The following is a 56,326-nucleotide window of genomic DNA, read 5'->3' as shown; positions in this document are numbered from 1 at the left end:
GCGCGATCCAGCCGTCGGCGGTGGGCAAGGGGCGGCGGAATCCGGCGGGACGGCGCGTGCCCCGGCCGTCCGCGAGACGACGGAGCGCGGGCGCGGTGAGGACGTCGGCCGCCCCGAGGAGGGATGAGTCCACCCGTACGCCGTTGCCGGTGCGCTCCCGCAGCAGCAGCCCGGCCAGCACAGCCTCCGCACCGAGCAGCCCGCCGAGCGCATCGAGCAGGGTCATCAGGGACGGCGCGGGTGGCTCGTCGGCCGGCCGGACCGCCTCGCCGACACCCGTACGGGCCTGCACCATGAAGTCGGTGCCCATGGGCGCCGCGTGCAGCCGGTCCGCCCAGCCGCTGGTGTACGCGTAGACGAGCGCGGGGTTGGCGGCGGCCAGCTGCTCACGGTCGAGGCCGAGCTCGGCGGCCTTGCCCGGGGCCCAGTTGTGCAGGAAGACGTCGGCTCCGGCCGCCATCTCGCGCAGCCGCCGCCGGTCATGGTCCGACTTGATGTCGAACTCGACGGCCTTCTTGCCCCGGTTGAGCGCGAGCCAGCGCGCCGAGATCCCGGAGCAGGCGGGCGGCATACCGCGCAACGGGTCGCCGCCCGGCGGCTCGATACGGACGACTTCCGCGCCGAGCAGGCCCAACAGGTGTGCGGAGAGCGGGGCCTGGATGCGCCGTCCGGCCTCCAGGACGGTCAGCCCGGCGAGCGGCAGGCCGAGCGGGGGTGTGCTCGAGGAGTATCTCGAGGAGTAGGACGCTTCGTACGAGGTCAGTGCCCACGGCGGGGCGTCGGCGATGCCCCTGTCGGCGAGGGAGCGCAAAGGGCACACTTCCGCGCCGGACGCCTTGGCGGCGTACCGGATCCGCTCCCAGGAACATCCGTTGACGGTGGTGTGCAGGACTTCGGCGAAGGGCGCGCAGGCCGTGGCGTAACGGAACTGGAAGGGCCGCCAGCCCGCCCGTATCGCTTCTTCCGGAGCGCCGAGCGTGCGCCAGAACGCGGCCCACGCTCCCGGGTCCAGGGTCTCGAGCTCGAAGACGGTCCCCTCGGCGGATGTGAAGGGCGGCCCGCCCGGGGCGAGTTCGGCCGCCTCGCCCTCCTCCGCTCCGGCCGCGGCCAGATACTGCGAGACGGCCAGCAGCCCCGCCCGGCCGGCGCTGGTCGACACCTGCGCGACCTGTCCGCCGCGTGCCTGGGCCAGCAGCCCCGCCAGCACGCCCTGCACGGTCAGTACGGCGGTGGCGGTGGCGGCGTAGTCGGCCGCGATGCCGCGCGGGCCACCGTCGCGCCGCCCGTGCACCGCCATGATCCCGGTGGCGGCCTGCACGGTGGCCTCGTCGGTGAGGTCGCCCGCGGCCTCGCTCCATACGGCCCGGGCGGCGAGCCCGTCGAACCCCGCGCCCTCGACGACGACATGAGAACCGGCGACATGAGAACCGGCGGCATGGGAACCGGCGGTACGAGAACCGGCGGTACGAGGGCCCAAAGCGCTCGAGGGCTCCGCGCCCAGCAGCCGCAGATGCTCCGCCACGAGCCCGGCGCCCGGTCCCGGCGGCCCCGACGTGTGCACCCGCAGTCCGTCCAGCGGCCGGACCGCTCGCGTGGTGGCCGGTGATGCGGTGCCTGATGCCATGCCTGGTGCCATGCCTGTGCTCTCCCCGAAGTGGTGGGAACCCGGGAGCCGTCGCGCCCGACCAGTTCCGTGTGAGAGGCAGTCGGACAGTCGTTCCCATGGGTTCCCGGAAGGCGGCGGAAAGTGGTGCAGTGTGAGGCGTCGGCGACGGCCGGACTTCCCCCATGTCCGCCCGATATAAGGGAGTTGAGAGACCGGGTCGCTGACTTCGTACGGGACCGGGTCATGCCGCGGGAGCCCGTGCTCGACCTGGGCGGCCCGGACGCCGCCGCCGTGCTGTGCGGGCTCCGGCACGAGGCAAAGGAGCAGGGCCTGTGGGCGCTGCCCCTCCCCGCCGAACTCGGCGGCCAGGGGCTGTCCCTCCTGTCGTACGCGCATATCGCCGAGGCCGAGGGCGCCAGCGACCACGGGCCGGTCGTACTCGGCTCCGAGTCCCTGTTGGACGTGCTGATGCTGCGGCGGCACGGCAGCGCGCACGTACGCGACCAGTATCTGAAGCGGCTGGTCGAGGGCGAGATCCGCTCCTGCTACGCCATGACCGAACCCGAAACCCCCGGCACCGACCCCTTCCTCACCGAAACCCGGGCCGAGCCCGCCGTGGACGGCACGTGGCGCGTCAGCGGCCGCAAGTGGTTCACCAGCGCTGCCGCCGACGCCGACCTGGTCACCGTCCTCGCTCGCACCGACGGTGTGCCGCCGGACCGCGAAGGTCTTTCGCTGCTGCTCGTCGGCACGGACTCGCCCGGCTTCCGGGTGGTGCGCGAACTGCCCGTGCTGGGGGCGGGCGGCCAGTGGGAGATCGCCCTGGACGCGGTGCCCGTGGACGGCGATCGCCTGCTCGGCGAACGCGGCAAGGCCCTGGCGATCGCCGGCGAGCGGCTCCAGCTCGGCCGCACCCTGCGCTGTCTGCGCTGGCTCGGCCAGGCAAGCCGCGCCTTCGACCTGATGCGCGAGCGGGCGATCACCCGTACCCGGTCGGGCCGGTCAGGCGGACCGCTCGGTGACCTGCAGCTCGTCCAGCGCCATATCTTCGAGGCGTTGCTTGCCCTGCGCACCACCCGCCCGCTGGTGTACGAGGCGGTGGCGCACCTCGACGTCGGGCGCGACGCCCATGTGGAGGTGGGCCTGGCGAAGGTCGCGGCGGCCCGCATGCTCCAGCAGGTCGCGGACGCGGCGATCCAGGTGCACGGCGCGGCGGGTCTCGGCCCCGACACGGCGCTGCCCGCGCTGTTCCGCACGGGACGGATGGCGCGGATACTCGACGGCCCGGACGAACTGCACATCACTTCCGTGGCGCGGCGGGTGCTGCGTACATCCTAGGCGGAGTGGGCGTCGACGAGCCCCGTCAGCACGGCCAGTCCGAACGCCAGAAAGAAGCTGCCCCACACCAGTTCGTGCTGTGTGGCGGTGCCACTGCCAAAGTCGTAGCAGCCGTGCCGCAGCGCGCCGTTGGCCGCCAGATGTACGCGTACGAGCTCTTCCAGCACCGCGACGGCATGCTCGCGCTGCCCGAGTTTGAGCAGGGCCACAGCCGTGATGGCGGCGGCGGAGGTGTCGAGGGGTCCGTCGGGACGCTCCTCGGCAGCGAGCGGAACACGTCGCGAAGGCGTCAACTCCGGTGCCACACCACGAAGATCGGGCACGTCCAGGCACCGCAGTGCGTCCGCCACCGCGATCAGCAACCAGGCACGGCCACGGCTCCACCCGGGCGAGCCGAGTCCGAGATGCGCGCGCAGATGGGATTCGGCCGCTTTGGCGTTCACCGACGCGAGCAGTGGCACCATGCCCGGTGCGCCGTCCACGCGCGCCACGTGCCGGGGGTCGCCGAAGGCCGATCCCCAAGGAACCAGCCCGAGTTCATGGTCGTACGCATCGAGGCAGGCGCGTGCCGCGCGCTCTTGCAGCGCCACGGCCCCGGGATCGTCCGCGAGGGCGGTGCCGTACCAGAGGATCAGGCCGCGGGTCGCGGTGTCGGCCCCTACCCAGTCGGCGAGCCGCATCGTGGTGGCCCGGGCCGCCTCCCGGTCGCGTACGTCACCGGTGTGCCGGGCCCGCAGCCACAGCAGCCCCGCCCAGAATCCGCCGGTCCACGAGCCGCGCTTGGCCGTCGTCCACCGCCCGGCCTCCTGGTCCGCGTACAGGGGGAATCGGTCGCCGACTTCGGTCCGGGTCACGGCGACCCGGTCGAGGACCCTGGCCAGGGCGGGCTCGGCCCAATGCGGCGTATTCAGCGGCGTACTCACGCGCGCGCCTCGCGCCGGTCCCGTACGGCCCAGCACACCGCGACCGCACACGCCCCCGCGAACTCACCCGCGACCAGCACCCACCCGGGCCCGTAGTGCCCGGACTCGGCCAGCAGACCGAACAGCGGGGGTCCGACCGCGAACCCGGCGAAGAACCCCGCCGAGACCAGCGCCGAGTCCTGCCCCGCCCGCCCGGGCGCCGCCCGCTGCATGACCAGCACCATCGACACCGCGTTGGCGGCGACCGCGAAGACGCCGACGGCGACCGCCGCGACCTACGCCAGCGGGTGCACGAAGGACGCGCCCGCAAGCAGCAGCGCAGCCGCCACCGACCCCGCGGCGAGACCGCCCGGCAGCCACACGGCACGGCCGGGATGCCCGGCCACCTTCGACCAGCCCACCCGGCCCGCGACACCCGCGACACCCAGTACGGCCACGAGCGCACCGGCGGCCGTGGGGCCGAGGCCGAGCCGCTGCGCGCCGTACAGCGCCAGGTACGTATTGACCGACGCGATCCCGCAGCCCAGCAGGAGTGAGAAGACCGCGAGCCAGGCGATCGCGCCCCGGGGCACCAGCGACGAGCGCGGTCCGGCGGAGACCGGCGGCGGATCGGCGGGCAGTCCGCGCGCCGCCCAGAGGGCTGCCCCCGCGGCCGCCACCGCTGCCGTCCACACCGCGCCCCGCCAGCCCGCGACCCCGGCCAGCGCGGCGAGCGGCAGTCCCGCGGCGAACGCCCCGAGCTGTACGCCCGACTGCTTCATCCCGGTCACAGAGCCGCGCCGCTGGGGCGGCACCGTGGCCAGGATCGCCTTGTTGGTGGCCGGGTTGGCCAGCGCCTGCGGCAGCCCGCCGAGCGCGACCGCCGCCAGCAGCAGGCCGACGCCGGGCGCCGATCCGATCAGCGCCAGCGCCACGGCGGAGACGAGGAGCAGCGCGACCAGACAGCGGCGCGGCCCCACCCGGTCGACCACCCGGCCGCCGACCGGTGAGAGCACGGCCGCGGCGCCGAAGCCGATGGTCGTCGTCAGACCGAGCATGGTGGGCGATACATCCAGCTCGTCCACCAGCCGCGGGCCCAGCGCCCCGAGCAGGAACAGCTGCATCATCGAGAACGCCATGGCGCAGGTCAGCAGCGCCGTCGTGGCACTCGTCCGACGCCTCGTGCCCGCCGCGGCGCCCACCACTTTCTGCTCTGCCCCCACAGGCACCCTCTCCATCTGTTGCTGCCCCGGGCGGTTCCACCCGAGTGCCCGGGTCTCGCCAGTCGTGCCAGGAGTCGGCCGGACCGCCCCTCAAGTTCCCGCGGATTTCTATGGCTTGAATCACGTGCCCGAACCTCGAGCGGCGCTCGGGAAGTCCCGTATCCACCCTTGAAGAACTCGCGGCGAATGCAAGGATGAGCCCGCCATGATTGCTGGACGGGGTGTGCGCGCGGTACGGGCTGCGGTGTTCGCGGCCGTCTGCGTGCTGCTCGCCACCATCGGCCACGTGCTCATGTCGAAGGCGGGTCTTCCCTGGTGGGCGCCGGTCGCCGGAGTCACGGTGACCGGCGCGGCGGCGTGGTGTCTGGCCGGGCGGGAGTACGGCCTGTTCCCGGTTGTGGCCTTCGCCCTGGTCGCCCAGAGCGCACTGCACACCGCGTTCTCCTTGTCCCAGACGGCAGTTGAGCCCGCGCAGCCCATGCACCACCACCATGCCGGGTCCGCAATGCAGTCCATGGCATCCATGACACCGACCAGCCACGACATGAGCGGCATGTCGTCGACCGGAATGCTCGCCGCCCATCTGCTGGCCGCGTTGCTGAGCGGCCTCTGGCTCGCGTACGGCGAGCGGGCGGCGTTCCGGATCCTGCGCGCCGTCGCCGGCTGGCTCGTCGCACCACTGTGTCTGCCGGTCCGCGTCCCCGCGATGCCGCACCGGCCACGCGTCCGCCCGCGCCGGAACCGTGTCACGCGTACGCCCCGGCAGCGGCTGCTCGTTCACGTCCTCACTTCTCGGGGTCCGCCCGCCGGGACCGCTGTCAACTGACAGCCGGCTTCCCGATGCCGCCATGGGGTCAGCCCCCGGCGCTCGGGCATCGGCCGCGCCCTTCGCGTGCGGCCGTACGACTCACCGGGCCCGCAGACATGCCGGTCCGGATCCCGGATTCCCGAGAAGGACACCAGGCGATGAACGCTGCCCTCACCTCGACCATGCCGCGATGTACGACCGGTCACGACGACGCGATCACCGCGTGGGCGCTCGCCGCCCGCGGCGGTGACCCACTGGCCGTTGAGCGATTCGTGCGCGCACTGCACCGCGACGTACGCCGGTACGTCGCCTACCTCAGCGCGGACCCGCAAGCCGCCGACGATCTGACCCAGGACACCTTCCTCAGGGCGCTGGGCAGCCTGCACCGTTTCGAAGGCCGCTCGTCGGCCCGCACCTGGCTGCTCTCCATAGCCCGCCGCGCGGTGATCGACAGCCTCCGCTACACCGCCGCGCGCCCCCGGCTCGCGGACACGGACGACTGGCAGTCGGCCGCCGAGCGCGCCCAGTCCCGGAATCTGCCGGGCTTCGACGACGGCATCGCTCTGGCCGAACTCCTGGCGACCCTCCCGGACGAGCGACGGGAGGCGTTCGTTCTCACGCAGCTGCTGGGACTGCAATACGCCGAGGCCGCCCAGGTCAGCGGCTGTCCGGTGGGCACCGTCCGCTCCCGGGTGGCGCGGGCGCGCAGCTCCCTGATCGGACTGCTGCACGACGCCGAGCGCCCCGCCTGGCAGCCGCCCGCCTGAGGCGGTGTCACCTCGCCGCGTCCAGCCTTGCCCGCTGGCCCGCGGTCAGCTCCAGGTCCACCAGCCGACTGCGCTCTGTACCCGCACGATCACGCAAGCGCCGGTAATTCACCCGAATGGACGCGTCCGCGTGGTCGAGCGGGAGGCTCCCGCTCACGCTCGGAGTCATCCCGACCAAGGAGCTCTCATGGCACAGCAGGCATCGACCTCGTCCGGCACCACCCGGTCCCCCGCGCCCGCTCCCGGCCGCGGCCAGGCATGGGCGGCCGGCGGCACCATGTTCGCCGGAGTCCTGCTCCTCGTGGACGGCATCCTCGGCATCCTCAACGGCATCGCGGGCATAGCCGCGGACGACGTCTACACGCGCATCGGCAGCTACGTCTTCGAGTGGGACCTGACCGCCTGGGGCTGGATCCACCTGATCATCGGCGCGATCGCGGCCGTCACCGGCGTTGGCATCCTCAGGAACGCGGGCTGGGCCCGCGCAGTGGGTGTGGCGCTGGCGGGCCTCATCATCATCATGAACTTCATCTGGCTGCCGTACCTGCCGCTCTGGGGGCTCATCGGCATCGCGATCGGCATCTTCGTGATCTGGGCGCTGTGCGCGGACTGGAACGCGAGTTCCCCGCGCGTGGAGTAGGCACGGACCTCTGCCGGCGGGCCCCCGTCGGCAGAGGGAGGTATGAGCGTCAGGCGAGCCGGCCGCCGCCGTCGACGTGCAGAACGGTGCTGACGAAGGGATTGGCGATCGCGTACAGCACGGCCTGGACCAGATCGTCGGGGGTGCCGACCCGCCGCGCCGGATTGCGCTCCGCGATGCCCCGCAGAAACTCCTCCTTGCGTTCGCCGAGGCCGTCCCAGGCCCCCGAGTCGACGATGCCGGGCGATACGGCATTGACCCGGACCGGCGCGAGCTCCACCGCGAGCGCCTCGACCAGAAAGGACAGTGCGCCATTGGTCGTGGCCATCACCACCCGCTCCGGGGCGGGCCGCCAGGCGGCCACGCAGGAGAAGAAGGTGAAGGAGCCGCCCTCGTTCACCTGCCCCGCCAGATGCTTGGCGAGCAGCAGCGGACCGATCACCTTGGCCGCGAACGCGCGCTGCACTGCGGCGAGTTCAAGCGTGGCGACCGGACCGTTGGCGGGCATCGCCGCCGTGGAGACCAGATGGTCGAAGGCGCCCGCCTGCGCGGTGAGGGCGGTGATCGAGTCCTCGTCGGCCAGATCGACCGGCTGTATCCGCGCCGGCCCGGCAAGACCGGCCGCCGTCTTCTCCAGCTTCCCCGCATCGGGCCCGGCCAGGACCAGCTCGGCTCCCGCTGCCGATGCGGCCTCGGCGAGCTGCCTCCCGACGTGCGAGCCGGCGCCGACGACGATCAGCCGCCGCCCGTCGAGGGTGTCCTTGGCAGTCGCGATGGTGGTCATGGCGCGTCCCTCAGCTGCGGTGCGGCCGCCGCTCTCCGCTGCGTACGGCCTGATTGATGCCACGACTCTGCGCCGCACCCCGCCCATACGTCCAAGACTTGCTTTCTACCGCAGCCATAACCCTTGGTCATGGCGGGGTGGGGTGCAGCCGGGCCCCGCTGGTGCCATGGTTCAGCCGTCGGCGTCCTTGAGCAGCTCGTCGGCTGTGCGGATCATGGTGTCCCGGACCTCGTCTCCGTCGAGGTAGCCGCCGACCATCGCGCCGTCTCGCAGCAGCAGGAGAGACGCCGCGGCCGGTACGGGGTCGGGGTGGCCGACGGCACGCAGCAGGTCGGCGACCGCCCCGCGGAACCAGGTGCGGTGCTCGGTGATCAGGAGCCTGACCGGGTGGGCCGGGTCGGGGTACTCGGCTGCGGCGTTGATGAAGGGGCAGCCGCGGAATCCGGCACCGCACACTTCATCGGCCAGCCACTCGACCACGGCGGCAAATGCCTCGCGGGGGTCCGGGGCCTTCGCGGTCGTGTGCTCGACCTGGGACCGGATCTCCGTGTCCCGCAGGCGGAGGTACTCGACGACCAGGTCTTCCTTGGAGGGAAAGTGCCGGTAGAACGTCGCTTTGGTCACCCCGGCGGCGGCGATGAGGCGGTCGACGCCCACGGAGTGAATGCCCTCCGCGTAGAACATGTCCGCCGCAGCCGTGACGAGGCGAGTACGGGCGGATGACCTGGAAGCGGGGGCGGGTGGGGTGGACTGAGCGGACATGCCTCCCACGCTAACAGACCGGTCTGTCTCCTCTGGCTTGACAGCTGACGGACAGGGGAGTTCTGCCATGTAGACAGAACGTTCTGTCTACATGGCAGTCAAGAGGAGTATCTGCTCCGCTGACGTGCAGTTGTCGTCCTGGACCGCCATGGTCATCGCGGCATGGGCGGCGTGGGCGTCGGCGTGTGGCGGGATCACCAGGAAGGAGAAGTGGTCCTGAGGCCCGCGAGTGATGATCATGGTGTGGTCGTCGACGGCTGACCAGTCGATACGGACTGTGCGGTCGTCGATGACCAAGTGGCCGGGAGCGTGGTCCCAGGCGCTTGCGTCCAGGCCGACGCGTGCGATGGGTCCCAGTCGGGTGGTCAGGGCGACGATCAGGCCGGGCAGTTGGGTTTCGATGGCGCGGGAACGTGGCCACCACGCGCCGTCGAAAAGCCCCACCCGGCTGGAGGTTGTCTCCATTCTCAGCACGGCCGCGCCGGGAGTTATCGGCTGATCGCTTGTGTCCGCGAGGAGCAGGAGAGGAGTCGGGGTGCCGGAAGTCGGGGTGCTGGAATCGGCAGTCATGGGTTGCTGCCGCTCGGAGGGCCCTTCGGCAAGGGCCGACTGCGCATGGTGGCTCACTTCCGGGCGCGACGTCGTGGCCACAGCCGTCCGAAGCCGCCGACACCATCGGCGATGCGTTCGCTGTGCTGGGCGTTGAGCATGTGGATCGCGAGCGCGCCCAGAGCGATCATCGCCGTGATCACGAGGATGGTGACGAAGGTGCCCATGATCCTCACTTGCCTTCCGTCGGATCCGGTATCTGTGCGGTGACTGCCTGGGCGGCAGTGACTGCCTGGGCGGGTGATCGTGAGATCCGGCGGCCTGCTCCATGGCCGCCTTCGGAGTCCCAGACCCGCTCCCGGGTCGAGTCCCAGTCGGCCTCGGCCGCGATCCGGAAGAACTCTGCCTCCTGGATCAGGCCGCTCGCGGTCAGGACGCGCAACGGGTCGGCGGCGGCGGTCATGAGCCGGGCAGCTGTGTCGGGGCTGGTCTCCGGTGGGATCACGAGCAGGTCCCAGCGGCCGGCGGTATAGGAGAGCAGCAGCAGTTTGTGGGGGTCCTGCTCGGCCTTGAACCAGCCCACGTGCACCAGATGCCCGGCGACGGGCACCCGGCGCGGGATGACCGGCCAGAAGGTGGGGTTCACCGTGACGCGAGTGATCCGCCCCCACAGCGGGTCCAGTACGGCTGTGAGCGCGGGAAGTTCAGCGGTCAGGTCGCGGGAGCGGGGCCACCACGCACCGTCGATCAGAGTCGGAGCGGTGCCGGCCGGCGCCAGCGTGAGTCGCAGCGGCAACGAAGAAGAGGCCCGCTCTTCGACCGCGGGCTTATCAAAAATGGTCGCGGTCATGACGCAGACCCCGCTCCGGGCCGGTCGGGACCGGCCCGGTGTTGTGAATCGCCGGGAACGACACGAACGTGAAGGCTCGTATGCGAAATGTTCTCGGTAACTCCAAGGTACTCCTGGCCAACCCCCGCCGGACAGATGCCGAGCAGCGGGTTGAAGGCCTTGCGGGAGCCCCGTCAGCGGATGGGACGCCGCCCGGCGCGCCGGGACCACTGCACGGCAATGAACGCCACATCGGCCACCAGGAGCACGATGCCGATGATCAACAGATAGCCCAGGCCCTCTGCTGCCACACCGATAATTCCCAGTACGACGGCCACCAGGACGAGAAGCAGGAAGAGCACCATCACCCGAACACCTCCTCTGTGCTGAGCTGAGCTGTGCTGGTTGTACTGAGCACGGGCGGTCAGCGCCGCGCGAGTTGCCGTTCGCCGTTGGCGCCCTGCCGGTAGGGCAGGCCGTAGTGCTGGAAGATCGACTCCTCCTGCTCGGCGGGCAGTACGTCGTCCGTGCCGATCGAAGGGGCCTTCCTCACCAGTCCCCTGGCGTAGGCGACCCTGATGTAGCCGGGCCCGAGGATTGCCTCGTCGAGGGGTACGAAGACCAGCCGCTGGCGGCTGAGTAGCCCGGTCCGGACGGTGGCCATGGCCGGTTCGTCGGTGGTGGTGTCCACGTAGATCGCTTCGAGCACGCCGATCTTGTGCCCCTTCGGGTCGACGACATCGTGATTGCGCCACTCGCGGATGTCGGCTGCCTGGATCATGCACTCTCCTTCCTGAGCGTGCACCGGTCGGATGTCCCTCCGAGCTTGCCCCGAAGGCGAGTACGGCGTCTGCCGTGGTGTCGGCCCGAACAACGGCCCCGGCGTATACACGCCGGGGCCGCCCTTCCGGGCGGTTGCACGTGAGAGTGCACCAACCCAGAGTCAAGCCTACTGCTCCGAGCACATCATTTCCGTATTTGTCCTGCCGCAGCCGCTCAATCGAGGATGGCGAGATGATCGGCGTCGCCGCCGCGCCACTCGATGAGGAAGATGGTCGCGTCGTCGGTGGTGATGCCGCCTCGTTCCAGTTTCAGCGCGTGGGACAGCGCGCGCACCACCGTCCGCACCGGACCGTGGTCACGGACGACGCGGTTGGTGAACTCGATCAGCTGTTCCTCACCGAACTGTTCCCCGCCGGCTTGGTGCTCCTCGACCAGGCCGTCGGTGAAGCACAGCACCCGGTCCCCGAGTTCCAGCATCCGCTCGCTGACTAGCGGCTGCTCACCGCCGAAGCCGACCGGCAACGTGGTCGGGCTCTCCAGCCGGTCCACCACGGCGCGGTCGCGGATCAGCAGTGGGGCCGGGTGGCCGGCGTTGACCCATTGCAGATGGCCCGTCGCGATGTTCAGGCACATCATCTGCGCGGTGACGAAGTGGTCAGGCCCGAACTGCTCGTTGATGGCTCTGTCCATGAACTCGTACACCTGGGACAGATCGGTGTTGGCGCGTCGGGTGTGGCGATAGGCGCCGATGGCCACGGTCGCCATGGTCGCGGCGCCCAGAGAGTGGCCCATCGCGTCGATCATGGCCACGTGCAGGATGTCGCCGTTGAGGGCGTAGTCGAAGCTGTCGCCGGCCACGTCGTAGGCGGGTTCCAGAATTCCGGCCACCTCGACCTGCGGGACGGTCATCGACAGCGGGGGCAGCAGTGACCACTGGATCTCGGCGGCCACGTTCATCGGGGCGCGGCGGCGGGCCTGGAAGAACTCGTCCGTGTAGGCGTCCTTGGTGACGATCATGTCGGCGACCAGACCGGCGAGCCTGCGCAGCAGCCGCCGGTCGTCGTCGTCGACGCTGTCCAGGGTGACGACCATGACCCCGATCTGGGCACTGCCGTCCAGCAGCGGCAGATACATCCGCACACTGCCGTCCTGTGGCACCTCTACGGTTGTGCGGTTCAGGAACGCCGTTCCGGCGGAGGAGTCCTCGATCGGTTCGGGGTCACCGACCGTCAGCCGTCGGCCCGGCAGCGGCACCAGGAACATTTGCTCGTAGTCCTGCAGGAGGATGGAGAGGTCCCGGCCACCGATCCTGGCCACCTCTTCGGCGACGAGCGGGGCAATCAGCTGTGGCGGCATCTCGTGAGCCCGGTCCAGCAGCACACCCAGCAACCGCTCACCGAATCCCTCCGATCGGTCCACCTCGACCTTGCTCGGCTCTCGCTCACCCTCCATTGTCTCTGCCTGTATCCCTTCGTCCCGCTGGTCGGGGACCTCCTGGCGGCTGTCTACAGCCTGGCACCGCCAACCGGCCGAATACACCCATTGCGCCAAAGGCGGCATGTCACACCCGGTCAGGACAGGCACGTAATCCGGTAGAAACCGGCACCGGAAGCCTGTCGAAATTCCTTCTTTTGCGACAGTGCATCGTCGGGGGGCGTTTTCCGCGTGACAGAGTCATTTCCTCTTTGCTGTCCACCGGGAGTGGGGCGGCATATGCCCCAGGGAGCCTCACGGCTAAATGCCGTTTTCGGTTCACCTGTACATCCATAAGCAGAAGATGCGGACATCTCGCGCCATCTCCCCTCACTGGGTATCCGTCGAACCGTAAATGCAGATATGCCCAGCCGGGGTCGTGTGCAGGGCTTTTCCGTGAGTGTTGACCAGTAGATTCCATGCGATGGGGTTCGTCACCGACTGGCGTTCGAAACTGCACTTCAGAGGCATGTTGTGGTGACGAAGTGTGCACCCGGAAAAGACCGGACAGTAAGTTGCCCGGCGGTCCGTTGGCGTGATTGCATCTGCGGGGTGCGGGAGTCTAATTATTGGTGCCCGGTTTCGGGCACAAGGCGACCGTTCACCCGGCCTTTGCTTTTCCGTAACCGGGCCGGCGTCACTTCAGGAACCCCAGAGCATTGAAAGGAAGGGAAAGTCATGCGTAAGGACTTCACCCCTCAGGTCGAGACCGGCGAGATTTCCGACAGCGAGCTGGACAACATTTCCGGTGGTATGGCCAGCGCCGGTGCCGATGTTGCCGGCCGCGGCGCCTCCGTGAGCGTCGGCGACGTCGTCGGGACTGTCCAGTCCCTCGCGCCCGCCCTGCCCGTTTCGCAGCTCTCCAGCCTCGTCACGGTGCAGACCGCGGGCATCTGACAGCGACTTTCGCGACAAGGTGTTATGGCCGGGAGTATTACTCGACCCACCGGTGCATCTGAATACCAATAGGGTTGGCCAGGACCCCGGAACCTCCAGTTCCGGGGTCCATGCATTTCGCGGAGGGGTTTTATGCGCGGATGCGAGGGGGAAGGCGCGACGGGTATCGCAGAAGTGCCGGCGTGCATCGTCGGGCACGCGCGTCACCCGAACATCTGCGAGCCCACGGCGGCGAGCAGCTCCAGGGCCTGGTGGTCGGGTGCGCCCGGCGCGGCGGTGTAGACGACCAGGCGCAGCGTCGAACCCGCGGCCTCCAGCACATCGCAGTCGAGCGTCAGCCGCCCGGCCTCGGGATGCTCAACCGTCTTGAGCCGCGAGGTGCTCGCGGCGACGTCAGTGCGCGCCCACAGTTCCGCGAAACGCGGGCTGACCGAACGCAGTTCGTCGACGAGCCCGAGCAGGCAGGAATCGCCGGGAACCGTTCGACGCTCGCGGGCAGGCCGACGACGGCGTACGTCTCGAAGGCCGCGGCTTCGTCAGGCGTACGGATCACCCGCGAGGGACGCCCGGTGAAGTGCCGGCGCAGGACGTCCGATTGTCCCGCGGTGCGTGGGCCGCCCCCGCGGTTCGCCTCACCCGGCCCTGCCGCGCGACTCGTCTCGCCTTCACCGGGGACGGCCCCGCGCCCACACACCTCACCTGGGCGAACGGGACGAGCTGCCGCCGCCTCGTCTCAACTCGTCCACGGCGCTTTCCCGTCCGGGAGTGTGGGTGTGTCGGGCCGGCCACCTGCCGGTCGAACGCACCGAGACGGGAGACCTGTCATGCCCCGACGACCACTGAGCCGTCGCGAGCGACTGACCCTGATGGGAATCATCCTGGGCAGCCTCGTTTCCGCCGTCGCGGGAGCGGCCACCAGCGAGGCCTTGAGGATGCTGCTGCCGTGAGCAAGCGAACTCGAAACGCCTTGGCACATGCCCTGACGCGCCCCCCGCTCCCGTACAGCAACGAAGGCGCGGACGACGAATGCCCTGCGCCCTTGGCAATCCGTCACCTTGCGTGTGGCGTCGGTTCCGATACGCAAGGATGCTTCGATGACCGGTCACAGGAGTAGTCCGCGGCAGGGCAGCCAGCGGTGCATCCCGCAGCCCCGGGCCGTGACCCCGGCGGCGCTGCGTGACTTGAAGGACTACGTGTACCAGCTCTATGTGGAGGCCGGGACACCGCCCGTGCAGCACATAGCGAGTGAGATCGAGAACGACGACACGTTCCGCGGCAGCCCTTCGAAGGCAACGGTCCACCGGATCATCGGCTCAGAGGAACTGTTGGCGGGACAGGAAGACGTCGTCTCCGTAGCCGTGCTGCTGGCACGCGAAGCGGGCAAGGACGCAAGCGAGGTGGAGACCCGGGTCAAGAACATGTGGGTCGCCGCCCGGCTCGCACAGCCTCTGGGGACCCCGGTGAAGGACCTCGATCCGTTCGCCCTGGAGGTACACCGGGCCATCACCGTGCCCGGTCAGGAGTCGCTGCCCACGCTGCCCCGCTACGTCGAGCGGGATCACGATTTCGCGCTGAGCGAGGTCGTGGACCGGGCGGCAGGTGGCGAGAGCCTCCTTGTCACGTTGGTCGGGGAGTCCTCGACGGGGAAGACCAGGGCCTGCTGGGAGGCGTTACGCCGACTCCCTGAAGGATGGCGTGTGTGGCACCCCTACGATCCGACTCGCCCCGATGCCGCGCTTGTTCACATCGCGGAAGCCGGCCCACGAACCGTGATCTGGCTCAATGAAGCCCAGCACTACCTCCTCGCCCCGGACGCGAAGGCCGCCGAACGCATCACCGCTGGACTGCGCACGGCTCTCGGTGACCGACGGCGCAGCCCTCTACTGGTCCTCGCCACCATCTGGCCGCGATTCTGGGATCCTCTGACGGTCCCCTCCGCCACGGGCTTCGACGACCGGTTCGAACAGCAGCGCAAACTCCTCACAGGGGTTGGCCGGTACATCCTGGTGCCCAAGGCGTTTACCGACAGCGACATGTGCCAGGCACGTCGGGAGGCGGGCGGCGACCCACGACTGGCAAGTGCCCTGGCCGGCGCCACCGATGGGGAGATCACACAGTTCCTCGCCGGCGTCCCGAGGCTCATGACCCGCTATCGTTGCGCGCCCCCCGGCGCGGCAGCGCTGATCCATGCGGCCATGGACTACCGACGACTCGGACATGGCCCCGCGATGCCCCATGCGCTCCTCGCCGAGGCTGCCGAGGGCTACCTCACGGACCATGAACTCGGCTGCCTCGGAGACGACTGGCTGGATGCGGCTCTGGCGTACTGCGCCACGCCGTGCCACGGGGTTCCGGGGCCGCTGACAAGGATTCCGCGCAGGAGCAACGACGTCGGCGGGACGGCGTACCGGCTCGCCGACTATCTGGAACAGCAGGGCCGCGTGGAGCGTCGGCTGCTGTGCCCGGGGGCCTCCTTCTGGGAGGCAGCCGCCCGTCACTGCCACGGCAACGAGGACCGCGCCACGCTGGCGCAGGCGGCGGAGGCCCGTGGGCGGCTGCGTGCTGCCGTGGGTCTCTACGAGGTGGCGCTCCAGGACGGAAACACCGACGTGCAGCCCGACCTGGCCCGGCTCCGCGAAGGCGCGGGAGACATCGCCAAGGCAAAGGAGCTCTACGAGGCCGCCTTGAAGGCCGATCGCCAGGCGCGATGGGGGCTCGTCCGGCTGCGGGAAATCACAGGGGAGGTGGGGGAAGCCGAGGAACTGGCCAACGCGGCCGCCAACCAGGGCGACACCACCCCCCTGACGCGGCTGGCTCGGCTGCGGCAGGAGTCCGGCGACGAGGAGAGTGCGGAGCGCCTGATGCGCGCCGCCGCTGCCATAGGGGAGATCAGGACGTTTGCTGAGCTGGCCCGGTCCAGGGAAGGCGCGGGAAACCAAGAAGGAGCGGAGGAACTTGCCTTCACGGCTCTGACTCGAGCGGGCAGCACATACGCCGTGTCGGAACTGGTGCGCATGCGGGAGAAGTCAGGCGACGGCGAGGGTGCCGAGCGCCTGGTACAGGCCGCCGTCGCGCGGGGCAAGGTCCGCCCGGCGGTCAGGCTGGCCCGGATGAGGCAGCGGGCCGGCGACAGCGAGAGTGCGGAACGTCTTCTGGACCTCGCTGCCGGTTCAGGCAGCAGGTTCGCCCTGACCGAGCGGGCTCGCCTGCGGAGGAGGGCGGGAGACAGCAACGGGGCGGAACGACTGCTTCGTTCGGCTGTGCGCCAGGGCAGCACGATTGCCCTGACCGAGCTGGCTCGCCTGCGGGAGAAGGCGGGCGACGGGGAGGGAGCGCTGCGTCTGTACCGTGCCGCGGCCGATAAGGGCAGTACCGATGCGCTGGCCGCCCTGGCTCTGCTGCGGGAGGAGGCCGGGGCCAGTGAGGAGGCTGAACGCATGGCCTGCAGCGCCGCTGATGCGGGCAGTACCTTCGCCCTGCTCGAGTTGGTGTGGCTGCGGGAGAAGACTCGTGACCGTCACGGCGCAGAGCGCCTGGCGGACACCGCTCAGCGTGCGGGCAACACAGGAGCGCTCGTACTGCTCGCCCGGTTGCGTGAAGAGGCCGGGGACAAGAAGGGCGCCGAACATCTCGTGCTCCGTGCGGCTCTTGCCGGCCACAGCCTCGCGCTCAATGAGTTCGTTCTTCGGAGAGAGACGAGCGGCGACTGTGAAGGGGCCGAACGCCTGGCCTCGGCAGGAGGCAGTCAGGTGCTGGCCGAACTGGCCCAACTACGGGAGGTGGCCGGAAGGACTCAGGACGCGGAGCGTCTGTACCGTCTCGCGGCCGACCTGGGGGAGACCCGGGTGCTGGGCGAGCTGGCCCGTCTGAAGGAAGAGGCCGAGGACCACGAGGCGGCGGACGAGTTCGCCCGGAGGGCGGCGCACGCTGGTGACGTGGAGGCGTTCTCCGATCTCGCCCAACTGCGCGCCGGAAGAGGAAAGTTCCAGGACGCCGACCGTCTATACCGTGCCGCTGCTGATGCGGGATACGGCGAAGCGCTGACCCGGCTGGCGGAGCTGCGCAAGCGGTGGGACCCCGATTGGGAGAACCTGCTGCGATACGGCCTCACCGCCGACGGCGACGCGTCGAAGCCCTGGTGATCCACGCGCGCTCTGAGCTCGGGAATCACAGGCGACTCAACGCCGATCCGGCGCAGTTACACCGCTCGCGTCGCGAACGCGCCCTTCCTGCAGGACGGGGGTGGCCGAGGGCGAGGTTCGCGCCATTCGGCCTGGGCGGAGAAAGCCTCAGCCCAGGGCTCCCTCTGGTCGCCCTGACCGTGCCGGGCGACGCGGACCTCGGCGTGATCAAGGCGCTGCTGGTCCGTGGCCGGGAGGACCGAGGGCCAGAGCTGGGCATCGGCTGGGGGGATGGCTCCGCGCCCCGGCGGGGTCGACTATCGACCCTCGATCGGGCCACCTGCGAATCCGCCGAAGGCCGACCTGAGACAGAAACTGAGACGCAGAGCGACGAAGGCCCCGACCGCGGACGGTCGGGGCCTTCGTCGTATTGCCCGGTGAGAGCAATGGCGGAGGATACGAGATTCGAACTCGTGAGGGGTTGCCCCCAACACGCTTTCCAAGCGTGCGCCCTAGGCCACTAGGCGAATCCTCCGCGGCAAACAATACAAGACGTTGAGGAGTGCTAGCGAACTCGTTCCCACCCCCTGCCATCAGGTACCCTGTGCGGAGCCCCTCACGTGGCGCTATCTGACTGAACTCCCCCAGGGCCGGAAGGCAGCAAGGGTAGGTCGGCTCTGGCGGGTGCGTGAGGGGCGCTTGCGTTTGCGGACGGCGGCGGCGGACGCTGCCCGGCCCGGCCCGGCCCCGCCCGGCAGGGGCAGACATCGGTGGGCGGCGTCGCTTGTCAGTAGGCCCCGATAACCTCGTAGGCGTGTCGTCCCTTGCGCTGTACCGCCGCTATCGCCCCGAGTCGTTCGCCGAGGTCATCGGGCAGGAGCATGTCACTGACCCGCTGCAGCAGGCCCTGCGGAACAACCGGGTCAATCACGCGTACCTGTTCAGCGGGCCGCGCGGTTGCGGCAAGACGACCAGTGCGCGCATCCTCGCCCGCTGTCTGAACTGCGAGCAGGGGCCCACGCCGACGCCGTGCGGCGAGTGCCAGTCCTGCCGCGACCTCGCGAGAAACGGGCCGGGGTCGATCGACGTCATCGAGATCGACGCCGCTTCGCACGGTGGTGTGGACGATGCGCGTGATCTTCGGGAGAAGGCCTTCTTCGGGCCGGCGAGCAGCCGGTACAAGATCTACATCATCGACGAGGCGCACATGGTCACCCCGCAGGGCTTCAACGCTCTGCTGAAGGTGGTCGAGGAGCCGCCGGAGCACCTCAAGTTCATCTTCGCGACGACCGAGCCGGAGAAGGTCATCGGCACGATCCGGTCGCGTACGCACCACTATCCGTTCCGGCTGGTGCCCCCGGGGACGCTGCGCGAGTACCTGGGCGAGGTGTGCGGCAAGGAGAACATCCCGGTCGCGGACGGCGTGCTGCCGCTCGTCGTACGGGCGGGCGCGGGGTCAGTGCGTGACTCCATGTCCGTCATGGACCAGCTGCTGGCGGGCGCGACCGAGGAAGGTGTGACGTACGCCATGGCCACCGCCCTCCTCGGGTACACGGACGGGTCGTTGCTCGACTCGGTCGTGGACGCCTTCGCGGCGGGCGACGGGGCCGCGGCCTTCGAGGTCGTGGACCGGGTGATCGAGGGCGGCAACGACCCGCGGCGCTTCGTCGCCGACCTGCTGGAGCGGCTGCGGGACCTGGTGATCCTGGCCGCCGTGCCGGACGCGGCGGACAAGGGGCTCATCGACGCCCCGGCCGACGTGGTCGAGCGGATGCAGGCGCAGGCGTCCGTCCTCGGGGCTGCCGAGCTGAGCCGGGCCGCGGATCTGGTGAATACCGGGCTGACGGAAATGCGTGGCGCCACCTCGCCGCGGCTGCAGCTGGAGCTGATCTGCGCGCGGGTACTGCTGCCCGCCGCCTTCGACGACGAGCGGTCGGTGCAGGCGAGGCTGGACCGGCTGGAGCGGGGGGCGACGTTCTCGACCGGGGGTCCGGGGCCTGCGATGGGGTACGTCCCCGGGCCCGAGGCCCAGGCCCACGCGCCCGTGCCGCACGCACCGTCCGTACCAACCGCACCGTCCGCACCGCAGGGCGGCGGGTCGGCCGTCGCACGTCCGGCTGCCCAGGCACCCGCGCCCACCCCCGCGCCCGAGCCCGTCGCTCCCCCGGCAGAGCAGCCGCCCGCCGGACAGCGCCCCGGAGCCTGGCCCGCCGCGGCCGCAACGGGGTCCGAGGCCGGGCGGCGTCCCGGCGGCTGGCCCACGGCGTCGAGCCCTGGTCAGGGCGGCGGCCGCCCCTCCGCAGCCCAGCCCGCTCCACCCGCCCCGACCGCCCCGGCACCGGCACCGGCACCCACCCCCACCCCCGCCGCGCCCAGTGCCGGCCTGGCCCAGGGCGCCGTACAGGTACGGAACATGTGGCCGGACATCCTGGAGGCCGTGAAGAACCGCCGCCGCTTCACCTGGATCCTGCTCAGTCAGAACGCGCAGGTCGCAGGCTTCGACGGCACCACCCTCCAGCTCGGCTTCATCAATGCCGGCGCCCGCGACAACTTCACGAGCAGCGGCAGCGAGGAAGTGCTGAAGCAGGCGCTCGCCGAGCAGTTCAACGTGCAGTGGAAGGTCGAGGCGATCATCGATCCCTCGGGCGGCGTGGGCGGCCCCGGCGGCGGCACGCAGCCCCCGTCCGGCGGCGGTGGATACGGCGGTGGCGGCGGCTACGGCGGCGGCCGGCCCTCGTCGGCCCCGGCCCCGCAGGCCCCCGCACCAGCGCCCCGCCCCGCCCCGGCAGCCCCCCAGGCACCTCAAAGCTCACAGTCCTCCCCGGCGTCCCCGTCCGCCCCGGCCCCACAGGCCTCCGCCCCCGAGCCCTCGCGCGCCGCCCCCGCGCGCACCCCGCACACTCCCCAGCCCCCGCCCCCGGTCGCCCCCGAGGACGACGTGCCGGAAGAGGACGACCCCGACCTCGTCGACTCCGCGCTCTCCGGCCACGACCTGATCGTGCGCGAGCTCGGCGCCACGGTCGTGGAGGAATATACGAACGAGTAGGGGAGGCCGCCTCGGAGGCCCGTACAGGTCAGCCACTCCCGGGCGGTTAGGCTGGCTGCCGTGAAGGTCCTCGTCATCGGCGGCGGCGCCCGCGAACACGCCCTGTGCCGCTCTCTCTCCCTCGACCCCGACGTCACCGCTCTGCACTGCGCGCCCGGAAACGCCGGCATCGGCGAGGTCGCCCAGTTGCACCCGGTCGACGCGCTGGACGGCGCGGCCGTGGCGCGGCTCGCCACCGAGCTGGCGGCCGAACTCGTCGTCGTCGGCCCCGAGGCGCCACTCGTCGCCGGGGTCGCCGACGCCGTACGGGCCGCGGGCATCCCCTGCTTCGGCCCCTCCCGCGAGGCGGCCGAGCTGGAAGGCTCCAAGGCCTTCGCCAAGGACGTGATGGCGGCGGCCGAAGTGCCCACCGCCCGCAGCTATGTCTGTACGACGCCCGAGGAGATCGACGAGGCCCTCGACGCCTTCGGCGCTCCGTACGTCGTCAAGGACGACGGACTCGCCGCCGGCAAGGGCGTCGTCGTCACCGACGACCTCGCCTCCGCCCGCGAGCACGCGCTGGCCTGCGAACGCGTGGTCATCGAGGAGTTCCTCGACGGCCCCGAGGTCTCCCTCTTCGCCATCACCGACGGCCAGACCGTCCTCCCTCTTACGCCCGCCCAGGACTTCAAGCGCGCACTCGACGGCGACGCGGGCCCCAACACCGGCGGCATGGGCGCGTACTCCCCCCTCCCGTGGGCCGACCCCAAGATGGTCGACGAGGTCATGGCGACCGTCCTCCAGCCCACCGTCGACGAACTGCACCGCCGCGGCACGCCCTTCTCCGGGCTGCTGTACGCGGGCCTCGCGATCACAAGTCGCGGCGTACGGGTCATCGAGTTCAACGCCCGTTTCGGCGACCCGGAGACCCAGGTGGTCCTGGCCCGTCTGCAGACCCCGCTCGCGGGCCTGCTGCTCCACGCCGCCCAGGGCACCCTCGACCTCGAGCCGCCGCTGCGGTGGCGTGATGACGCCGCCGTGACCGTGGTCATCGCCTCGCACAACTACCCGGACACCCCGCGCACCGGCGACCCGATCGAGGGCCTGGACGAGGTCGCGGCCAAGGATGCGCCCCATGCGTACGTCCTGCATGCCGGGACCAGGCGGGACGGCGACGCGATTTTGAGCGCCGGCGGGCGGGTACTCTCGGTCACCGCGACCGGAAAAGACCTGACGCAGGCGCGTGAGCGCGCGTACAAGGCCGTGGCCCGGATCCGGCTGGACGGTTCCCAGCACCGTACGGACATCGCGCGCAAGGCCGCCGGGGAGTGAACCCCTAGCGCCTGAGAACCGTCATCACCTTTGACCAAAGCCATTCCATCGAGTGACGGCTGAGCCATCCGGATGACGCCCGTCGGAGCCCCAACTAGGGTGCGGCGCAGGCGTTCCGGCACTTGGCCCACCGGCATTGCGATGTCAGTGACGGGTGCCACAGTGGGGGAGTGAGCAACACCGTCGCAGGGCAGAGGGGGTGAGGTCCGGCCGTGTCCGGTACCGGTATCGGTGAGTCGATGGGCGCGCAGGCAGCGCGCTCCCGAGCTCTCGCCGTGCTGCGCATCCGCAGCAGGGCAGTGGCCGTGGCGCTGCTGCCCGCGGCCGTGGCCGTCGTGCTCCTCGTCGGCGGTGCCACGGGGCGTATAGGCGGCCAGAGTTGGGACGCCGCGCGCTTGGCCGTGACGGCCTTCGCGGTGGTCGTGCTGCTGCTCGCCGCGGCGGTCGCGGCCGTGATCGTACGAGCGAGCCCGGCGCTCAGCCCGACCGTCGAGCTCTCGGAGCGGGCGGCCCCTGATCTGTACCGGCTGGTGCGGGATCTGGCCGAGCGCCTCGAGGTGCCCGCGCCGTCCGCGCTGGCGCTCACCCCGGACTGCGACAGCTGGCTCGAGGACCGTTCCCACCCGGCCCATGCGATACGAAGCGGGCGCCGGCGTCGCACCGCCGAGGCGCCCGTGCTGGTGATCGGCTCGCCGTTCCTGTGGTGGATGCGGGTCGCCGAGCTGCGGGCGGTGCTGGCGCCGGTCGTCGCCGGGACCTCTCCCTCCGCGCACCCCGACATAGCCGCGGCCCGCCGTTTCGTACGGGGTCTGGACGCGGCGGTCGCCGTCGCCGCCGACCCCGGTCTGGGGCCGATAGGCAAGGTGGCGCTCGGCTTCGTCGGCGGGATAACCCGACTGCTGCTGCGTAGCTGCCAGGTGCAGGCAGCCGAGATGGAGCGGGGTGTCGCGGCCGCCGCGTCCGAGCGTGCACAGGCTGTGGATTACGGCCTGCGGATCGTCGCCCAGGAGCAGGTCGGCCTCGCCTACGCAGGCTGGGACCGGCTGCTGACCCGGGTCGCGCTGCCCGCCTGGCGGATGGGCCGCTGGCCGTCCCGGCTCGACGCGGGCGTCGTCTCCGCGCTGACCGAGCTCTCCCGCCGCGACCGCCTGGCCGAGGGCTTCGCCTCCCGGCTGGGCGAGCGGCCCGCCTGTGACCTGCTGGAAGAACCAGGCGCGGTCGACGAGGCCGCGTCGCTGCTGGCCGCCCGCCTCTTCCACGGCGGCCCGGCCGAGGCGGGCCCCGACTGGTCCCCGGTGGACTGGCAGCAGTACCCGGAAGAGGTCGTCGACCGGAAGTGGCGTACGGAAGCGGCCCGTCTCCACCGGGTGCTCGACGACCTGGGCGTGCCGCCGTCGGCCGGCCCGAACGGCCCGACGCTCGCCCGGGTGATGGACCATCTGTCCGGCCGGGGCACCGAGACCGCCCACAGTGGTGAGGCTGCCAAGACCGCCCACAGCGCCGAGGCCGGCGGCACCGCCGGCACCGCCGACAGCGCCGAGGCCGACGACACCGCCGGCACCGCCCACAGCGCCGAGGCCGGCGACACCGCCGAGGCCGGCGACACCCTGGCGGCCGGGATCAGCGCGGAGGTCGCCCGCGAGGAGGCCGTCCGCGAGGAGGAGGCAGCGGCTCCGCCGGTGCCCAAGAGCCCGGGGGACGCCCTGAACGGCTGGGGCGCGGACCCGCTTCCCCTCTTTCCCTTGCAGCCGCCCCGTACCGGCCGTGAGCTGCTCGCCGACCATGTCACCGCGATGGTGTGCTGCGCCGCCGTCGACACGGCGGGCGCGGCCCCCGGCCTCGACTGGCTCGACGGCCCGGCCCTGCTGATCAACGGCGAACGCCGCGCGGATCTGGCCGCCCGGGTCCTGAGCCTGACCGAGGACGGGGACGCGGCCCCGCTCCGCACCTGGCTCTCCGCCCTCGGCGTCCGCCCGGAAAAGCCGGTCCGCCTGGTCTGACCCCGCCACCCCCGGGCGGGCCCAAGGCCACCCCGCCCCCGGAACCCTGCGTTCCCTTCGCGCCAATTCGCGACGAACGGTGACGGAGTGAGTGCGTTATGTGATGTGCTGTAGACCGGCGCTGAACAGTCGGCGCATCACAGTTGTCCCAGGGCATCGAGGGAGGGCGCAGCATGGGGGCAGACCAGATCCGGCGATGGGAATCGGGCGCCCTCGCCCACGCCGTCACAGACCCTTTCGGTCAGGGCCCCCTGCCCTGGCTCCGCGGCAGCGAGCACTACTTCGACGACACCGGCCAGGTCGTCCCCTGGTACGTCGACCCCACCCTGGCCGGCGGCCGCTCCGGCGGGCCGCGTACCGCCGATGACGTACGCCGTCAGATCAAGGGCTTCACGTCCACCGGCGCCGTCGCCCCCGGCGAGGCGATCGACTTCCACATCACCGTGGACCCGCCCCAGCAGTTCTCGGTCGACATCTACCGCATCGGCCACTACGCGGGCGACGGCGCTGCCAAGATCACTACCAGCCCTCGCCTCTCCGGCATCGTCCAGCCGGCCCCGCTCACTGCCCAGCGCACGGTCTCCTGCCACCACTGGTGGCTCTCCTGGCGGCTGCAGATTCCTTCCTACTGGTCCATCGGCGCCTACGTCGCCGTGCTCACCACCGCCGACGGCTACCGCTCCCACATCCCCTTCACCGTCCGCGACGGCCACCCCGCCGACCTCCTGCTGCTCCTCCCGGACATCACCTGGCAGGCGTACAACCTCTACCCGGAGGACGGCCGCACCGGCGCCAGCCTCTACCACGCCTGGGACGAGACGGGCCGCCTGCTCGGCGAGGAGGACGCCGCGATGACGGTGTCCTTCGACCGCCCGTACGCCGGCGCGGGCCTGCCTCTCCACGTCGGCCACGCCTACGACTTCATCCGCTGGGCAGAGCGGTACGGCTACGACCTCGCCTACGCCGACACCCGAGACCTCCACGCCGGCCGCGTCGACCCCACCCGCTACCGCGGACTGGTCTTCCCCGGCCACGACGAGTACTGGTCGGCCCCCATGCGCCGCACCGCCGAACTCGCCCGCGACCACGGCACCTCGCTCGTCTTCCTCTCTGCCAACACCATGTACTGGCAGGTCGAGCTCGGCCCGTCCCCCTCGGGCGTCGACGACCGCCTGCTCACCTGCCGCAAGCGCCGCAGCCCGGGAAAGTCCGCCCTATGGCGCGAGATCGACCGGGCCGAGCAGCAGCTGCTCGGCATCCAGTACGCGGGGAGGGTGCCCGAGCCGCACCCTCTTGTCGTACGGAACGCGGACCACTGGCTCTGGGAGGCGACGGGCGCAGCCGAGGGCGACGAACTCCCCGGCCTGGTCGCGGGCGAGGCCGACCGTTACTTCCCGCGCACCGCGCTCCCCGAGCACCGGGGACGGATCCTGCTGGCCCACTCGCCTTACCAGGACAGCGACGGAGCCGTGCGCCACCAGGAGACATCGCTGTACCGCGCCCCCTCCGGCGCCCTGGTCTTCGCGTCCGGCACGTTCGCCTGGTCCCCGGCGCTGGACCGGCCCGGCCATGTCGAGACCCGCGTCCAGCGGGCGACGGCAAACCTCCTCGACCGCATCTGCAAACGCGATTAGGACCGACAGGACCGACCAGGACCCCCTGACCGGGCCCGCCCTCCCCGCATACGGGAGAATCGAGGCGACTGGCCCGCCCGTCTCCCACCACCGCCCTACTTGTGCCCCTTCGGGGCGCCCCTTTTGTTCAACCACGGGGAGGAACCGTGTCCGGATTCGTCGAAAAGCCCGAGCCGCTTCAGGTGCCGGGCCTGGTACATCTGCACACCGGCAAGGTGCGCGACCTGTACCAGAACGAGGCGGGCGACCTCGTGATGGTCGCAAGCGACCGCATCTCCGCCTACGACTGGGTGCTGCCCACCGAGATCCCCGACAAGGGCCGGGTCCTCACCCAGCTGTCGCTGTGGTGGTTCGAGCGCCTCGAGGACCTCGTCCCCAACCATGTGATCTCCACCGAGCTGCCCGCCGGTGCCCCCGCCGACTGGGCGGGCCGCACCCTCGTCTGCAAGTCCCTGCGCATGGTCCCGGTCGAGTGCGTCGCCCGCGGCTACCTCACCGGCTCGGGCCTCGCCGAGTACAACGAGACCCGTACCGTCTGCGGGATCGCGCTGCCCGAGGGCCTCTCCGACGGCTCCGAGCTCCCCGCCCCGATCTTCACGCCCGCCACCAAGGCGGCCGTCGGCGACCACGACGAGAACGTCAGTTACGAGGAAGTGGTCCGCCAGGCCGGCGCCGAGACCGCCGCCCAGCTGCGCCAGACCACCCTCGCCGTCTACAGCCGGGCCCGCGACATCGCCCGCGACCGCGGCATCATCCTGGCGGACACCAAGTTCGAATTCGGCTTCGAGGGCGACGAGCTCGTCATCGCCGACGAGGTGCTGACCCCGGACTCCTCTCGTTTCTGGCCCGCCGCGACCTGGGAGCCCGGCCGTGCCCAGCCCTCGTACGACAAGCAGTACGTCCGCGACTGGCTGACCTCGCCCGCCTCCGGCTGGGACCGCAGGAGCGAACAGCCGCCGCCGGCCCTCCCGCAGGAGATCGTCGACGCGACCCGCGCCAAGTACATCGAGGCGTACGAGCTGCTGACCGGCACAAGCTGGTCGTAGCCACGAAGGCTGGTCGTAGACACGAAGAAGGCCCCGGTCGAGGTGACCGGGGCCTTCAATCTGAGCGGACGACCAGGTTCGAACTGGCGACCTCAACCTTGGCAAGGTTGCGCTCTACCAACTGAGCTACGTCCGCATGCGCCGTAGCGCGGAGACCACTATACCCAACCTCGCTCCCGTGCGAGACGTACCGCCGTGTGCCGATTTTCGGCCCCCAGCTTGGAGGCGGCCGAAGAGAGGTAGTTCCGCACGGTCCCCTGGGACAGCGAGGCCCGCTCCGCGATCTCCGCGACCGGTGCCCCGTCCGCCGCCAGTTCCAGCACTTCCGCCTCGCGGGCGGTCAGCGGCGAGTCCCCCGCGGAGATCGCGTCCGCCGCCAACTCCGGGTCCACATAACGGTTTCCGGCGTGCACGGTACGGATGATCTCCGCCAGCCGCTGGGCGCTGACCGTCTTCGGGACAAAGCCCCGCACGCCCGCAGCCAGCGCTCTCTTCAGGTGCCCGGGCCGTCCGTGGCTGGTCACGATCATCGTCCTGCATTCGGGCAGTTCGGCACGGAGGGATGTGGCCACGCTCACACCGTCCGGGGCGGGCATCTGAAGATCGAGGACTGCGACATCGGGCCGGTGGGCCCGCGCCATGGCGAGGGCCTCGGTGCCCGAGGCCGCCTCGGCGACCACCACGAGATCGTCCTCGAGCGCGAGCAGCGCGGCCAGTGCGCCGCGGATCAGATGCTCGTCATCGGCGAGCAGTACCCGTACGGTCACACGGCCTCCTCCATGTCCTGTCCCGTCCGCTGTCCCAGTGGAACGCGGGCCGTCAGGCGGAACCGCCCGCCTCGCGCCGGTCCCGCCTCCAGCGTGCCGTCCACGGCGGACAGCCGCTCCCGCAGGCCGGCCAGGCCCGAGCCCGGGGTGCCGGCTGCCGCCTCGGCCGCCCCGTCGTTCTCGACGACCAGCACCACCGTGTCGTCCGCGGTGCGCAGCGATATCGTGCAGCGCCGCGCGTCCCCGTGCCGCAGCACGTTCGTCGTGGCCTCCCGGACCACCCAGCCCAGCGCCGACTGGACGCCGACCGGCAGCTCCGAGTCCCCGGACCGGACCGTGCAGGTGATCCCGGCCGCCGCCAAGACACCCCACGCACCCTCCAGTTCCACGCTCAGATCCGCCTCCCGGTAGCCGCGCACCACGTCCCGCACCTCTCGCTGCGACTCCTGGGCGATGCGCTGGACCTCGGTCATCTGGTCGACCGCCTCAGGCCGCCCGCGCCGCGCCAGCTGCACCGCGAGCTCGCTCTTCAGCGCGATCACGGCGAGATTCCGGCCCATCACGTCGTGCAGATCGCGGCCGAAGCGCAGTCGCTCCTCCGCGACCGCGAGCCGCGCCTGTACGTCACGCGCCTCTCGCAGCTCCCACATCACCGCCAGCACCCACATGGACCAGCGGGCCGTGAAGGCCATCCACCCGTTCACGAAGCCGGTGGTCACGACGGCGAACACCACCTCATCGGCCGTGCGCCGGGTCAGCGAAACCATCCCGCACACCACGGCCAGCACCGCGAGCTGGATCACAGCCGTGGTCCGGTTGCTCATGAGCAGGCTGTGGACGGCCAGGAAGGGCGCCAGCGCCGCCGCCAGCATCGTCGGCAGCAGCCCGGTCAGATCGACCGTCGCCCCCAGCGCCACCACGGCGGCCGTCGTCCCGGCCGTCACCGCTGCCGCCCTTGAGACCAGCCTCCGGGGCACCTGCCCCTGCCCCAGATAGGCGTCCATCGCGTGCCGGGCGAGCCGTCCGCAGAGCACCCCCTCCGCGATGGCCAGCACCGAGGCGGTCCCTACCAGGACCAGCTGCCAGTCCTCGTGGAGGGGCTGGCCCAGCAGCAGCAGCGTCAGCCCGAGGACGCCCACCCACACGATCAGATGGACCGTGCCGCGCGTGTAGAGGTCCACCTTGGCAAGCCCGCTGCGACCGCTCCAGCCCTTCACCCGCACAGGCACCCCCTCAGTCAGCGGCGCGGCTCCCATCGGAACCACCGCTGAACAGCAAACACCGAGATCGCGGTCCAGGCCAGCGTCGTCAGGGCGGCACCCAGCAGGTCCCCGGGCTCGGCCCCGCCCAGCCATCCGGCCCGTACGAGCGTCATCACCCCGGTCAGGGGCAGCAGTTCGCAGACCGATGCGACCTTCTCCGGCAGCACCTCCAGGGGTACGCAGAGGCCGGAGCCCGCCATAGAAATGACGAACATCGGCATGGTGGTGATCTGCGCGCTCTCCACGGTCTGGGTCACCGCGGATGTCACAGCCGCCAGTGCGGTCAGCAGCACCGTCCCCAGCGCCACACCCAGCACCAGCAGTTCGGGCCGCTCCGGCACCCCCAGGTGCAGGAACGCGACTCCCGCCACCACCAGCAGTACGCACTGCGCGAGCGCGAGACCGGCGGCGGGCAGCGCCGTCCCGACGAGGATCTCGCGGTCCGGCACTTCCCCCGTACGCAGCCGCTTGAGCACCAGCTCCTCGCGCCGCGCCACATAGGCCGAGACGAGGTTGAGATGGACGACCAGGATCAGCACCATGCCGATCGCGCCGGTCATCGCCGCCTCGGCGGCGCTCATCCCGGCCTTGACGGGATCGATCTGGTCCAGCGACGACTTCACCGCCACCACCATCGCCCCGGGCATCAGCAGTGCCACGCTGAGAGCGGTTCGGTTCCGCAGGAGAAGAGTCAGTTCGGCCCGCCCGAGGGCGGTCAGTCGTCCGGCCGTCGCAGTCATGTCACACACCCGCCGTCTGAGTCTGCGCGATGTCGAGGAAGGCTTCTTCCAGCGAGGCCGAGCGGGCGTCGAGCTCTTCCAGCCGTACGTCCGACTCCGTTGCCCACAGCAGCAGTTCACCGAGCGAGTGCTGCAGGTGGTGCGTACGGATCTCGATCCGCCGGCCGGCCGCCGCGGCCCGCAGCGAGAGCGGCAGCTGCCCCGCCGCCACCCCCTCGGGCAGTACGAAACGGATGCGGGCGGGCCGGGCCGCCGTCACCTCGGCCGGCGTTCCCGTGGTGACGATCCGCCCCTGGTGCATGATCGCCAGCCGGTCGGCCAGCGACTCGGCCTCCTCCAGATAATGCGTGGTCAGCAGCACGGTCGTGCCGTCCTCCCGCAGCGCACGCACCAACTCCCAGGTGTCGCGTCGTCCCTCCGCGTCAAGACCGGCCGTCGGCTCGTCGAGGAAGAGCACCTCGGGCCGCCCGAGCAGCGCCAGCGCCAGATCCAGCCGCCGCCGCTCACCGCCGGACAGCTGCTTGACCCGTACGCCGGAGCGCTCCGCGAGCCCCACCAGTTTCAGCGCCTCCCCGGTGGGGCGTGCCCCGCTGGTGCACCCCGCCCACATCCGGGTGGTCTCGGCGACCGTCAGGTCGGAGGGGAAGCCGCCCTCCTGGAGCATCACGCCGATCCGGGGCCGGACGGCGGCGCGCTCGCGGAAGGGATCGTGGCCGAGCACCCGCACCCGCCCGTCGTCGGGGGCGGCGAGGCCCTCCAGCAGCTCGACCGTGGAGGTCTTGCCCGCGCCGTTGGTTCCGAGCAGGGCGAAGATCTCGCCGCGCGCCACGGAGAAGGCGATCCCGGTCACTGCCTCGAAGCCACCGGCGTAGGTCCGCCGTAGCCCTTCCGCCTCGATCACGTACTCGTCGCTGGTCATGACTCAAGGCTTCCGCCGACGAGGCGCGACGGGCAGTGCGTGCTGTCACCGGCCCCGATGACAAATGTCATCGGGGTTCGCACCCGTCCAGCGCATACGACGAAGGCCCCGGTCGAATCGACCAGGGCCTTCTTCTCTGAGCGGACGACGAGATTCGAACTCGCGACCCTCACCTTGGCAAGGTGATGCTCTACCAACTGAGCCACGTCCGCATTGCCTCGCTCAGCTCTCACTGGGCGGTGCTTCCACCACTCTACCTGATCCACACCAGTGGCCGGTAAAGCGATGCAGAGCGGGTGACAGGAATTGCACACTGCGCCTTCCCCCTGGAAGGGGGATGTTCTACTACTGAACTACACCCGCACGCTGCGTGAGACGGGGCCTTGCGGCCTCGCCCTTCGGCGTGCTCCAGACTCTAGCCGACCGCCAGGGGTGCAGCGCAACCCGGATCCGCTCGTGCCCCTCAACTGGCTTGGCGGAAGGCCTCGTAGACCCGCTTGGGGATTCGGCCGCGGGCCGGTACGTCCATCTTGTTGGACTGCGCCCAGGCCCGAACGGCCGCCGGGGCGGGCTCGAGCGAGGTGTGCCGGTAGGTGACGCGGGACTTGTCACGCTTCCCGGCGTATGTCTGCTTCCGGCCGGCCGCCATGTACGGGGCCAGGGCCTTGCGCAGTTTCTTTGCATTGGAGGGATTGAGGTCGATCTCGTACGACTTCCCGTCCACGGCGAACGCGACCGTTTCCGCCGCTTCTCCGCCGTCGATGTCGTCGGAGAGCGTGACCACTACTCGCTGAGCCACGGATATCGGTCCTTTCCTGCGGTATCACCGGTTTGACATGCTGTTGTGACATGCGGCGATACCGACTTTGCGGATGTTGAGGGGCAATGCTGCTTTCCTCTGTATTCCTTTGTACAGCGACAGGCGACGCATTGTGAAGCCCAGCCAATTACATGCGCGTGTCCGGGGCAATGGGTGGGGGGATATTTTCCCGGGATTTTGGTTGCGCGTTCTCCGGATATCTACCCGCGTAGATTTTTCGGGCGGGTACGCTGAGGGAACCGCCCTCGCAACACACCACCGGGAGTGCCCGTGGCACGCGTCGTAGTCGACGTCATGCTCAAGCCCGAGATCCTCGACCCCCAGGGACAGGCAGTACAGCGTGCACTGCCCCGTCTCGGATTCGACGGAATCGCGGACGTACGTCAGGGAAAGCGCTTCGAGCTGGAGGTGGAGGGGCCGGTCGACGACGCCGCCCTCGCCCGCATCCATGAGATGGCCGAAACGTTCCTCGCCAACACCGTCATCGAGGACTTCGTCGTGAAGGTGGAGTCGTGACCTCTCGTATCGGAGTCGTCACATTCCCCGGCACGCTCGACGACCGGGACAGCCTGCGCGCCGTACGTCTCGCGGGCGCCGAGCCGGTCTCGCTCTGGCACCGCGACAAGGACCTCAAGCAGGTCGACGCCGTGGTTCTCGCCGGAGGTTTCTCCTACGGCGACTATCTGCGGGCCGGAGCCATCTCCCGGTTCTCGCCGGTGATGGAAACGATCATCGACCAGGCGAAGGCCGGTATGCCGGTTCTCGGGATCTGCAACGGCTTCCAGATCCTCACCGAGTCGCATCTGCTGCCGGGCGCCATGCTCCAGAACAACCACCTGCACTTCATCTGCCGTGAGCAGAAGCTGCGGGTGGAGACGAGCGAGACGGCCTGGACCGCGGACTACACCGCCGGCCAGGAGATCTCGGTCCCGCTCAAGAACATGGACGGGCGGTACGTCGCCGACGAGCGCACGCTCGACGAGCTGGAGGCCGAGGGCCGGGTCGCCTTCCGCTATCTGGACTTCAACCCGAACGGTTCGCTGCGCGACATCGCCGGCATCACCAACGCCGCGGGCAATGTCGTCGGCCTGATGCCGCACCCGGAGCACGCCGTCGAGCCCCTGATCGGCACGGGCCGCACCGACGGCCTCGGTTTCTTCACCTCGATCCTCAAGAAGCTGGTCAACGCATGAGCCTGGATACGGTCAAGCACGCGACCGAGACCCCGGACGTCGAGCAGCCCTGGGCCGAACTCGGTCTCAAGCAGGACGAGTACGAGCGCATCCACGAGATCCTCGGCCGCCGTCCCACCGGTGCCGAGCTCGCCATGTACTCCGTGATGTGGTCCGAGCACTGCTCGTACAAGAGCAGCAAGGTCCACCTCAGGCAGTTCGGCGAGAAGGTCCCGGAGAACGACGCGATGCTCGTCGGCATCGGCGAGAACGCGGGCGTCGTGGACGTCGGCCAGGGGTACGCGGTCACCTTCAAGGTCGAGTCGCACAACCACCCGTCGTACATCGAGCCCTACCAGGGCGCGGCCACCGGCGTCGGTGGCATCGTCCGCGACATCCTCGCCATGGGCGCCCGCCCGGTCGCGGTCGTCGACCCGCTGCGCTTCGGCGCTGCCGACCACCCCGACACCAAGCGCGTCCTGCCGGGCGTCGTCGCGGGCATCGGCGGCTACGGCAACTGCCTCGGCCTGCCGAACATCGGCGGCGAGGTCGTCTTCGACTCCTGCTACCAGGGCAACCCGCTGGTCAACGCCGGCTGCATCGGCGTGATGAAGCACGAGGACATCCACCTCGCGCAGGCCTCGGGCCCCGGCAACAAGGTCATCCTGTACGGCGCCCGCACGGGCGGCGACGGCATCGGCGGCGTCTCGGTCCTGGCGAGTGAGACGTTCGATTCGACGGGTCCCGCCAAGCGCCCCGCCGTCCAGGTCGGCGACCCCTTCCAGGAGAAGCTCCTCATCGAGTGCACGCTCGAGATCTTCAAGGAGAAGCTGGTCGCGGGCATCCAGGACCTCGGCGGCGCGGGCCTGTCCTGCGCGACGAGCGAGCTGGCGAGCGCCGGCTCCGGCGGTATGCGCGTCGAGCTCGACACCGTCCCGCTGCGTGACGCGAGCCTCTCGCCCGAGGAAATCCTCATGAGCGAGTCGCAGGAGCGCATGTGCGCGATCGTCGAGCCCGACAAGGTCGAGCGCTTCCTGGAGATCTGCGAGAAGTGGGACGTCATCGCCACCGTCATCGGTGAGGTGACCGAGGGCGAGCGTCTGGAGATCTTCTGGCACGGCGAGCAGATCGTCGACGTCCCGCCGCGGACCGTTGCCCACGAGGGCCCGGTGTACGAGCGTCCCTACGCCCGTCCCGAGTGGCAGGACGCGCTCCAGGCCGACGACGCGAACAAGCTTCCCCGGCCGGCGAGCTCCGACGAGCTGCGTGAGCAGGTCCTCGCCCTGGTCTCCTCGCCGAACCAGGCGTCGAAGTCCTGGATCACCGACCAGTACGACCGTTTCGTCCAGGGCAACACTGTGCTGGCCCAGCCCGAGGACGCGGGCATGGTCCGGATCGACGAGGAGTCGAACCTGGGCGTGGCCATGGCGACCGACGGCAATGGCCGGTACGCGAAGCTCGACCCGTACACGGGCGCGCAGCTCGCGCTGGCGGAGGCGTACCGCAATGTCGCCGCATCCGGCGCCAGGCCGCTCGCCATCTCGGACTGCCTGAACTTCGGCTCGCCCGAGGACCCGGCCGTCATGTGGCAGTTCGCGGAGGCCACGCGCGGTCTCGCGGACGGCTGCCTCCAGCTGGGCACCCCGGTCACGGGCGGCAATGTCTCGCTCTACAACCAGACCGGCGAGGTCGCCATCCACCCGACGCCGGTCGTGGCGGTACTCGGTGTGATCGACGACGTCAACCGCCGTACGCCGATCGCCTTCAAGGAAGAGGGCCAGCTCCTCTACCTGCTGGGCGACACGCGTGAGGAGTTCGGCGGCTCGGCCTGGTCCCAGGTGATCCACGACCACCTCGGCGGACTGCCGCCGGCCGTGGACCTGGACCGCGAGAAGCTGCTCGGCGAGATCCTGATCTCCGCATCCCGCGACGGCATGATCGACGCGGCGCACGACCTGTCGGACGGCGGTCTGATCCAGGCGGTTGTCGAGTCGTGCCTGCGCGGCGGGACGGGCGCGCGGCTGATCGTGCCCGACGGGCTGGACGCGTTCACGTTCCTGTTCAGCGAGTCGGCGGGGCGCGCGGTCGTCTCGGTGCCGCGCAGCGAGGAGCTCCGCTTCAACGACATGTGCGGGGCGCGGGGGCTGCCGGTGACGCGGATCGGCGTCGTGGACGGCGAAGAGGTCGAGATCCAGGGCGAGTTCAGCATCCCGCTGAGGGAGCTGCGTACGGCGCACGAGGAGACCATTCCCGGTCTGCTGGTCTGACGTCTGCTGCTCCGGCCGTCTGCTGGATCGGCGCACTGCCGGCTGAGCCCCTGCCCCTCTCGGGGTGGGGGCTCAGTCGTTTCCCTCTTGCGCGAGATTACGTAACTACGTAGCTTTAGAACATGGATCTGGAGGAGCGCGTCGCCGAGCTGGAGCGCCGGATCGCGGCGCTGGAGAGCGCGGGGCCGGCCGAGGCACCGGAGCTGGGCGCCGGCGACTTCTGGGCACTGGAAGGCCTCAAACAGCAGCTCGCCGGGGCCGAAGCGCCGGACGGCGGTGTGCTGTTCACCGGGTCCGTACGACTGCCCACGCAGGAGCGGTACGAGTGGCAGTACGGCGCGCTCACGGACGGCCTGCTCGCCGCCGACTGGGAGCAGACCGCGGAGTCCTTCGCGGCGCTCGGCAATGCCGTACGGCTGCGGCTGCTGCGGGAGATCCTCGGTGGCCGGCGTACGGCTGCCGACCTGACCGAGCTCGAAGGGCTCGGCACGACAGGCCAGATCTACCACCATCTGCGCCAGCTGACCGGTGCGGGCTGGCTGCACACGCCGAGCCGCGGCCGCTACGAGGTGCCGGGCACCCGGGTGGTGCCGCTGCTCGTGGTGCTGGCCGCTGCCCGCCCGCACTGACGTCATCGCCAAGGGGGAACGAGTATGTCCGTCCGTAAGCTGTTCATGATCGTCTACCGCTGCTGCATCGTGGCCTTCATCGCCCTGGTCGTCGTCGCGTCTCTCACCGATCTGCCCCTGGCATGGGTCTGGCTGCCGGCGGCCCTGGCGATTGCCATCGCCCTGGGGATGAGCCGCAAGGCCCGCGCTGAACAGGCTGGGCGGCCGCCCGCCGTCGAGGTGGACGCGCCGGTGACGGGCCGCTGGTCAGCGCTGAACAGCCCCGCGGACAAGGTCCCGAGCCATGGCACGCACGGCTACGGACAGACGTACGCGATCGACATCGTGGCCGAACCGGTAGGGCCCCCGGAGGCGAAGGACGGTTCCCGTCCCACCTCCCGTCCCGCCTTCCGCTGGCTGTGGCCCGTCGTCCGCCGCAGCCGTGACTTCCCGGCCTTCGGGGCCCCGCTGCTCGCGGTGGCCGACGCCACCGTCGTCCGCGCGACCGACGGTCAGCGCGACCATCTGAGCCGCAACTCCCTTCCTGCGCTGGTCTATCTGATGCTCATCGAGGCAGCCGTACGGGAGATGAGCGGCGCAACGCGTGTCACGGGCAACCACATCGTGCTGGACCTCGGGGACGGTACATACGCGATGTACGCGCACCTCCAGCGCGGCTCGCTCGCCGTCCGCGAAGGCGACCGGGTGCGGGCCGGACAGCAGCTCGCCCGCTGCGGGAACTCCGGCAACTCCACCGAGCCGCATGTCCACTTCCAGTTGATGGACGGGCCGGACCTGGACACGGCGCGGGGCATCCCGTTCCGGTGGCGGGGCATCGGAGTCCCGAGGAACGGCGAGCCGTTCACCGCCGGTGAGCCGGTGCTGCCCGACTGATAACTTCGGCGGCCGGGCCGACACCGGCTCGTCGTACGGGGGAGTCCATGAATCACTCGCACATACCGCGCTGGCCCGACGATCCGGGCACGCACATCGCCTTTCCGGACCGCGCCCCGCGGCTGTTCCCGGACCGCGGGAGCCGTCTGCGCAATACGGTCAACCGGCTGCTGTGCGCGGTGGCGGTGGCGGGGATCGGTGGGGCCTGCTGGGGTTTCTGGCTGGAGTACGACGAGAACAGGGACCGGGCGGCCGGCGAGAAGGCGATCGCGGAGGCCTGTGGGGACGTGGCCGATCCGGCCGCGGTCATGGACCTGGGCGGCGGGATCGACCGGGCCAAGGTGGGCAGTTCGCACAGCGACAGCTTCGACCTGCACCCCTCGGTGCCGGGCTCGTGCGAGATCTACCGGGTCGGCGACCCCGGCACCAGGTACGGATACTTCGCCCTGTCGTTCACTCCGCGGCCGAACGAGGAATACGGCAACATCGTCGGCAAGGGGGAGGAGGAGCCCTTCGGCGACCGCTACGACGACGACCGGCCGGACGACCTCACGAGCACCGCGGACTACGCACCCGAACAGCCGCTTGGCGACGGCCGCCTCGGCACGTTCGACGACGACACTGTCTCGGTCAACGCGGTCTGCTCGAAGCCGGCCTCGAAGGCCGGCTCGACCTCGGGGACCTCCGGGCCCTCTCTGACCTCTCTGACCTCTCTGACCGTCGATGTGACGGCGATGTACGACGGCGTGCCGACCGGCGACCGGGCGCGCCTCGCGGACATCGCGGTGCACGCGGCGCGCAGGGCCGCCGACAAGCTGGGCTGCGCGACGAAGGTGCCCGAAGCGCCCGACGCCACCCTGGCGGCACCCGGCCGCCGCCTCGCCCCCGCCGCGCGGGCGGACGGCACCTGCGCCTGGTACCCGCGGCTGCTGCGCACCTCCGCTCGCGGGCACCTCCCCGACCGGGCCCTTTCCACCCCCGCAGCCGGGCAGGCCTGGAGCGAGCGCTGCCTGCTGGCGCTCAGCCCGTCCGCCACCGCGCGGGCCGCGCGGGAGAGCGGCGAGGAGGCCGACGGGCTCCACGGTCTCGACCCGTGGTGGGCCGCCCTGGACTCCTGGTTCGGGGACGAGGCGAGAATCGTGTACGCGGAGGCCGGTTACAAGTCCCAGCGCCACCTCGCACCCGGCACCGCCGGCGGCTATCCGCGGGCGAACGTCTGGTGGGCCTCGGCCGTCTGCCGGGGCGTACCGGCCGTGCACACCCTGACCGTGGCCGACCACTACGAGAAGGCCGTCCGCACGCAACTGGGCGCGCTGCTGCGTGCGTACGTCGACGACGTCACCGAGCGCCGCGGCTGCACGGATGTGAAGTTCCCCAGGCCCGCGGACTTCGCCACGAAGTGACCACGGCCGCTGTCGTACCCAACCCTTAATGTCGGTTCCATGCCACCGGCCAAGAAACGCACCCGCAACTACGACCACGCCACCATCCGCGCCGCCGTGCTCGCCCAGTTCGGGCATGTACGGCAGGCGGTAAACACCCTCACACCAGAGCAGTTCGCGCTGCCCACGCGCCTCGGCGACTGGACCGTGCGCGAACTGACCGCGCACATCGCCCTGGTCGCCGGCCTCGTAGCCCGCTATCTCACCCTGCCCGAGCCGGAGAAGGCGGACGTCGCCCTGCTGGACTGGCCGTTCGCGACGGTCACGGCCGCCGGGCAGGTCGACGAGGACACCAGGGCCTTCGCGGCGGCCTCCGAGCCCGGCGAGCTGTTCGCGCGTACGGCGGCCCGGCTCGAAGAGCTGCTGCCGTCCGCTTCCGAGAACCGGCTGGTGCCGATGCGGTTCGGCGCGATGCGCCTCGAGGACTTCCTGGTCACCCGGACCGTCGAGCTGATCGTCCACACCGACGATCTGAACGCGGCGACCGGGCTGGACATCCCGTACGACCGCAATGCGCTCGCGGCCTGCACGCGCCTGCTCGCCGACGCCCTCGCGGTGAAGGCGCCCGGCGGGTCGGTCGAGGTGCGGGTGCCGCCGTTCGCCGTCGTCCAGTGCGTCGAGGGACCGCGGCACACCCGTGGCACCCCGCCCAATGTCGTCGAGACCGACCCGCTGACCTGGATCCGCCTCGCCACCGGGCGTACGGGATGGGCCGAGGCCGTCGACGCGGCGAAGGTCAGCGCGAGCGGCGAGCGCGCCGACCTTTCTGGCCTGCTCCCGATCCTGGGCTGACGGCGGCGCTCCGGCCGCGGCAACCGGGGGAACGGGGGGAACCAGGGCTCCGCCACCTCCGTCCCATCGGTATGCGTAACCAGTTGAGCATTCCTGTCACCGCCCTGGCCCTCCTCGCCCTCGCCGCCTGCGGCACGGAATCGGGTTCCGGATCCGGTGCCGGCGGCGACGGAGACGGATCGGTCACGACCGATCTGCCCCTCACCGGCGTCCACTGGTCCGTCGACAGCGTGACCGTCGACGGCAAGAAGTCCGCGGCCCCGGCCGGCGCACACGTCGAGATCACCAGCAAGGGCCGCGCCCAGGGCAACTACGGCTGCAACCACTTCGGTGCGGACGTCAAGGTCGACGGTGACACGATCACCGTGGGCCCGGGCGAGATGACCGAGATGGCCTGCGCCAAGGACATCCAGGGCTTCGAGGACGCGCTGCGGGCGGCCTTCTCCGGCAAGCTCAAGGCGAAGATCGCCGACGAGAAGCTCACGCTGACCACCGCGAAGGGCGACTCCATCGCCCTCACCTCCGAGCCCCCGGCGCCGCTGGTCGGCACCAAGTGGACCGTGAACTCCCTCCTCTCCGGCGAGACCGCCTCCTCGCTGCCCCCCGGCACGGAGAAGAACGCGCATCTGACCTTCGGCAAGGACGGTTCCGTACGCGGCAGCCTCGGCTGCAACACCTTCACCAGCACCGCGAAGATCTCCGGCGCCACGATCACCTTCGACCGCCTGGCCACGACGCGGAAGGTGTGCACGGGTACGGCGATGACGCTGGAGAGCCACCTGCTCAAGGTCCTCGACGGCAAGGTGACGTACAAACTGCACCACCGCGGCCTGTCCCTCACCGCGGCGGACGGCAAGGGACTGGCCGCGACGGCGGCGCCGGCGAAGTGATCAGACTGGGTAAGTGATCAGACGGGGCGATCAGACGGGGTGATCGGACGGGGTCAGCCCGTCTCAGGGGCGCGTACCTGTCAACGATCGTCCCGCAGTGTGGACGCCCGTCCGGACGCCCCTCCGGGCGCTGACCCGCAGGCCCAGCCCACGATCGAGCCCCCACCGACACCCTCACCCGCACCCCCGCCGACCCCTCCCCGCATCCCCAATTCGGACCAGTGGTCGATCTCGCCTACACTCGGTGCCGTGCCACGTGGTGACGGACGACTCAACCACGACCTGCTCCCCGGTGAGAAAGGCCCCCAGGACGCTTGCGGCGTCTTCGGTGTCTGGGCTCCGGGCGAAGAGGTCGCGAAGCTCACTTACTTTGGGCTGTACGCCCTCCAACATCGAGGCCAGGAATCCGCGGGAATCGCGGTGAGCAACGGCTCCCAGATCCTCGTATTCAAGGACATGGGCCTGGTTTCCCAGGTCTTCGACGAGACTTCTCTCGGCTCGCTCCAGGGCCACATCGCGGTCGGTCACGCCCGCTACTCGACCACGGGCGCCTCCGTGTGGGAGAACGCACAGCCGACCTTCCGGGCCACCGCCCACGGCTCCATCGCGCTCGGCCACAACGGAAACCTGGTCAACACGGCCCAGCTCGCCGAGATGGTCGCCGCCCTCCCCAAGGAGAACGGCCGGTCAACCCAGGTCGCCGCCACCAACGACACCGATCTGGTCACCGCGCTCCTCGCGGGCCAGGTCGACGACGACGGCAAGCCGCTCACCATAGAAGCGGGCGCGGCCAAGGTGCTCCCGGACGTCAGGGGCGCGTTCTCGCTCGTCTTCATGGACGAGGGCACCCTGTACGCCGCCCGCGACCCGCAGGGCATCCGCCCCCTCGTCCTCGGCCGCCTCGAACGCGGCTGGGTCGTCGCGAGCGAGTCCGCCGCGCTCGACATCTGCGGCGCCAGCTTCGTCCGCGAGATCGAGCCGGGCGAGCTCATCGCCATCGACGAGAACGGCATCCGCACCTCCCGCTTCGCGGAAGCGAAGCCCAAGGGCTGTGTCTTCGAGTACGTCTACCTCGCTCGCCCCGACACCGACATCGCCGGCCGGAACGTCTATCTCTCCCGTGTCGAGATGGGCCGCAGGCTCGCCAAGGAAGCCCCGGTCGACGCGGATCTGGTGATAGCGACGCCGGAGTCCGGCACCCCCGCCGCCATCGGCTACGCCGAAGCCAGCGGAATCCCCTACGGCTCCGGTCTGGTGAAGAACGCCTACGTCGGCCGCACCTTCATCCAGCCCTCCCAGACCATCCGCCAGCTCGGCATCCGCCTCAAGCTGAACCCCCTCAAGGAAGTCATCCGGGGCAAGCGCCTGGTCGTCGTCGACGACTCGATCGTCCGCGGCAACACCCAGCGCGCCCTGGTCAAGATGCTCCGCGAGGCCGGCGCCGCCGAGGTCCACATCCGGATCTCGTCCCCGCCGGTGAAGTGGCCCTGCTTCTTCGGCATCGACTTCGCGACCCGCGCCGAGCTGATCGCCAACGGCATGACGATCGAGGAGATCGGCACCTCGCTGGGCGCCGACTCTCTCTCGTACATCTCTCTCGACGGCATGATCGAGGCGACCACCATCGCCAAGCCGAATCTCTGCCGCGCCTGCTTCGACGGCGAGTACCCGATGGATCTGCCCGATCCCGAGCTGCTCGGCAAGCAGCTTCTGGAGACCGAGCTGGCGGGCGGCGCCGATGCCGCCGACGCGCTCCGTCGCCCGTAACGCCCCCGTTTTACGACACGAAAGTTCTTGGCTATGTCTGCTGAGTCCACCGGTGCCAGCTACGCGTCCGCAGGTGTCGACATCGAGGCGGGTGACCGCGCGGTCGAGCTGATGAAGGAGTGGGTCAAGAAGACGCAGCGCCCCGAGGTCCTCGGCGGCCTCGGCGGCTTCGCCGGTCTCTTCGACGCCTCCGCCCTCAAGCGTTACGAGCGCCCGCTGCTCGCCTCGGCCACGGACGGCGTCGGCACGAAGGTCGACCTCGCCCGCCGGATGGGCGTGTACGACACGATCGGCCACGACCTCGTCGGCATGGTCGTCGACGACCTCGTCGTCTGCGGCGCCGAGCCGCTCTTCATGACCGACTACATCTGCGTCGGCAAGGTCCACCCTGAGCGCGTCGCCGCCATCGTCAAGGGCATCGCCGAGGGCTGTGTGCTGGCCGGCTGTGCGCTGGTCGGCGGCGAGACCGCCGAGCACCCCGGGCTCCTCGGTGAGGACGACTTCGACGTCGCCGGCGCCGGTACGGGCGTGGTCGAGGCCGACCGGCTGCTGGGCGCGGATCGTATCCGTACGGGTGACGCGGTCATCGCCATGGCGTCCTCCGGGCTTCACTCCAACGGGTACTCGCTCGTACGGCACGTGCTCTTCGACCGCGCGAACATGGCGCTGGACCAGCAGGTGGAGGAGTTCGGGCGCACCCTCGGCGAGGAACTGCTCGAGCCCACCAAGATCTACTCGCTGGACTGCCTGGCGCTCACCCGGACCACCGAGGTGCACGCTTTCAGCCACATCACCGGCGGCGGTCTTGCCAACAACCTCGCCCGGGTCATTCCGGACAATCTGCACGCGGTCGTCGACCGTTCGACCTGGACCCCCGGCGCGGTCTTCGACCTCGTCGGCAAGGCCGGCCAGGTCGAGCGTCTCGAGCTTGAGAAGACCCTCAACATGGGCGTGGGCATGATCGCCGTCGTCCCCGAGGAGTCGGTGGACGCGGCGCTGACCACGCTCGCGGACCGCGGCGTCGACGCCTGGGTCGCGGGAGAGATCACGGACCGTGGCGACCGCGCCACGGGCGCGACCCTCACGGGCACGTATTCACACTAGGCACAGTCGCAAGCTGAACAGCACAGAACCCGGTCCTGGGGTGAGCCCCGGACCGGGTCGGTGTGTGCCTAGTGCAACGGCCTAGTGCAACGTCAAGCGCCGCGGCGCTGCGACGACGGACCGGACTCGTCGTCCTCGTCCTCGTCGTCGTTGTACAGATCCGCGTACTGTGCGTACGGGTCGTCTTCCTCGTCGTCGTCCTCGAACGGCTCGCCGTTCGGAGGCTGACTCGAAGTCGAAGCGCCCAGCTCGTTGGCCAGACGCGACAGGTCAGTCCCGCCGCTGTTGTACTTCAGCTGGCGGGCGACCTTTGTCTGCTTGGCCTTGGCCCGGCCGCGCCCCATGGCTCGACCCCCTCGGTGACGGGGCTCGACGGCCCCAGAGTCTTGACACGCGTTCATGATTCAGAACGGGCTCTCCGTGGAGAGACCGGTCCGTAGGGCTTCAACGGTACCTGCTTCCGCGGCCATACGGTACGCCGCCCGCATGACGCGCCACTTCACAGGACCCGCGAGGAGCCCTGTCCTCGCTGGTCAACTGCGATTTTAACCTCTTCTCGGCAGTCGACCCGCCGACCGGGGTGAGTCTTCTCTCCCAGTCGGCGGGCCAGGGCCTGCCAGGTCAGTGGCCGCGGGCCTCCGCCATCCGCTGCTCGGCGATCCGGTCCGCCGCCGCGGCCGGCGGAATCCCGTCTTCCTTCGCACGTGCGAATATGGCCAGCGTGGTGTCGAAGATCTTCGCCGCCTTCGCCTTGCAGCGGTCGAAGTCGAAGCCGTGCAGTTCGTCGGCGACCTGGATGACTCCGCCGGCGTTCACCACATAGTCGGGGGCGTAGAGGATCCCGTGGTCCGCGATGTCCTTCTCGACGCCCGGGTGCGCGAGCTGGTTGTTGGCAGCGCCGCACACCACCTTCGCGGTGAGCACGGTCACGGAGTCGTCGTTCAGCGCGCCGCCGAGCGCGCACGGGGCGTAGACGTCCAGGCCCTCCGTACGGATCAGGGCGTCCGTGTCCGCCACCGCTGTGACCTGCGGGTGCTTGTCGAGAATCCGGCGTACGGACTCCTCGCGCACATCCGTGATCACGACCTCGGCGCCGTCCTGCAGCAGGTGCTCGACCAGGTGGTGGCCGACCTTGCCGACGCCCGCGATGCCGACCTTGCGGCCGCGCAGCGTCGGGTCGCCCCACAGGTGCTGGGCCGAGGCCCGCATGCCCTGGAAGACGCCGTAGGCCGTGAGGACCGACGAGTCGCCGGCGCCGCCGTTCTCGGGGGAGCGGCCGGTGGCCCAGCGCGTCTCGCGGGCCACGACGTCCATGTCCGCGACGTACGTGCCGACGTCGCAGGCCGTCACATAGCGGCCACCGAGGGAGTCCACGAAGCGGCCGTAGGCGAGCAGCAGCTCCTCGGTCTTGACCGTCTCCGGGTCGCCGATGATCACGGCCTTGCCGCCGCCGTGGTCAAGACCGGCCATGGCGTTCTTGTACGACATCCCCCGGGACAGGTTCAGCGCGTCCGCGACGGCCTCTTCCTCGGTGGCGTACGGATAGAAGCGGGTGCCGCCGAGGGCCGGGCCCAGGGCGGTGGAGTGGATGGCGATGACGGCCTTCAGCCCAGAGGCGCGGTCCTGGCACAGCACGACTTGCTCGTGGCCTCCCTGGTCCGATCGGAACAGGGTGTGCAGGACGCCGTCGGTCACATCGGTCACGGTGGTGACTCCCAAGTACGAAGCGGCGGTGGAAGGGCTTCCTTGGGGTCTCCCCGTCGCTTGTGGCAGGGGAAGGGTGGGGAAGCCTTAAGTTTCGGCACGAGAGTAAGTCCTACGCGTGCGTAGATCCGACGCAGTGCTGAGGATCACCCCCTGGCGGAGTACTGGCGTGGAAGGATTCGCGGCATGCCAGCGCTGTCCTCGGTCCTCGTCCCGTACGCGGCCTACCTGCGGGTGTACGAGCCGCTGGCGGCCTTTCCCGAGCCGGAGCGGGGCCACTGGGCCCGCTACGCCCGCCGGGAGCACACCCCCACCGCACAGGACGAACTGCGGCGTTCGCTGTCCGACTTGCTGCCCACCCCGCCGGTCCCGGTGCCGGTCCACGAGAGCGGCGACGCCTTTGTCACGGAGGTGGACGGCGTGGTGTGCGTCTGCCCGTGGCGCACCAGGCTGCGCGGCTGGCTGGCCCTGGAGGAGCTGACGGAGCTGTTGCCCACCGCGCTCCTCGACGCGGTGCTGCCGCCGGTGGTGCGCGGGCAGGCGGCCGCGGACTACGAGCAGTGGCGCGAGCGCAACCCGGACGCGCGGCCCTGGATCCGTACGTCGGTCTGGCAGGTGCCGGTGCGCTGGTTCGCGCTCTTCTCGGACGAAGAGCGCGAGTACGAGCCGGCGGGGCCCGCGGCGCCCGTGCTGCGTTACCGGACGCCGATGGTGCAGGCCAGGCGGCGGGTGGCCCGCGTGCTGAAGACGCTGCGAGAGACGATCGACGAGGGACAGCTGACCGAGGGCCTGGTGGACGTGGGGCGGTGGCTGGAGGAGTTCCATCCGCGCTCCCTGGTCGAGCTCGACTACGGCGGCCTGGTGCACGCTCTTGCGGGACCTCAGCTCGCCGAGGACCGCTCGGCGGCGGATCTGGCCGCGGGGATCGAGGCGCTGCGGGCCGGGGACGGCGAGGCCGCGGGCGAGGCGTACGCCCGTCTGGTGGAGCGCTGGCGGGCTGTGAGGGACCTTCAGTTCGCGAACTGAGCGTTTCTGATGGGCATTGAGGATCATCGGGGCCATCGGTCCAGGACGTAGGTTCCGTTCCGGGCCTTTGTCTCAAGCGTGACGGACGGCACTTACTGGGCCCTTGCGCCCATCACCTACCCTCGTGTCAAAATAGGACAAGGAGTCCGGGGAGGACTCCTTCCGTCCAACTAAGGGCGGAAAACTCGGCATTGCACTCTATGGGGGGTCTGGCGACTCCTGGTAGCTCTGTGACTGATCGTCACTGCGGCGTAACTGTCCGTTATGGCATGGTCCATCGGACTTCCGCCGCTGATGAACACCTCAGAGGGCAATTCCGTCGGTTTGGCCGACGTGGCTGGACGGATGGTGTAGTTGTAGTGCCGAGGACAAGCCGTTCGTCCTATAACCGACTCGACCCGCGTCCGCCATTTCGGGCAACGCGGGTCAAGGTGCAGAATTTAGAGGAAAGAACCGAGAAGGTTCGGTTCTCCCGAGGAGGCCGCTCATGACCGCTCGCACCCCTGATGCCGAGCCGCTGCTGACCCCGGCTGAGGTTGCCACGATGTTCCGCGTGGACCCGAAGACGGTCACCCGCTGGGCCAAGGCAGGCAAGCTCACGTCCATCCGCACGCTCGGTGGGCATCGTCGGTATCGCGAGGCAGAGGTCCGCGCACTGCTTGCGGGTATTCCGCAGCAGCGTAGCGAGGCCTGAACACCCCATTGATCGGGCATTTCCGGGACCCCCATCCCGGTAAGCCCGCCTATAGCTCCACATGACGGGCGTCTGCCCCAACGGACTTCGTCATCGATCGCGCTGGACTCCGCCGGGTCCAGCGCGATCTTTTTTGTGCCTGGGGAAAGGCGGGGCGCGGCCGGCCCGGGGAGTGGGCGGAGGTGCGCGGAGGTGCTCAGGGGGTGGTGCAATTGCACATATTAAATTGGCTGGTTGTAGGGAGGGGGTAAGTTCACCGGTTCGGAAAACCCGTTCGGTGACTCCCGTCACATTGCACAACCCTTGCCAAAGCCGAACCTGTCACTCGGTGATGGGGCCTTCGTCCTCGGCGGAGCCGGGTGGGGAGGGTTCCATGGCGAGCCGCTGGAGGCGATGGCAGATGGGGCAGTGACGGGTGAGATGCCGGTAGCCGGATGCTGCGGCCTTCAGATGGGCGCGCAACAGCGCCCTGGTCTCGTGCTGCCTCGCTGCGGACGCCGCCATGCACGTCACCTCCGGTGTGTGCCGTCCTCTTAGTGATTGGGTACCGGCGGCAGATGACGCCGTCAAGACGCCCGGATGGGGAAGGCCGGCGCGTGGGAGGGGTGCGGGCACGGCGAAGGCCCGCGTCCTTGACGGATGCGGGCGTTGTGTGGGGCGGGCGGTCCCGACGGGATTTGCTGTGTCTGATTGCGGCTCCGCCGCGGGCGCGGCCTCGGGCGGCCGTCTCCACGTACGGCGAAGGCCCGCGTCCTTGACGGATGCGGGCCTTCGTATCACTGCGGTCCTGACGGGATTTGAACCCGCGGCCTCCACCTTGACAGGGTGGCGAGCACTCCAAACTGCTCCACAGGACCAGATTTCGCCGCGCTTCTTGCCGTGCGCTGCGAAGCAAGACTGTACAGCAGCTCAGAGGGTCCGGTCGAACTCACTCAAGGCGACGGACGCATTACGGCGCCGCCGCGTCGATCGCCTTCACGATGCGCTTGTCCGAGACCGGGTACGCCGTCCCCAGCGCGTGCGCGAAGTAGCTCACCCGCAGCTCCTCGATCATCCAGCGGATGTCCAGGACCTCCCGCGGGACCGGGCGGCCCTGTGGCATCTGCTCCAGCAGCCAGGCGTACTCGTCCTGCATCTCGTGGACCTTCTCCATGCGCGTCGTGTCGCGCTGGACGTTCGTCGGCATCTGCTGGAGGCGGCGGTCCACCGCGACCAGATAGCGCATGAGGTCCGGGAGCCGCCTCAGGCCGGTCCTGGTGACGAAGCCGGGCGGCATGAGGGCCGCCAGCTGCTCGCGGACGTCCTGGACGTTGGTGACCAGGGCCAGGCTGTTCGTCGCCTTCAGGCGGCGCTCGCAGGCCTGCCAGGCGGCCAGGATCTGCTGGACCTGGTCCACCGTCCGTACCGTCGCGTCGACGAGATCCGCGCGGACCTTGTCGTACAGCTTGCGGAACGACTCCTCGTCCCACGCCGGCCCGCCGTGGTCGGCGATCAGCTTGTCCGCCGCGGCCGAGGCGCAGTCGTCGAAGAGCGCCTGGATCGAGCCGTGCGGATTACGGGACAGGGCCAGCTTCTGCTGGTTGGTGAGCTTGTCCGAGGCGAACTTGGCAGGGTTCACCGGGATGTTGAGCAGGATCAGCTTGCGCGTGCCCTGCCACATCGCCTGCTGCTGCTCGGCCTCGGTGTCGAAGAGGCGTACGGACACGCTCTCACCGGCGTCGACGAGCGCCGGGTACGCCTTGACCGGCTGGCCGGCCCTGCGCGTCTCGAAGACGCGGGACAGCGTGCCGATCGTCCAGTCCGTGAGGCCGGTGCGCTCCAGGGACTGGCCGGCAGGCCCGGACGTGGCGGCCGCGGCGGCCTTCGAGAGGGCCTGGCGCGCCTCCGGCTTGAGCTGGAGCTTCAGCGCCTCCAGGTCCTTGGCCTCCGCGAGCTTCTTGCGCCGCTCGTCGACGATCCGGAACGTGATCTTGAGGTGGTCGGGGACCCGGGACAGATCGAAGTCGTCCGCCGTGACCGGGACGCCGACCATGCGCTGCAGCTCGCGCGCGAGGGTGACGGGCATCGGCTCCTGGAGCGGCACAGCCCGCTCCAGGAACGCCTTCGCATAGTTCGGGGCGGGGACGTAGTGCCGGCGGATCGGCTTGGGGAGGGAGCGGATCAGCTCCATCACCACCTCCTCGCGCAGCCCCGGGATCTGCCAGTCGAAGCCCTCGCTCGTAACCTGGTTCAGCACCTGGAGCGGGATGTGGACGGTCACACCGTCCGCGTCCGCGCCCGGCTCGAACTGGTACGTCACCCGGAACTTCAGCCCGCCCTGCCGCCAGGAGTCCGGATAGTCGTCCTTGGTGACCTGCCCGGCCTTCTCGTTGATGAGCATCTCGCGCTCGAAATCGAGGAGTTCGGGCTCGTCCCGGCGCTTGTGCTTCCACCAGGAGTCGAAGTGCGCGCCCGAGACCACGTGTTCGGGCACTCGCTGGTCGTAGAAGTCGAAGAGCGTCTCGTCGTCCACGAGGATGTCGCGGCGCCGCGCCCGGTGCTCCAACTCCTCGACCTCGGTGAGGAGTTTGCGGTTGTCGGCGAAGAACTTGTGGTGTGTACGCCAGTCGCCCTCGACCAGCGCGTTACGGAGGAAGAGCTCGCGGGACGTCTCCGGGTCGATGCGCCCGTAGTTCACCTTGCGCTGGGCGACGATCGGCACGCCGTACAGCGTGACCCGCTCGTACGCCATCACCGCCGCCTGGTCCTTCTCCCAGTGCGGCTCGCTGTAGGTGCGCTTGATCAGATGCCCGGCGAGCGGCTCGATCCACTCGGGCTCCACCTTGGCGTTGACGCGGGCCCACAGCCGTGACGTCTCGACGAGCTCCGCCGACATGATGAAGCGCGGGGGCTTCTTGAAGAGCGCCGAGCCGGGGAAGACCGCGAACTTGGCGCTGCGGGCGCCCAGATACTCGTTCTTGTCGGTGTCCTTGAGGCCGATGTGCGAGAGCAGGCCCGCCAGCAGCGAGGTGTGGACGGACTGCTCGGGAGCGACCGTGTCCGCCGAGGGCTCCTCGAGATGTAGGCCCATCTGCTTGGCGACCGTACGCAGCTGCGCATAAATGTCCTGCCACTCGCGGATGCGCAGGAAGTTCAGGTACTCCTGCTTGCACATGCGGCGGAAGCTGGAGGATCCGCGCTCCTTCTGCTGCTCGCGGATGTAGCGCCAGAGGTTGAGGTACGCGAGGAAGTCGGAGGTCTCGTCCTTGAACCGGGCGTGCTGCTGGTCGGCCTGCGTCTGCTTGTCGGCGGGCCGCTCGCGCGGGTCCTGGATGGAGAGCGCGGCAGCGATCACCATGACTTCGCGTACGCAGCCGTTCTTGTCGGCCTCGATGACCATACGGGCCAGGCGCGGGTCGACCGGGAGCTGGGAGAGCTTGCGGCCGAGCTGCGTGAGCTTCTTCTTGGGATCTTTCTGGGCCGGGTCGAAGGCGCCCAGTTCCTGGAGGAGTTGGACGCCATCGCGGATATTGCGGTGGTCCGGCGGGTCGATGAAAGGGAACTTCTCGATGTCGCCGAGCCCGGCGGCGGTCATCTGGAGGATGACGGAGGCGAGATTCGTACGCAGGATCTCGGCGTCCGTGAACTCGGGACGGGAGTCGAAGTCGTCCTCGGAGTACAGCCGGATGCAGATGCCGTCGGACGTACGGCCGCAGCGGCCCTTGCGCTGGTTGGCGCTGGCCTGGCTGATCCGCTCGATGGGGAGGCGCTGGACCTTGGTGCGGTGGCTGTAGCGGGAGATACGGGCGGTGCCCGGGTCGATCACGTACTTGATGCCGGGGACGGTCAGCGAGGTCTCGGCGACGTTCGTGGCGAGGACGATGCGGCGGCCGGTGTGCGGCTGGAAGACGCGGTGCTGCTCGGCGTGAGAGAGCCGTGCGTAGAGGGGGAGTACCTCTGTGAAGCGGTACTGCTTCTTGTTGAGCGCGTCCGCGGTGTCGCGGATCTCGCGCTCGCCGGAGAGGAAAACGAGGATGTCGCCCTTGCCCTCGCCCTGGAGCTCCTCGACGGCGTCGCAGATGGCGGTGATCTGGTCGCGGTCGCTGTCCTCGCTGTCGTCCTCGAGGAGGGGGCGGTAGCGCACCTCTACGGGGTACGTACGGCCGCTGACCTCGACGATCGGGGCGGCGCCGAAGTGGCGGGAGAAGCGCTCCGGGTCGATCGTCGCGGAGGTGATGATCACCTTGAGGTCGGGGCGTCTGGGCAGCAGCTGGGCGAGATAGCCGAGCAGGAAGTCGATGTTGAGGGAACGCTCGTGGGCCTCGTCGATGATGATCGTGTCGTACGCGCGCAGCTCGCGGTCCGTCTGGATCTCGGCGAGGAGGATGCCGTCGGTCATCAGCTTGACGAAGGTGTCGCCGCCGACCTGGTCCGTGAACCGGACCTTCCAGCCGACCGCCTCGCCGAGGGGGGTGCGGAGCTCTTCCGCGACACGTTCGGCGACGGTGCGGGCGGCGATCCTTCGCGGTTGCGTGTGGCCGATCATGCCGCGTACGCCGCGGCCCAGCTCCAGGCAGATCTTCGGGATCTGGGTGGTCTTGCCCGAGCCGGTCTCGCCCGCGACGATCACGACCTGGTGGTCCCGTATCGCCTCGAGGATCTCGTCCCTCCGCTGGCTGACCGGCAGCTGCTCGGGGTACGTGACCTCGGGCATCCGGTCGGCCCGCCGGGCCGTGCGGGCCGCGGACTGCTCGGCTTCGGCGGCGATCTCATTGAGGATGGCCTGCCGCGCCTCGGGCTTACGGATACGGCGGGCGCCTTCGAGACGGCGGCCGAGCCGGTGGGCGTCGCGCAGGGACGCCCCGGCCAGCAGGGTCTGAAGGTCGGCGAAGGAAGTAGACATACGGATCCCAGGATCGCACCCCCGGGAAAGCGCTGGCGAACACATTTCCACCAAGCCCTGGACCGGACGGGCCCCGCTGGGTGTCGGCGACCAGGGGGTATGGCGAAAGCCCCGGTCCGTGGGGGCCGGAGCTTTCGGGTTGTGGCTGGGGCCGGGGTCGAACCGGCGACCTATCGCTTTTCAGGCGATCGCTCGTACCAACTGAGCTACCCAGCCACGCGGCCTTCGACAGCCGCAGCGGTCCTGACGGGATTTGAACCCGCGGCCTCCACCTTGACAGGGTGGCGAGCACTCCAAGCTGCTCCACAGGACCAAGCAATGTGCGAGCACAAGTCTCGCACACGGTGATGCGTGCCCCCAACGGGATTCGAACCCGTGCTACCGCCTTGAAAGGGCGGCGTCCTGGGCCACTAGACGATGAGGGCTAAGGGCCCACCTGGGCGCTTCGCAGCGCGTCGGGGACGTGAGAAGCATATGGGATGCGGGGAGCTATCGCCAAAACGGTTTACCGGCGGTGGGAGGGGGTGCCGGAGGGAGGGCTCGGGGACGGGGTCGCCCCGGGGGCGTTCTCGTCCGGGAGGTGGCGGCTGACCTCGGCCGTCGTCAGGCCCAGGCCGCCCAGCGTGATCTCGTCCCACGCCTGCAGCCGTCTGGTCGTACGGTCCAGATAGAGGACCGACGCCCGCACCTTCTCCGGCTTCTGGTTCTGCAGCGCGCGCAGCCCCCCGCCGCCCGTCGAGCCCTCGACCTTCAGGCGCGTGCCCTGTCCGAGTACCTCCGTCTCGCGGTGGTGGACATGGCCCGCCAGGACCAGCGGGACCTCGCCGTCCGTCTCGCGCGCCGCGACCGGGTTGTGGGCGATCGCGATGTCGACGGGCGTGCCCGCGCGGGTCTGGTCGCGCAGGGCGGAGGCGAGGCGGATGCCCGCCATGCGTTCGGCCGGGTCGCCCTGGGCGACGACCGAGCGGTCGGGGGTGAACTGGGGGTCGCCGATGCCCGCGATGCGCAGGCCGGCGACGGTGACGGCCCGGCCGCCGTCCAGGACGTGCACGTTCTTCAGGCGGGAGAGATACGCCTGGGTGGTGCCGGAGTCGTGGTTGCCGCGGACCCAGACGTAGGGCGCGCCCAGGTCGGGGATCGGGTCGAGGAAGCCGTTCTCGGCGGCGGTGCCGTGGTCCATCGTGTCGCCGGAGTCGATGATCACGTCGATTCCGTACTGCTCGACGAGCGAGCCGATGATGTGCCACGACGCCGGGTTGAGGTGGATGTCGGAGACGTGCAGCACCCGCATCGTGCGGGGGTCCGGCTGGTAGGTGGGGAGGGTCGAGGTCGCCTCGTACAGCTTGGTGACATTGGTGACCAGGCGCGCCAACTCCTGCTGGTAGACGTCGAATTCGGTGACGATGGAGCGCGCGTTGCCGACGACCGAGGGGGCGCTGGAGAGCAGTCCGGAGAACTTCGGCTCCAGGACGGACTTCGGGTTCCACGTCGCGTACGCGGAGATACCGGAGGCGGTCAGGAGGGCCAGCGCGAGGCCGCCCGCCGCGAGGGCCCGGCGTGGGCGCCGGTAGACGGCGAGGCCTAGGGCGGTCGCGCCGGAGACGACGGCGACGCAGGAGCGTACGGCCAGTTCGGTGGTCCCGTCCGTCACGTCGTGGGCGACCTCGTCCTGGAGGCCGGAGAGGCGTTCGGGGTGCTCGACCAGGGCCTGGGAGCGGACCGGGTCGAGCTGGTCGACGTCGACGTCGAGTCGGATGGGTGCGACATGGGAGTCGAGCTCCAGGGCGCCCAGCGGCGAGACGTTGATCTTTGTGCCGCCGGACAGGGACGGGCGCAGGGTCATGCTCGTGTCCATCGGGCCGACCGGCGTACGGACGCTGCCGACGATCAGCAGGCCGAGCCAGGCGCCGAGGAGGACCACGGCGGCAAGGCCCAGCGCGCGGGCCCAGGGGTGCGGGGTGTGGACGAGGGTGCTGGTGGGGCTGGTGTTGCGTGAGCGGTAGTGGTGCTGGAGCCGGGTGAGCGCGGCTCGGATCCGTTCCGGGGCTTCGCGGGCCATTGGTCCCGTATGCCCAGCCCGGCGGGCGGCCATGCCGGGGCGACCGGTCGGGCGCCGTACGTGACAATGGCCAGGTGCTGGAGATGACGCGCGAGGAGTTCGAGGAACTGGTCGCCGAAGCGCTGGACAGGATCCCGCCGGAGCTGACGCGGCTCATGGACAACGTCGCGGTGTTCGTCGAGGACGAGCCCACCGCCGACGACCCCGAGCTGCTCGGGCTCTACGAGGGGACTCCGCTCACCGATCGCGGCGAGTGGTACGCGGGCGTGCTGCCGGACCGGATCACCATCTACCGCGGGCCGACGCTGCGGATGTGCGAGACCCGCGAGGACGTGGTCGCGGAGACCGAGATCACCGTGGTGCACGAGATCGCCCATCACTTCGGGATCGACGACGAGCGGCTGCACGCGCTGGGGTACGGGTGACAAGTCCGGGCGGCCCGCCGCCGGAGGCGATCGATCCGGATGTCGATCTGCATGTGCCCGCGCAGCGCGCCGAGACCGCGGGCAGCCACAAGTGGCCGGTGCTCGCGGCGATCTCGACGGGCGGCGCGGTGGGGGCGACGGCGCGGTACGCCGCCTTGGTGCTGTGGCCCGCGGCACCGGGCGCGTTCCCGTGGGCGACCTTCTGGGTCAATGTGCTGGGCTGCGCGCTGATCGGGGTGCTGATGGTGCTGGTCAGCGAGGGCGGCCGGAGCGCGCATCCGCTGGTGCGGCCGTTCCTCGGAGTCGGGGTGCTCGGCGGGTTCACGACCTTCTCGACATACGCGCTCGACTTCTCCGAGCTCCTCGAGCGTGAGGAGGCGGACACCGCGATGGCGTATGCGGCCGGGACCGTCGTGGGCGCGATGGCCGCGGTGTGGCTGGCCGCCTCGGCGACCAGGGCGGTCCTGACCAGAGGGGCCGCGCGGTGAACTGGCTGCTGGTGGTGGTGGGCGCGGCGGTCGGCGCGCCCCTGCGGTATCTGACGGACCGTGCGGTGCAGACGCGCCACGACTCGGTGTTCCCGTGGGGGACCTTCGTCGTCAACGCGGCCGGGAGCCTGGTGCTGGGCGCGCTCTCGGGGGCGGCGGTGACCTCGGGGACGTACGCCCTCCTCGGTACGGGTCTGTGCGGGGCGCTCACCACGTACTCGACGTTTTCGTACGAGACGCTGCGGCTGGCCGAGCGCGGGTGGATATTCCTGGCGGCGGCGAATGTGGGCGCGTCGCTGCTGGTGGGGCTCGGATCGGTGTTCATGGGCGCGGAATTGGCGCGCGGGCTCGTGGCGTAGGGGGAGTACAAGGGCGCGTTCCTTGTGGGGCGCCGGGGCGTGTCCCTTGTGGGGCACAGGGAGTTGGGCAGTGAAACCCGCGTCCTGTGCCCTGGAGGTGCCGCCCGTGCGCCAGCTGTCCGCACCCGGCCGTTTGGCTGTCGTGATCGCCGCTTCGCTGGCGATCACGGCCTCGGCAGGCTGTATGAGCGTGAGCGACGACGAGGGTGGGAAACCGCCACCCCGGACGACCACGGACCGGCGTGGGGCGGTGGCCGAGCCGGACGGCGGGCGGGCGGCGCCGGGCGGGCACCGGGCGCGCGGCGAGCACGGCGAGCCGGACAAGGCCGGCAAGGAGAGTGCGGACGGCAAGGGCGCGTCACCGAGCCCGAGCGGTACCGCGAAGCCCGCGGCGAAGCCCGCGCGGGGCGGGCAGAAGCCGCAGCCGCCGCGGGATCCCCAGCCGACCGGAGGTGGAGCGTCCCCGTCCGAACAGCCGCCGCAGCCGACGCCGTCCGAGCCGCCACCGGTGAGTCCAACGCCACAGCCGAGCGAGCCGTCCGATCCGCCGCCGGCGTCGTCCGCTCCTGAGGTGCACGCGGGGGCAATACAAGGGGCCGACGGGCAGGGAATGTATACGGAACCGTCGGCGTCACCGCAGGTGGGGCCCATGTAACGGGGGTCACTTGGGCCGGGTTTGCCTTTAGTGGGGGAGGGTGCGTATGGTGGTAGATCGTTTGATCCCATTGCCTGGCGCCGACACAGAAGAGCGCCGCGTGGCGCGTACTCTCCCTAGCCGTGGCTGACCGCATTGAGGCGGTCGAATTGCGAATCACGGAGTTTGGGCGCGTGCCGAGACTCCGGAAGGTTTCGCATTTCGCATGTCCACTTTCAGTACTGATCACGCCGTCATGCCCGAGAACGACGAGGCCGTGGCGGCTTCCGCTGCCGAGGCCCTGGACGCCGTCGAGGCTGTCGAGTCCGACGAGGTCGCTGACACCGAGGCCGCTGAGCCGACTGTCACCTTCGCCGACCTGGGCCTGCCCGAGGGCGTCGTCCGCAAGCTCGCGCAGAACGGCGTCACCACGCCCTTCCCGATCCAGGCCGCGACCATCCCGGACGCCCTGGCCGGCAAGGACATCCTGGGCCGCGGCCGCACCGGCTCCGGCAAGACCCTCTCCTTCGGCCTCCCGCTGCTCGCCACCCTGGCCGGCGGCCACACCGACAAGAAGAAGCCCCGCGGCATCATCCTCACCCCGACCCGTGAGCTCGCGATGCAGGTCGCGGACGCTCTCCAGCCGTACGGCGATGTGCTCGGCCTGAAGATGAAGGTCGTCTGTGGCGGTACGTCCATGGGCAACCAGATCTACGCGCTCGAGCGCGGCGTCGACGTACTCGTCGCCACCCCGGGCCGACTGCGCGACATCATCAACCGCGGTGCCTGCTCGCTCGAGAACGTCCAGGTCGCGATCCTCGACGAGGCCGACCAGATGTCCGACCTGGGCTTCCTGCCCGAGGTCACCGAGCTGTTCGACCAGATCCCGGCCGGCGGCCAGCGGATGCTCTTCTCCGCCACCATGGAGAACGAGATCGGCACGCTCGTCCGCCGCTACCTGGTCAACCCGGTCAGCCACGAGGTCGACAGCGCCCAGGGCAACGTCACGACCATGACGCACCACGTGCTCGTCGTGAAGCCGAAGGACAAGGCGCCGGTCACCGCTGCGATTGCCGCCCGCAAGGGCCGCACCATCATCTTCGTACGCACCCAGCTGGGCGCGGACCGCATCGCGGAGCAGCTGTGCGACTCGGGCGTGAAGGCCGACGCGCTGCACGGCGGCATGACGCAGGGTGCTCGTACCCGCGTCCTCGAGGACTTCAAGAAGGGCTACGTCAACGCGCTCGTCGCGACCGACGTCGCCGCCCGCGGTATCCACGTCGACGGCATCGACCTGGTCCTGAACGTGGACCCGGCCGGCGACCACAAGGACTACCTGCACCGTTCGGGCCGTACGGCTCGCGCCGGCCGGTCCGGTGTTGTCGTCTCCCTCTCGCTGCCGCACCAGCGCCGCCAGATCTTCCGTCTGATGGAGGACGCGGGCGTCGACGCCTCGCGCCACATCGTGGCCGGAGCGGGCGCGTTCGACCCGGAGGTCGCCGAGATCACCGGCGCGCGTTCGCTGACCGAGGTCCAGGCCGACTCCGCGAACAACGCCGCCAAGCAGGCGGAGCGCGAGGTCGTCGACCTGACCAAGCAGCTCGAGCGCGTGCAGCGCCGTGCGGCCGAACTCCGCGAGGAGGCCGACCGCCTGGTGGCGCGCGCGGCGCGCGAGCGCGGCGACGACCCGGAGACGGCCGTGGCCGAGGTGACGGCTGTCGCCGAGGCCGAGGTCGAGGCCGCGGTGGCCGCGGCGTCGGTGCCGGAGCAGGCGACGGAGCGTCGCGAGGAGCGTCGTGACGACCGCGGCAACTTCGAGCGCCGCGGCGGCGACCGGGGTGACCGCGGTGGCTTCCGTCGTGACAACGACCGTCCGTCGGGCGGTTTCCGCCGTGACAATGACCGTCGTGACGGCGACCGTGGTGGCCGTTCGTTCGAGCGTCGTGACGACCGCGGCGGTTTCCGTCGTGACAACGACCGTCCGTCGTCGGGTGGCTTCCGCCGTGACAATGACCGTCGTGACGGCGACCGTGGTGGCCGTTCGTTCGAGCGTCGTGACGACCGCGGCGGTTTCCGTCGTGACAACGACCGT

51 protein-coding genes, 8 tRNA genes, 1 other RNA gene and 1 pseudogene (1 of these 61 cut by a window edge) are annotated in these 56,326 nt (G+C 70.2%); 30 read left to right on the top strand and 31 right to left on the bottom strand.

Annotated elements, in window-relative coordinates; genetic code table 11:
* On the bottom strand, positions 1–1,624 hold the 5' portion of the coding sequence (locus ACZ3H8_RS14505) for a CoA transferase (RefSeq protein WP_467401498.1). 212 nt of this gene lie to the left of the window's left edge; 1,624 of the gene's 1,836 nt are visible here — the first part of the coding sequence; its start codon is at positions 1,622–1,624; its stop codon lies beyond the left edge, outside the window.
* A 177-nt stretch (positions 1,625–1,801) separates the two neighbouring features.
* Here ACZ3H8_RS14505 and ACZ3H8_RS14500 point away from each other — a divergent pair, with 177 nt between their 5' ends.
* Entirely contained in the window at positions 1,802–2,944 is a 1,143-nt protein-coding gene (locus ACZ3H8_RS14500; RefSeq protein WP_467402272.1) for an acyl-CoA dehydrogenase family protein, read from the top strand.
* Here the strand turns inward: ACZ3H8_RS14500 and ACZ3H8_RS14495 are convergent.
* Genes ACZ3H8_RS14495 through ACZ3H8_RS14485 form a run of 3 tightly spaced genes read right to left on the bottom strand, consistent with a single transcriptional unit; the run spans position 2,941 to position 5,069 of the window.
* Positions 2,941–3,867, bottom strand: a complete 927-nt coding sequence (locus tag ACZ3H8_RS14495; protein WP_467401495.1) for a sugar ABC transporter permease — start codon at positions 3,865–3,867, stop codon at positions 2,941–2,943. The two genes, ACZ3H8_RS14500 and ACZ3H8_RS14495, sit on opposite strands and share 4 nt — an antisense overlap.
* Entirely contained in the window at positions 3,864–4,091 is a 228-nt protein-coding gene (locus tag ACZ3H8_RS14490) for a hypothetical protein (protein WP_467401493.1), read from the bottom strand. The genes ACZ3H8_RS14495 and ACZ3H8_RS14490 overlap by 4 nt, the downstream gene beginning before the upstream one ends.
* A 51-nt stretch (positions 4,092–4,142) precedes the next feature.
* A complete protein-coding gene (locus ACZ3H8_RS14485; protein ID WP_467401491.1) occupies positions 4,143–5,069 on the bottom strand; it encodes an MFS transporter in 927 nt (308 codons plus the stop codon).
* Between the two features lie 205 nt (positions 5,070–5,274).
* On the opposite strand from ACZ3H8_RS14485, the gene ACZ3H8_RS14480 reads away from it, so the two are divergent.
* The 3 genes from ACZ3H8_RS14480 (at position 5,275) to ACZ3H8_RS14470 (ending at position 7,284) form a co-directional block, all read left to right on the top strand.
* Entirely contained in the window at positions 5,275–5,895 is a 621-nt protein-coding gene (locus ACZ3H8_RS14480; RefSeq protein WP_467401488.1) for a hypothetical protein, read from the top strand.
* A 140-nt stretch (positions 5,896–6,035) separates the two neighbouring features.
* Positions 6,036–6,644, top strand: a complete 609-nt coding sequence (locus tag ACZ3H8_RS14475) for a sigma-70 family RNA polymerase sigma factor (RefSeq protein ID WP_467401486.1) — start codon at positions 6,036–6,038, stop codon at positions 6,642–6,644.
* A gap of 187 nt (positions 6,645–6,831) precedes the next feature.
* Complete coding sequence (locus ACZ3H8_RS14470) at positions 6,832–7,284, top strand: DUF7144 family membrane protein (RefSeq protein WP_467401483.1); 453 nt, start codon at positions 6,832–6,834, stop codon at positions 7,282–7,284.
* Between the two features lie 49 nt (positions 7,285–7,333).
* Here the strand turns inward: ACZ3H8_RS14470 and ACZ3H8_RS14465 are convergent, their stop codons facing one another.
* The 8 genes from ACZ3H8_RS14465 to ACZ3H8_RS14430 form a co-directional block, all read right to left on the bottom strand.
* Positions 7,334–8,068, bottom strand: a complete 735-nt coding sequence (locus ACZ3H8_RS14465) for an SDR family oxidoreductase (RefSeq protein WP_467401480.1) — start codon at positions 8,066–8,068, stop codon at positions 7,334–7,336.
* A gap of 171 nt (positions 8,069–8,239) precedes the next feature.
* On the bottom strand, positions 8,240–8,830 hold the full coding sequence (locus ACZ3H8_RS14460) for a TetR/AcrR family transcriptional regulator (protein WP_467401478.1): 591 nt from the start codon (positions 8,828–8,830) through the stop codon (positions 8,240–8,242).
* Between the two features lie 87 nt (positions 8,831–8,917).
* On the bottom strand, positions 8,918–9,295 hold the full coding sequence (locus tag ACZ3H8_RS14455) for a DUF5994 family protein (protein WP_467401476.1): 378 nt from the start codon (positions 9,293–9,295) through the stop codon (positions 8,918–8,920).
* A 158-nt stretch (positions 9,296–9,453) separates the two neighbouring features.
* Positions 9,454–9,606, bottom strand: coding sequence for a hypothetical protein (locus tag ACZ3H8_RS14450; RefSeq protein ID WP_307662460.1), 153 nt, complete (start codon positions 9,604–9,606; stop codon positions 9,454–9,456).
* 5 nt (positions 9,607–9,611) lie between these two features.
* The gene (locus tag ACZ3H8_RS14445; RefSeq protein WP_467401473.1) at positions 9,612–10,229 is read right to left on the bottom strand and encodes a DUF5994 family protein; all 618 of its coding nucleotides are present in this window, start codon (positions 10,227–10,229) and stop codon (positions 9,612–9,614) included.
* Positions 10,230–10,402: 173 nt separating this feature from the next.
* On the bottom strand, positions 10,403–10,573 hold the full coding sequence (locus ACZ3H8_RS14440) for a hypothetical protein (protein WP_307662462.1): 171 nt from the start codon (positions 10,571–10,573) through the stop codon (positions 10,403–10,405).
* Positions 10,574–10,632: 59 nt separating this feature from the next.
* Complete coding sequence (locus ACZ3H8_RS14435) at positions 10,633–10,989, bottom strand: PRC-barrel domain-containing protein (protein WP_467401471.1); 357 nt, start codon at positions 10,987–10,989, stop codon at positions 10,633–10,635.
* A 215-nt stretch (positions 10,990–11,204) separates the two neighbouring features.
* Positions 11,205–12,443, bottom strand: a complete 1,239-nt coding sequence (locus tag ACZ3H8_RS14430; RefSeq protein WP_467401469.1) for a PP2C family protein-serine/threonine phosphatase — start codon at positions 12,441–12,443, stop codon at positions 11,205–11,207.
* Positions 12,444–13,142: 699 nt separating this feature from the next.
* Between ACZ3H8_RS14430 and ACZ3H8_RS14425 the strand changes: the two genes are divergently transcribed.
* Positions 13,143–13,361 carry a hypothetical protein gene (locus ACZ3H8_RS14425; protein WP_467401468.1) on the top strand — a complete coding sequence of 73 codons (219 nt, stop codon included), beginning with the start codon at positions 13,143–13,145 and terminating at the stop codon, positions 13,359–13,361.
* 203 nt (positions 13,362–13,564) lie between these two features.
* Here the strand turns inward: ACZ3H8_RS14425 and ACZ3H8_RS14420 are convergent.
* Positions 13,565–13,828 (bottom strand): annotated as a pseudogene (locus ACZ3H8_RS14420) (MmyB family transcriptional regulator); the annotation flags it as partial.
* Between the two features lie 357 nt (positions 13,829–14,185).
* Between ACZ3H8_RS14420 and ACZ3H8_RS14415 the strand changes: the two are divergent.
* Together ACZ3H8_RS14415 and ACZ3H8_RS14410 are read left to right on the top strand one after the other, a co-directional pair.
* Positions 14,186–14,308 carry a hypothetical protein gene (locus ACZ3H8_RS14415; protein ID WP_467401465.1) on the top strand — a complete coding sequence of 41 codons (123 nt, stop codon included), beginning with the start codon at positions 14,186–14,188 and terminating at the stop codon, positions 14,306–14,308.
* Between the two features lie 147 nt (positions 14,309–14,455).
* Positions 14,456–17,503 (top strand): hypothetical protein, encoded by a 3,048-nt coding sequence (locus tag ACZ3H8_RS14410; protein ID WP_467401463.1) that lies wholly within the window; start codon positions 14,456–14,458, stop codon positions 17,501–17,503.
* A 426-nt stretch (positions 17,504–17,929) separates the two neighbouring features.
* Here ACZ3H8_RS14410 and ACZ3H8_RS14405 read toward each other — a convergent pair.
* Positions 17,930–18,017 (bottom strand) — tRNA-Ser (locus ACZ3H8_RS14405).
* Between the two features lie 72 nt (positions 18,018–18,089).
* On the opposite strand from ACZ3H8_RS14405, the gene ffs reads away from it, so the two are divergent.
* The 6 genes from ffs (at position 18,090) to ACZ3H8_RS14375 (ending at position 26,519) form a co-directional block, all read left to right on the top strand.
* Positions 18,090–18,188: signal recognition particle sRNA small type (gene ffs, locus ACZ3H8_RS14400), an RNA gene on the top strand.
* Positions 18,189–18,296: 108 nt separating this feature from the next.
* Positions 18,297–20,528, top strand: coding sequence for a DNA polymerase III subunit gamma and tau (locus ACZ3H8_RS14395; RefSeq protein WP_467401462.1), 2,232 nt, complete (start codon positions 18,297–18,299; stop codon positions 20,526–20,528).
* Positions 20,529–20,588: 60 nt separating this feature from the next.
* Positions 20,589–21,839 carry a phosphoribosylamine--glycine ligase gene (gene purD, locus ACZ3H8_RS14390; protein WP_467401459.1) on the top strand — a complete coding sequence of 417 codons (1,251 nt, stop codon included), beginning with the start codon at positions 20,589–20,591 and terminating at the stop codon, positions 21,837–21,839.
* 212 nt (positions 21,840–22,051) lie between these two features.
* A complete protein-coding gene (locus ACZ3H8_RS14385; RefSeq protein WP_467401458.1) occupies positions 22,052–23,839 on the top strand; it encodes a M48 family metalloprotease in 1,788 nt (595 codons plus the stop codon).
* Between the two features lie 173 nt (positions 23,840–24,012).
* A complete protein-coding gene (locus tag ACZ3H8_RS14380; protein WP_467401457.1) occupies positions 24,013–25,473 on the top strand; it encodes a N,N-dimethylformamidase beta subunit family domain-containing protein in 1,461 nt (486 codons plus the stop codon).
* 146 nt (positions 25,474–25,619) lie between these two features.
* A complete protein-coding gene (locus ACZ3H8_RS14375; RefSeq protein ID WP_467401454.1) occupies positions 25,620–26,519 on the top strand; it encodes a phosphoribosylaminoimidazolesuccinocarboxamide synthase in 900 nt (299 codons plus the stop codon).
* A gap of 63 nt (positions 26,520–26,582) precedes the next feature.
* On the opposite strand, the gene ACZ3H8_RS14370 is transcribed toward ACZ3H8_RS14375, so the two are convergent.
* The 8 genes from ACZ3H8_RS14370 to ACZ3H8_RS14335 form a co-directional block, all read right to left on the bottom strand.
* Positions 26,583–26,655, bottom strand: a tRNA-Gly gene (locus tag ACZ3H8_RS14370).
* A 22-nt stretch (positions 26,656–26,677) separates the two neighbouring features.
* Positions 26,678–27,286 carry a response regulator gene (locus ACZ3H8_RS14365; RefSeq protein ID WP_467401453.1) on the bottom strand — a complete coding sequence of 203 codons (609 nt, stop codon included), beginning with the start codon at positions 27,284–27,286 and terminating at the stop codon, positions 26,678–26,680.
* On the bottom strand, positions 27,283–28,542 hold the full coding sequence (locus ACZ3H8_RS14360; RefSeq protein ID WP_467401451.1) for a sensor histidine kinase: 1,260 nt from the start codon (positions 28,540–28,542) through the stop codon (positions 27,283–27,285). The genes ACZ3H8_RS14365 and ACZ3H8_RS14360 overlap by 4 nt, the downstream gene beginning before the upstream one ends.
* Positions 28,524–29,288 (bottom strand): ABC transporter permease, encoded by a 765-nt coding sequence (locus ACZ3H8_RS14355; protein WP_467401448.1) that lies wholly within the window; start codon positions 29,286–29,288, stop codon positions 28,524–28,526. Before ACZ3H8_RS14355 ends, ACZ3H8_RS14360 begins: the two co-directional genes overlap by 19 nt.
* 1 nt (position 29,289) lies before the next feature.
* On the bottom strand, positions 29,290–30,207 hold the full coding sequence (locus tag ACZ3H8_RS14350) for an ABC transporter ATP-binding protein (RefSeq protein ID WP_467401446.1): 918 nt from the start codon (positions 30,205–30,207) through the stop codon (positions 29,290–29,292).
* 139 nt (positions 30,208–30,346) lie between these two features.
* A tRNA-Gly gene (locus ACZ3H8_RS14345) sits at positions 30,347–30,419 on the bottom strand.
* A 79-nt stretch (positions 30,420–30,498) separates the two neighbouring features.
* Positions 30,499–30,570: transfer RNA gene (locus ACZ3H8_RS14340), tRNA-Gly, on the bottom strand.
* Positions 30,571–30,670: 100 nt separating this feature from the next.
* On the bottom strand, positions 30,671–31,006 hold the full coding sequence (locus ACZ3H8_RS14335) for a histone-like nucleoid-structuring protein Lsr2 (protein WP_467401443.1): 336 nt from the start codon (positions 31,004–31,006) through the stop codon (positions 30,671–30,673).
* Positions 31,007–31,297: 291 nt separating this feature from the next.
* Between ACZ3H8_RS14335 and purS the strand changes: the two genes are divergently transcribed.
* The 10 genes from purS to purM all read left to right on the top strand — a co-directional run bounded on the left by purS (position 31,298) and on the right by purM (position 41,963).
* Positions 31,298–31,543 (top strand): phosphoribosylformylglycinamidine synthase subunit PurS, encoded by a 246-nt coding sequence (gene purS / locus ACZ3H8_RS14330; RefSeq protein WP_215092426.1) that lies wholly within the window; start codon positions 31,298–31,300, stop codon positions 31,541–31,543.
* Positions 31,540–32,220 carry a phosphoribosylformylglycinamidine synthase subunit PurQ gene (gene purQ / locus ACZ3H8_RS14325; protein WP_467401439.1) on the top strand — a complete coding sequence of 227 codons (681 nt, stop codon included), beginning with the start codon at positions 31,540–31,542 and terminating at the stop codon, positions 32,218–32,220. The genes purS and purQ overlap by 4 nt, the downstream gene beginning before the upstream one ends.
* Positions 32,217–34,466, top strand: coding sequence for a phosphoribosylformylglycinamidine synthase subunit PurL (gene purL / locus ACZ3H8_RS14320; RefSeq protein ID WP_467401437.1), 2,250 nt, complete (start codon positions 32,217–32,219; stop codon positions 34,464–34,466). The genes purQ and purL overlap by 4 nt, the downstream gene beginning before the upstream one ends.
* 122 nt (positions 34,467–34,588) lie before the next feature.
* Positions 34,589–35,095, top strand: coding sequence for an ArsR/SmtB family transcription factor (locus tag ACZ3H8_RS14315; protein ID WP_467401435.1), 507 nt, complete (start codon positions 34,589–34,591; stop codon positions 35,093–35,095).
* A gap of 24 nt (positions 35,096–35,119) precedes the next feature.
* Positions 35,120–35,968: a M23 family metallopeptidase gene (locus ACZ3H8_RS14310; protein WP_467401433.1), complete on the top strand. Its 849-nt coding sequence runs from the start codon at positions 35,120–35,122 to the stop codon at positions 35,966–35,968.
* 47 nt (positions 35,969–36,015) lie between these two features.
* On the top strand, positions 36,016–37,371 hold the full coding sequence (locus tag ACZ3H8_RS14305; RefSeq protein ID WP_467401430.1) for a hypothetical protein: 1,356 nt from the start codon (positions 36,016–36,018) through the stop codon (positions 37,369–37,371).
* 39 nt (positions 37,372–37,410) lie between these two features.
* Positions 37,411–38,202, top strand: a complete 792-nt coding sequence (locus ACZ3H8_RS14300; protein WP_467401428.1) for a maleylpyruvate isomerase family mycothiol-dependent enzyme — start codon at positions 37,411–37,413, stop codon at positions 38,200–38,202.
* Between the two features lie 71 nt (positions 38,203–38,273).
* The gene (locus ACZ3H8_RS14295) at positions 38,274–39,092 is read left to right on the top strand and encodes an META domain-containing protein (protein WP_467401426.1); all 819 of its coding nucleotides are present in this window, start codon (positions 38,274–38,276) and stop codon (positions 39,090–39,092) included.
* Positions 39,093–39,341: 249 nt separating this feature from the next.
* Positions 39,342–40,859, top strand: coding sequence for an amidophosphoribosyltransferase (gene purF / locus ACZ3H8_RS14290; protein ID WP_467401424.1), 1,518 nt, complete (start codon positions 39,342–39,344; stop codon positions 40,857–40,859).
* A gap of 33 nt (positions 40,860–40,892) precedes the next feature.
* A complete protein-coding gene (gene purM / locus ACZ3H8_RS14285) occupies positions 40,893–41,963 on the top strand; it encodes a phosphoribosylformylglycinamidine cyclo-ligase (protein WP_467401422.1) in 1,071 nt (356 codons plus the stop codon).
* A gap of 92 nt (positions 41,964–42,055) precedes the next feature.
* Here purM and ACZ3H8_RS14280 read toward each other — a convergent pair whose 3' ends face one another.
* Both ACZ3H8_RS14280 and ACZ3H8_RS14275 read right to left on the bottom strand, forming a co-directional pair.
* Positions 42,056–42,307 (bottom strand): DUF3073 domain-containing protein, encoded by a 252-nt coding sequence (locus ACZ3H8_RS14280; RefSeq protein ID WP_398992536.1) that lies wholly within the window; start codon positions 42,305–42,307, stop codon positions 42,056–42,058.
* 277 nt (positions 42,308–42,584) lie between these two features.
* Positions 42,585–43,667, bottom strand: coding sequence for a Leu/Phe/Val dehydrogenase (locus tag ACZ3H8_RS14275; protein WP_467401419.1), 1,083 nt, complete (start codon positions 43,665–43,667; stop codon positions 42,585–42,587).
* 186 nt (positions 43,668–43,853) lie between these two features.
* Between ACZ3H8_RS14275 and ACZ3H8_RS14270 the strand changes: the two genes are divergently transcribed.
* Both ACZ3H8_RS14270 and bldC read left to right on the top strand, forming a co-directional pair.
* Complete coding sequence (locus tag ACZ3H8_RS14270; protein WP_467401417.1) at positions 43,854–44,693, top strand: DUF8083 family protein; 840 nt, start codon at positions 43,854–43,856, stop codon at positions 44,691–44,693.
* 487 nt (positions 44,694–45,180) lie between these two features.
* A complete protein-coding gene (gene bldC, locus ACZ3H8_RS14265; RefSeq protein WP_003949541.1) occupies positions 45,181–45,387 on the top strand; it encodes a developmental transcriptional regulator BldC in 207 nt (68 codons plus the stop codon).
* 321 nt (positions 45,388–45,708) lie between these two features.
* Here bldC and ACZ3H8_RS14260 read toward each other — a convergent pair whose 3' ends face one another.
* From ACZ3H8_RS14260 to ACZ3H8_RS14230, 7 genes are all read right to left on the bottom strand, one after another.
* A complete protein-coding gene (locus ACZ3H8_RS14260; RefSeq protein WP_467401416.1) occupies positions 45,709–45,891 on the bottom strand; it encodes a DUF6274 family protein in 183 nt (60 codons plus the stop codon).
* Between the two features lie 278 nt (positions 45,892–46,169).
* Positions 46,170–46,244, bottom strand: a tRNA-Asp gene (locus tag ACZ3H8_RS14255).
* 92 nt (positions 46,245–46,336) lie between these two features.
* The gene (gene hrpA / locus ACZ3H8_RS14250; protein WP_467401413.1) at positions 46,337–50,269 is read right to left on the bottom strand and encodes an ATP-dependent RNA helicase HrpA; all 3,933 of its coding nucleotides are present in this window, start codon (positions 50,267–50,269) and stop codon (positions 46,337–46,339) included.
* A 142-nt stretch (positions 50,270–50,411) separates the two neighbouring features.
* A tRNA-Phe gene (locus ACZ3H8_RS14245) sits at positions 50,412–50,485 on the bottom strand.
* Between the two features lie 22 nt (positions 50,486–50,507).
* Positions 50,508–50,582: transfer RNA gene (locus ACZ3H8_RS14240), tRNA-Asp, on the bottom strand.
* Positions 50,583–50,621: 39 nt separating this feature from the next.
* Positions 50,622–50,694, bottom strand: a tRNA-Glu gene (locus ACZ3H8_RS14235).
* Between the two features lie 80 nt (positions 50,695–50,774).
* Positions 50,775–52,328 (bottom strand): metallophosphoesterase family protein, encoded by a 1,554-nt coding sequence (locus tag ACZ3H8_RS14230; protein WP_467401411.1) that lies wholly within the window; start codon positions 52,326–52,328, stop codon positions 50,775–50,777.
* 74 nt (positions 52,329–52,402) lie between these two features.
* Here ACZ3H8_RS14230 and ACZ3H8_RS14225 point away from each other — a divergent pair, with 74 nt between their 5' ends.
* The 5 genes from ACZ3H8_RS14225 to ACZ3H8_RS14205 form a co-directional block, all read left to right on the top strand.
* On the top strand, positions 52,403–52,753 hold the full coding sequence (locus ACZ3H8_RS14225; RefSeq protein ID WP_307662497.1) for a metallopeptidase family protein: 351 nt from the start codon (positions 52,403–52,405) through the stop codon (positions 52,751–52,753).
* The gene (gene crcB, locus ACZ3H8_RS14220; RefSeq protein ID WP_467401408.1) at positions 52,750–53,241 is read left to right on the top strand and encodes a fluoride efflux transporter CrcB; all 492 of its coding nucleotides are present in this window, start codon (positions 52,750–52,752) and stop codon (positions 53,239–53,241) included. Before ACZ3H8_RS14225 ends, crcB begins: the two co-directional genes overlap by 4 nt.
* Positions 53,238–53,600 (top strand): fluoride efflux transporter FluC, encoded by a 363-nt coding sequence (locus tag ACZ3H8_RS14215; RefSeq protein WP_467401406.1) that lies wholly within the window; start codon positions 53,238–53,240, stop codon positions 53,598–53,600. Before crcB ends, ACZ3H8_RS14215 begins: the two co-directional genes overlap by 4 nt.
* Before the next feature lie 70 nt (positions 53,601–53,670).
* On the top strand, positions 53,671–54,255 hold the full coding sequence (locus tag ACZ3H8_RS14210) for a hypothetical protein (RefSeq protein WP_467401404.1): 585 nt from the start codon (positions 53,671–53,673) through the stop codon (positions 54,253–54,255).
* 205 nt (positions 54,256–54,460) lie between these two features.
* A partial coding sequence (locus ACZ3H8_RS14205; protein WP_467401403.1) for a DEAD/DEAH box helicase occupies positions 54,461–56,326 on the top strand: 1,866 nt, incomplete at its 3' end.

The sequence above is a fragment of the Streptomyces sp. NPDC002868 genome, assembly GCF_055563295.1.
The sequence above is the reverse complement of the archived record's forward strand: the minus strand, read 5'-3'. Positions and strand labels throughout refer to the sequence as shown.

Excerpts from the sequence above, each read along its gene's own strand:
- hrpA (WP_467401413.1), bottom strand. The coding sequence starts at position 50,269 with ATGTCTACTTCCTTCGCCGACCTTCAGACCCTGCTGGCCGGGGCGTCC.
- ACZ3H8_RS14410 (WP_467401463.1), top strand. The coding sequence starts at position 14,456 with ATGACCGGTCACAGGAGTAGTCCGCGGCAGGGCAGCCAGCGGTGCATC.
- ACZ3H8_RS14350 (WP_467401446.1), bottom strand. The coding sequence starts at position 30,207 with ATGACCAGCGACGAGTACGTGATCGAGGCGGAAGGGCTACGGCGGACC.
- ACZ3H8_RS14415 (WP_467401465.1), top strand. The coding sequence starts at position 14,186 with ATGCCCCGACGACCACTGAGCCGTCGCGAGCGACTGACCCTGATGGGA.
- ACZ3H8_RS14425 (WP_467401468.1), top strand. The coding sequence starts at position 13,143 with ATGCGTAAGGACTTCACCCCTCAGGTCGAGACCGGCGAGATTTCCGAC.
- ACZ3H8_RS14270 (WP_467401417.1), top strand. The coding sequence starts at position 43,854 with ATGCCAGCGCTGTCCTCGGTCCTCGTCCCGTACGCGGCCTACCTGCGG.
- ACZ3H8_RS14295 (WP_467401426.1), top strand. The coding sequence starts at position 38,274 with ATGCGTAACCAGTTGAGCATTCCTGTCACCGCCCTGGCCCTCCTCGCC.
- ACZ3H8_RS14305 (WP_467401430.1), top strand. The coding sequence starts at position 36,016 with ATGAATCACTCGCACATACCGCGCTGGCCCGACGATCCGGGCACGCAC.
- ACZ3H8_RS14455 (WP_467401476.1), bottom strand. The coding sequence starts at position 9,295 with ATGGAGACAACCTCCAGCCGGGTGGGGCTTTTCGACGGCGCGTGGTGG.
- ACZ3H8_RS14435 (WP_467401471.1), bottom strand. The coding sequence starts at position 10,989 with ATGATCCAGGCAGCCGACATCCGCGAGTGGCGCAATCACGATGTCGTC.
- ACZ3H8_RS14355 (WP_467401448.1), bottom strand. The coding sequence starts at position 29,288 with ATGACTGCGACGGCCGGACGACTGACCGCCCTCGGGCGGGCCGAACTG.
- ACZ3H8_RS14480 (WP_467401488.1), top strand. The coding sequence starts at position 5,275 with ATGATTGCTGGACGGGGTGTGCGCGCGGTACGGGCTGCGGTGTTCGCG.
- ACZ3H8_RS14445 (WP_467401473.1), bottom strand. The coding sequence starts at position 10,229 with ATGACCGCGACCATTTTTGATAAGCCCGCGGTCGAAGAGCGGGCCTCT.
- ACZ3H8_RS14360 (WP_467401451.1), bottom strand. The coding sequence starts at position 28,542 with ATGGGAGCCGCGCCGCTGACTGAGGGGGTGCCTGTGCGGGTGAAGGGC.
- ACZ3H8_RS14460 (WP_467401478.1), bottom strand. The coding sequence starts at position 8,830 with ATGTCCGCTCAGTCCACCCCACCCGCCCCCGCTTCCAGGTCATCCGCC.
- ACZ3H8_RS14465 (WP_467401480.1), bottom strand. The coding sequence starts at position 8,068 with ATGACCACCATCGCGACTGCCAAGGACACCCTCGACGGGCGGCGGCTG.
- ACZ3H8_RS14300 (WP_467401428.1), top strand. The coding sequence starts at position 37,411 with ATGCCACCGGCCAAGAAACGCACCCGCAACTACGACCACGCCACCATC.
- bldC (WP_003949541.1), top strand. The coding sequence starts at position 45,181 with ATGACCGCTCGCACCCCTGATGCCGAGCCGCTGCTGACCCCGGCTGAG.
- purM (WP_467401422.1), top strand. The coding sequence starts at position 40,893 with ATGTCTGCTGAGTCCACCGGTGCCAGCTACGCGTCCGCAGGTGTCGAC.
- ACZ3H8_RS14470 (WP_467401483.1), top strand. The coding sequence starts at position 6,832 with ATGGCACAGCAGGCATCGACCTCGTCCGGCACCACCCGGTCCCCCGCG.
- ACZ3H8_RS14310 (WP_467401433.1), top strand. The coding sequence starts at position 35,120 with ATGTCCGTCCGTAAGCTGTTCATGATCGTCTACCGCTGCTGCATCGTG.
- ACZ3H8_RS14475 (WP_467401486.1), top strand. The coding sequence starts at position 6,036 with ATGAACGCTGCCCTCACCTCGACCATGCCGCGATGTACGACCGGTCAC.
- purL (WP_467401437.1), top strand. The coding sequence starts at position 32,217 with ATGAGCCTGGATACGGTCAAGCACGCGACCGAGACCCCGGACGTCGAG.
- ACZ3H8_RS14280 (WP_398992536.1), bottom strand. The coding sequence starts at position 42,307 with ATGGGGCGCGGCCGGGCCAAGGCCAAGCAGACAAAGGTCGCCCGCCAG.
- ACZ3H8_RS14430 (WP_467401469.1), bottom strand. The coding sequence starts at position 12,443 with ATGGAGGGTGAGCGAGAGCCGAGCAAGGTCGAGGTGGACCGATCGGAG.
- ACZ3H8_RS14260 (WP_467401416.1), bottom strand. The coding sequence starts at position 45,891 with ATGGCGGCGTCCGCAGCGAGGCAGCACGAGACCAGGGCGCTGTTGCGC.
- ACZ3H8_RS14440 (WP_307662462.1), bottom strand. The coding sequence starts at position 10,573 with ATGGTGCTCTTCCTGCTTCTCGTCCTGGTGGCCGTCGTACTGGGAATT.
- ACZ3H8_RS14490 (WP_467401493.1), bottom strand. The coding sequence starts at position 4,091 with ATGGTGCTGGTCATGCAGCGGGCGGCGCCCGGGCGGGCGGGGCAGGAC.
- ACZ3H8_RS14450 (WP_307662460.1), bottom strand. The coding sequence starts at position 9,606 with ATGGGCACCTTCGTCACCATCCTCGTGATCACGGCGATGATCGCTCTG.
- ACZ3H8_RS14230 (WP_467401411.1), bottom strand. The coding sequence starts at position 52,328 with ATGGCCCGCGAAGCCCCGGAACGGATCCGAGCCGCGCTCACCCGGCTC.
- ACZ3H8_RS14315 (WP_467401435.1), top strand. The coding sequence starts at position 34,589 with ATGGATCTGGAGGAGCGCGTCGCCGAGCTGGAGCGCCGGATCGCGGCG.
- ACZ3H8_RS14380 (WP_467401457.1), top strand. The coding sequence starts at position 24,013 with ATGGGGGCAGACCAGATCCGGCGATGGGAATCGGGCGCCCTCGCCCAC.